Origin of the sequence: Caenispirillum salinarum AK4, assembly GCF_000315795.1 — a bacterium.
Classification (GTDB): domain Bacteria; phylum Pseudomonadota; class Alphaproteobacteria; order Rhodospirillales; family Rhodospirillaceae; genus Caenispirillum; species Caenispirillum salinarum.
On sequence record NZ_ANHY01000010.1, the window covers coordinates 111169 to 151883 of the forward strand.

General features: G+C 69.9%; 34 protein-coding genes (1 of these 34 running past the window's edge). 20 read left to right on the forward strand and 14 right to left on the reverse strand.

The genetic code is table 11. From position 1 onward, the window contains the following. Positions 1–2734, reverse strand: the 5' portion of a protein-coding gene (locus tag C882_RS11625; protein WP_009540803.1) for a pyruvate carboxylase. Its footprint begins 740 nt before the window's first position; only the first 2734 of its 3474 coding nucleotides appear in the window; the start codon lies at positions 2732–2734; its stop codon lies off the left edge, out of view. A 295-nt stretch (positions 2735–3029) separates the two neighbouring features. Between C882_RS11625 and C882_RS11630 the strand changes: the two genes are divergently transcribed. Both C882_RS11630 and C882_RS11635 read left to right on the forward strand, forming a co-directional pair. Then, positions 3030–4904 (forward strand): sensor histidine kinase, encoded by a 1875-nt coding sequence (locus C882_RS11630; protein WP_043645112.1) that lies wholly within the window; start codon positions 3030–3032, stop codon positions 4902–4904. Beyond that, entirely contained in the window at positions 4901–5323 is a 423-nt protein-coding gene (locus C882_RS11635) for a response regulator (RefSeq protein WP_009540805.1), read from the forward strand. Before C882_RS11630 ends, C882_RS11635 begins: the two co-directional genes overlap by 4 nt. 13 nt (positions 5324–5336) lie before the next feature. On the opposite strand, the gene C882_RS11640 is transcribed toward C882_RS11635, so the two are convergent. The 5 genes from C882_RS11640 to C882_RS11660 all read right to left on the reverse strand — a co-directional run bounded on the left by C882_RS11640 (position 5337) and on the right by C882_RS11660 (position 11418). Further along, entirely contained in the window at positions 5337–7670 is a 2334-nt protein-coding gene (locus C882_RS11640) for a nitric oxide reductase activation protein NorD (RefSeq protein ID WP_009540806.1), read from the reverse strand. A gap of 16 nt (positions 7671–7686) precedes the next feature. After that, positions 7687–8511, reverse strand: a complete 825-nt coding sequence (locus C882_RS11645; RefSeq protein ID WP_009540807.1) for a CbbQ/NirQ/NorQ/GpvN family protein — start codon at positions 8509–8511, stop codon at positions 7687–7689. Positions 8512–8576: 65 nt separating this feature from the next. After that, entirely contained in the window at positions 8577–8939 is a 363-nt protein-coding gene (locus C882_RS11650; protein ID WP_009540808.1) for a ribulose bisphosphate carboxylase small subunit, read from the reverse strand. A gap of 39 nt (positions 8940–8978) precedes the next feature. Beyond that, complete coding sequence (locus C882_RS11655) at positions 8979–10397, reverse strand: form I ribulose bisphosphate carboxylase large subunit (RefSeq protein ID WP_009540809.1); 1419 nt, start codon at positions 10395–10397, stop codon at positions 8979–8981. A 121-nt stretch (positions 10398–10518) separates the two neighbouring features. Then, the gene (locus C882_RS11660; RefSeq protein ID WP_009540810.1) at positions 10519–11418 is read right to left on the reverse strand and encodes a LysR family transcriptional regulator; all 900 of its coding nucleotides are present in this window, start codon (positions 11416–11418) and stop codon (positions 10519–10521) included. A gap of 121 nt (positions 11419–11539) precedes the next feature. Between C882_RS11660 and C882_RS11665 the strand changes: the two genes are divergently transcribed. Together C882_RS11665 and wrbA are read left to right on the forward strand one after the other, a co-directional pair. Continuing rightward, positions 11540–12421: an EamA family transporter gene (locus tag C882_RS11665; protein ID WP_009540811.1), complete on the forward strand. Its 882-nt coding sequence runs from the start codon at positions 11540–11542 to the stop codon at positions 12419–12421. Between the two features lie 41 nt (positions 12422–12462). Next, on the forward strand, positions 12463–13095 hold the full coding sequence (gene wrbA / locus C882_RS11670) for an NAD(P)H:quinone oxidoreductase (protein WP_009540812.1): 633 nt from the start codon (positions 12463–12465) through the stop codon (positions 13093–13095). 4 nt (positions 13096–13099) lie between these two features. Here the strand turns inward: wrbA and C882_RS11675 are convergent, their stop codons facing one another. Further along, complete coding sequence (locus C882_RS11675) at positions 13100–14701, reverse strand: S41 family peptidase (RefSeq protein WP_009540813.1); 1602 nt, start codon at positions 14699–14701, stop codon at positions 13100–13102. A gap of 255 nt (positions 14702–14956) precedes the next feature. Here C882_RS11675 and C882_RS11680 point away from each other — a divergent pair, with 255 nt between their 5' ends. From C882_RS11680 to egtD, 3 genes are all read left to right on the forward strand, one after another. Beyond that, positions 14957–16198 (forward strand): cysteine desulfurase-like protein, encoded by a 1242-nt coding sequence (locus C882_RS11680; RefSeq protein ID WP_009540815.1) that lies wholly within the window; start codon positions 14957–14959, stop codon positions 16196–16198. Positions 16199–16285: 87 nt separating this feature from the next. Beyond that, complete coding sequence (gene egtB, locus C882_RS11685) at positions 16286–17614, forward strand: ergothioneine biosynthesis protein EgtB (protein ID WP_009540816.1); 1329 nt, start codon at positions 16286–16288, stop codon at positions 17612–17614. Then, on the forward strand, positions 17614–18621 hold the full coding sequence (egtD, locus tag C882_RS11690; RefSeq protein ID WP_009540817.1) for an L-histidine N(alpha)-methyltransferase: 1008 nt from the start codon (positions 17614–17616) through the stop codon (positions 18619–18621). Before egtB ends, egtD begins: the two co-directional genes overlap by 1 nt. Here egtD and C882_RS11695 read toward each other — a convergent pair. Beyond that, positions 18618–19043, reverse strand: coding sequence for a PaaI family thioesterase (locus C882_RS11695; RefSeq protein WP_009540818.1), 426 nt, complete (start codon positions 19041–19043; stop codon positions 18618–18620). The two genes, egtD and C882_RS11695, sit on opposite strands and share 4 nt — an antisense overlap. 91 nt (positions 19044–19134) lie before the next feature. Further along, positions 19135–19557 carry a PRC-barrel domain-containing protein gene (locus C882_RS11700; protein ID WP_009540819.1) on the reverse strand — a complete coding sequence of 141 codons (423 nt, stop codon included), beginning with the start codon at positions 19555–19557 and terminating at the stop codon, positions 19135–19137. Positions 19558–19683: 126 nt separating this feature from the next. Here C882_RS11700 and C882_RS11705 point away from each other — a divergent pair, with 126 nt between their 5' ends. Further along, on the forward strand, positions 19684–21786 hold the full coding sequence (locus C882_RS11705) for a S9 family peptidase (protein WP_009540820.1): 2103 nt from the start codon (positions 19684–19686) through the stop codon (positions 21784–21786). A 58-nt stretch (positions 21787–21844) separates the two neighbouring features. Here C882_RS11705 and betA read toward each other — a convergent pair whose 3' ends face one another. The 3 genes from betA to betI are packed head-to-tail and all read right to left on the reverse strand — an operon-like array spanning position 21845 to position 25629. Then, on the reverse strand, positions 21845–23500 hold the full coding sequence (gene betA, locus C882_RS11710) for a choline dehydrogenase (protein WP_009540821.1): 1656 nt from the start codon (positions 23498–23500) through the stop codon (positions 21845–21847). Positions 23501–23521: 21 nt separating this feature from the next. Then, positions 23522–24982 carry a betaine-aldehyde dehydrogenase gene (gene betB / locus C882_RS11715; RefSeq protein WP_009540822.1) on the reverse strand — a complete coding sequence of 487 codons (1461 nt, stop codon included), beginning with the start codon at positions 24980–24982 and terminating at the stop codon, positions 23522–23524. A 50-nt stretch (positions 24983–25032) separates the two neighbouring features. Continuing rightward, complete coding sequence (gene betI, locus C882_RS11720; RefSeq protein ID WP_009540823.1) at positions 25033–25629, reverse strand: choline-binding transcriptional repressor BetI; 597 nt, start codon at positions 25627–25629, stop codon at positions 25033–25035. A gap of 385 nt (positions 25630–26014) precedes the next feature. Here betI and C882_RS11725 point away from each other — a divergent pair, with 385 nt between their 5' ends. From C882_RS11725 to C882_RS11755, 7 genes are all read left to right on the forward strand, one after another. Next, positions 26015–26986, forward strand: coding sequence for a choline ABC transporter substrate-binding protein (locus tag C882_RS11725; RefSeq protein ID WP_043645116.1), 972 nt, complete (start codon positions 26015–26017; stop codon positions 26984–26986). A gap of 91 nt (positions 26987–27077) precedes the next feature. Further along, the gene (gene choW, locus C882_RS11730) at positions 27078–27923 is read left to right on the forward strand and encodes a choline ABC transporter permease subunit (RefSeq protein ID WP_009540825.1); all 846 of its coding nucleotides are present in this window, start codon (positions 27078–27080) and stop codon (positions 27921–27923) included. Next, positions 27920–29164, forward strand: a complete 1245-nt coding sequence (choV, locus tag C882_RS11735; RefSeq protein ID WP_009540826.1) for a choline ABC transporter ATP-binding protein — start codon at positions 27920–27922, stop codon at positions 29162–29164. Before choW ends, choV begins: the two co-directional genes overlap by 4 nt. A gap of 134 nt (positions 29165–29298) precedes the next feature. After that, on the forward strand, positions 29299–30081 hold the full coding sequence (locus C882_RS11740; RefSeq protein WP_009540827.1) for a DeoR/GlpR family DNA-binding transcription regulator: 783 nt from the start codon (positions 29299–29301) through the stop codon (positions 30079–30081). A gap of 122 nt (positions 30082–30203) precedes the next feature. Further along, positions 30204–32048, forward strand: a complete 1845-nt coding sequence (locus C882_RS11745) for a hypothetical protein (protein ID WP_009540828.1) — start codon at positions 30204–30206, stop codon at positions 32046–32048. A 135-nt stretch (positions 32049–32183) separates the two neighbouring features. Beyond that, positions 32184–32462, forward strand: coding sequence for a cupin domain-containing protein (locus C882_RS11750; protein WP_009540829.1), 279 nt, complete (start codon positions 32184–32186; stop codon positions 32460–32462). A 56-nt stretch (positions 32463–32518) separates the two neighbouring features. Continuing rightward, on the forward strand, positions 32519–33646 hold the full coding sequence (locus C882_RS11755; RefSeq protein WP_009540830.1) for a THUMP domain-containing class I SAM-dependent RNA methyltransferase: 1128 nt from the start codon (positions 32519–32521) through the stop codon (positions 33644–33646). Positions 33647–33667: 21 nt separating this feature from the next. On the opposite strand, the gene C882_RS11760 is transcribed toward C882_RS11755, so the two are convergent. Beyond that, positions 33668–34666, reverse strand: a complete 999-nt coding sequence (locus C882_RS11760) for a helix-turn-helix domain-containing protein (RefSeq protein WP_043645119.1) — start codon at positions 34664–34666, stop codon at positions 33668–33670. Between the two features lie 166 nt (positions 34667–34832). On the opposite strand from C882_RS11760, the gene C882_RS11765 reads away from it, so the two are divergent. The 5 genes from C882_RS11765 to C882_RS11785 all read left to right on the forward strand — a co-directional run bounded on the left by C882_RS11765 (position 34833) and on the right by C882_RS11785 (position 40180). Further along, positions 34833–36821, forward strand: a complete 1989-nt coding sequence (locus C882_RS11765) for a TonB-dependent receptor domain-containing protein (RefSeq protein WP_009540832.1) — start codon at positions 34833–34835, stop codon at positions 36819–36821. A 71-nt stretch (positions 36822–36892) separates the two neighbouring features. Next, the gene (locus C882_RS11770) at positions 36893–38023 is read left to right on the forward strand and encodes an ABC transporter substrate-binding protein (RefSeq protein ID WP_009540833.1); all 1131 of its coding nucleotides are present in this window, start codon (positions 36893–36895) and stop codon (positions 38021–38023) included. After that, positions 38020–39078: a FecCD family ABC transporter permease gene (locus tag C882_RS11775; protein WP_009540834.1), complete on the forward strand. Its 1059-nt coding sequence runs from the start codon at positions 38020–38022 to the stop codon at positions 39076–39078. Before C882_RS11770 ends, C882_RS11775 begins: the two co-directional genes overlap by 4 nt. Then, entirely contained in the window at positions 39075–39881 is an 807-nt protein-coding gene (locus tag C882_RS11780; protein WP_009540835.1) for an ABC transporter ATP-binding protein, read from the forward strand. Before C882_RS11775 ends, C882_RS11780 begins: the two co-directional genes overlap by 4 nt. Then, entirely contained in the window at positions 39878–40180 is a 303-nt protein-coding gene (locus tag C882_RS11785; protein ID WP_009540836.1) for a DUF2218 domain-containing protein, read from the forward strand. The genes C882_RS11780 and C882_RS11785 overlap by 4 nt, the downstream gene beginning before the upstream one ends. A 65-nt stretch (positions 40181–40245) precedes the next feature. On the opposite strand, the gene C882_RS11790 is transcribed toward C882_RS11785, so the two are convergent. Continuing rightward, a partial coding sequence (locus C882_RS11790) for an energy transducer TonB (RefSeq protein ID WP_152415307.1) occupies positions 40246–40715 on the reverse strand: 470 nt, incomplete at its 5' end.

The window sequence follows — 40715 nt, forward strand, 5'->3', positions numbered from 1 at the left end:
CGTCCTCGCGCGTCAGACCGCCGGTGACCATGGTCAGCGCCATGTCGCCGACGACCTTGGAGGTGGGCGTGACCTTCACGATGTCGCCGAACATCTCGTTGACCTCGGCATAGGCGCGGGAGACCTCGGGCCAGCGGTCGTCGCCGATGCCAAGCGACCGCGCCTGTTCGCGCAGGTTGGTGTACTGGCCGCCCGGCATCTCGTGCCGGTAGACGTCGGACGTGCCCGACCGGATGTCGCTCTCGAACGGCCAGTAGAGGCGGCGCGCCTGCTCCCAGTAGGTGCTCATCTGGCGCAGCACGGGCGCCGGCAGGCCGGTGTCGCGCGTCTGCCCCCGGAAGCAGGCGGCCAGCGAGCCCAGGTTTGGCTGGCTGGTCAGGCCCGACATGCTGTCGATGGCGGCATCCAGCGCATCCACCCCGGCCTCCGCCGCCGCCAGCAGCGACGCCGCGCCAAAGCCCGAGGTATCGTGCATGTGGAAGTGGATGGGGATGCCGACCTCTTCCTTCAGCGTCGACACCAGCTTGCGCGCGGCGAAGGGCTTGCAGACGCCGGCCATGTCCTTGATGCCCAGGACATGGGCGCCCATGCGCTCCAGTTCCTTGGCGATGTCGACGTAGTATTTCAGGTCGTACTTGTGGCGGGCGGGGTCGTCGATGTCGCCGGTGTAGCAGACGGCGGCCTCGCAGATCTTGCCCGTTTCGCGCACCGCATCCATGGCGACGCCCATGTTCTCCGTCCAGTTCAGGCTGTCGAAGACGCGGAAGACGTCGATGCCGTTGTCCGCCGCCTGATGGACGAAGTGCCGCACCACGTTGTCGGGATAGTTGGTGTAGCCGACGGCATTGGAGGCGCGCAGCAGCATCTGCAGCAGGATATTGGGCACCAGCCGGCGGATTTCCCGCAGGCGCTCCCACGGGTCTTCCTGAAGGAAGCGCATGGAGACGTCAAACGTCGCCCCGCCCCAGCATTCCAGGCTGAACAGTTGCGGCAGGCCGCGCGCGTAAAGGGGGGCGGCGTCCATCATCTCGAAGCTGCGCATGCGCGTCGCCAGAAGGGACTGGTGGGCGTCGCGCAAGGTGGTGTCGGTGACCAGCAGGCGGGTTTCCGCCTTCATCCACTCCGCGAATTTCTCCGGCCCCAGCTCATCAAGCAGCTGCTTGGTGCCGGCGGGCGGCTCCTGCGGCAGGTCTGGGCCGGGCACCGGCGCGTGGGGTTGCGGCGGGATGGTGTCGGGCAGCTTGCGGCCCTTCATCTCGGTGTTGCCGTTGACGATCACCTCGCCGATGAACTTGAGCAGCTTGGTCGCGCGGTCGCGGCGGGCGGGATGCTCCAGAAGCTCGGGCGTCTCGTCGATGAAGCGCGTCGTCACCTCGCCGGCCAGGAAGGTCGGGTGCATGACCACCGCTTCCAGGAACGGCAGGTTGGTCGCCACGCCCCGGATGCGGAACTCCCGCAGCGCGCGGTCCATGCGCTTGGCGGCCTCCACCGGCGTCGGTCCCCAGGCGGTGACCTTCTCCAGCAGGCTGTCGTAATACCGGGTGATGACGGCACCGGAGTAGGCCGTGCCGCCGTCCAGCCGGATGCCGAAGCCCGTCGCCCCGCGATAGGCGGTGATGCGGCCGTAGTCGGGGATGAAGTTCTGGTCCGGGTCCTCGGTCGTCACGCGACACTGGAGCGCATGGCCGTTCAGGCGGATGCCGTCCTGCGCCGGCACGCCGCTGTCCTCGACTTCACCAATGCGGGCGCCTTGCGCGATGAGGATCTGGGCCTTGACGATGTCGATGCCGGTGACCTGCTCGGTCACTGTGTGCTCCACCTGGACGCGCGGGTTGACCTCGATGAAGTAGAAGGCGCCGGTGTCGGCGTCCATCAGGAACTCCACCGTGCCGGCGCCGGAGTAGCCGCAATGCTGCACCAGCCGCAGGCCGGCGGCGCACAGGTCCTGCCGCTGGTCGGGCGACAGGTAGGGCGCGGGCGCGCGCTCCACCACCTTCTGATTGCGGCGCTGGACGGAGCAATCGCGCTCGAACAGGTGGACGATGGTGCCGTGGGTGTCGCCCAGCACCTGCACCTCCACATGGCGCGCGCGGCGGACGAGCTTTTCCAGGTACACCTCGTCGTTGCCGAAGGCCGCCTTGGCCTCGCGCTTGGCCTCGGTGACGCGGCGGGGAAGCTCATCCGCGCTTTCCACCACGCGCATGCCGCGGCCGCCGCCGCCCCAACTGGCCTTGAGCATGAGCGGGTAGCCGACGGCCTCGGCCAGCTTGGCGCATTCGTCCATGTCGTCGGGCAGCGCGGGCGTGGCGGGGACGACGGGGACGCCGGCCTCTTCCGCCAGGGTGCGGGCGGAAACCTTGTTGCCCAGTCGGCGCATGACGTCCGGGTCGGGCCCGATGAAGGTGATGCCCGCGGCCGCACAAGCCTCGGCGAAGTCGGGATTCTCCGACAGGAAGCCGTAGCCGGGATGGATTGCGTCCACCTTGGCTTCCTTGGCGATGCGCAGGATGTCGTCGATGTCCAGATAGGCCAGCACGGGCCCCTTGCCCTCGCCCACCAGATAGCTTTCGTCGGCCTTGAAGCGGTGCAGGCCCAGGCGGTCCTCATGGGCATAGATGGCGACGGTGCCGATGCCAAGTTCGGTGGCGGCGCGGAAGACGCGGATGGCGATCTCGCCGCGGTTGGCGACCAGCAGGCGCTTGAAGGGCCGGCGTGCGGCGGAAGCGTCGGTCATGAAGCGTCGGTCCTTGCGTCTGGGGTGGGGACGGACGGCACGGCGGGACACCGCGCCACCGTCGTTCGATTGTCGGGCTTTGTAGCACATCTGGCCCCGTCCCGGCTGCGTCAAGTGGCGCCTGCGACCAAGGGCGGACCGCCTCTGGCTCCAAAGGCGCACGACCATGACAAAATTCCGGGTTCCTCTCGCGCTCATGAAGAGTCACACTGCGTCGCGGGAAAGGTGTGGGGGAAGCGAACAGGTGAACAGGCGCGGCACCCGTTTTCATCTCGGGGCCGAACGACGCTGGCTCATGCTGCTGGTCGCGGCGGTGCTGGCGCCACTGGCGGCCTTCCAGGCGCTGCACATGAGCGAGCAGCGGGCGATTCTGGAATCGCACGAACACGTCTCGCTCGACGGCATCGCCCGCCACATCGGCGACCGGCTGGAGCTGGAGCTGACCACCGCCGCGCGCCTGCTGGAAAGCCTGTCCACCCTGCCGCAGCTGTCCACCCCCTATGCCGAGGGCTGCACCAGCGCCCTGGTCGGCATCCATGCGGGCCAGCCGCATTACACCAACTTCTCCGTCGTCGACGCCACGCGCCACGTCGTGTGCAGTTCCGGCCCCCTGCCCGAGCCGGTGGACGTCAGCGGATCGGCGAACATTCAGGCCGCCTTCGCCACCGGCGGGCTGGGGCTGAGCGACTTCAAGATGGGCCTGCTGACCGGGAAGCCGGTCATCGTCCTGTCCCACCCCCTGTTCGGCCCGCGCAAGGATGCGGCCGGCCTGGACCCGGCGGTGGAGGCCGTGCTGACGCCAGGGCCGGTGATCGGCACGCTGAACACCGGCCTCAGCCTGGACTGGCTGCAGCACGTTCTGGAACGTCGCCCCCTGCCCGAGGGCGCGCGGGTGACGGTCATGGCGCGCGACGGACTCGTGCTGGCGTCATCGGACCCCGAGCGACCGCCGGGCTTTCGCGTCTCGCTGGCGGACCTGCGGCTTGCCAACACCGCCCTCGCCCTCAAGACCCACCCCAGCCCGGACCATGAAGCCGCAGGGCACCGTGGCGAGGATTTCCTGTCGGTGCACCGGGTCGGCGGCCTGCCCAGCGGCGCCATGGTGACGGTGGAACGCTCCGCCGCCGCCGCGCTCGGCTCGGTCGACCGGCTGGCACAGTGGTGGCTGCTGGCCTTCGCCGTGCTGGCGGCGGCATCGCTCGGGACCGTCTACCTGATCGTCAACCACCTGGTGCTCAAGCGCCTGGACCACCTGTCGGACATCGCGCGCGGCTACGCGCGCGGCAACTACGACGGTCAGGCGGATGTCTGGGGCGACAACAGCGGCCTGTCGGCGCTCGGCCGCGACCTGGACGGCATGGCCGCCGACCTGGGCACGCGCGAGCGGTCCCTGCGCAACGCGCTGGAAGACATGACCCGGGCGCGGGCCGAGACGGCGCGCTTCGCCTACATCGCCGCCCATGACCTGCAGGAGCCCCTGCGCGCCATCGGCGGCTTCACGCGCCTTCTGGAAAAGCGCCTCGGCCCCATCGTGGCGGAGGACGAGACGGCGCAGGGCTACATGGGCCGGATTGTCGCCGCCGCCGAGCGCATGCGGATCATGTTCAAGGAACTGATGGACTACGCGGTGATGGACAGCGGTGAACGCCGCCGCGAGTCCGTGGACATGGAAACCATCGCCCGCCGCGCCGCCAGGCACCATCCCGACGCCGACATCCGCATCGGGCGGCTTCCCGTGGTGGCGGGCGATCGGCGCCAGTTGCAGCGGCTGATGGACCAGTTGATGGAGAACGCCGCCACCCACGGCCGCGAGGCCGATGACGGAAAGCCGCCGATGATCGCTGTTTCCGCCCTGCGCCGCGGCGCGGCGTGGGAAATCTCGGTGCGGGACGATGGGCCGGGCATTCCGCCACGCGACAGGGAAAGCGTTTTCCACCTGTTCAAGACGTTGAAAGGACGCGATAATTCCCCCGCCGGCAGCGGCGTCGGCCTGCCCATGGCCCGCCGCATCGCCGAGTTGCACGGCGGCCGCATGTGGATCTCCGCCGACACCGAACGGGGCTGCGACGTCCGTTTCACCCTGTGCGCCCGCCCACCCGCAGACGGCTCCGCCCCCGGCAGCGGCGCCGAGGCGGGTTCGACCTCTCAAGACGGAGTTGCCGCCGCATGAACGCCCAGCCCCTGTTCCTTCTGGTCGAGGACAACCGGGACGATGCCGAATTGACCCGCGAGGCCCTGAAGGAAGCCGATCCGAGGGTGACCCTGGAATGGGCGCGCGACGGCGAGGAGTGTCTGGAATACCTGCGCGGCGACAAGCCCGAGCCCGACCTGATCCTGCTGGACCTGAACATGCCGCGCATGGACGGGCGAGAAGCCCTGCGCGAGATCAAGGGTAACGAGGCGTGGCGCCACATCCCGGTGGTCATTCTGACCACGTCGGAGGCCGAGGCGGACGTGATGGAAAGCTACCGGCACTTCGCCAATGCCTACATGGTCAAGCCCATCACCATCGACGACCTGATCGACATCATGACGCAGCTGTCCACCTTCTGGCTCAACAGCTTCCTCCGCCGCCCGGCCGCCATCTGACGCAAGCCCCGCCTCAGCGCGTCAGCGCCGCGAACAGCGTCGGCAGTTTTTCGGGCAGGCGCTGGACGTGGTCCACCACCGTATAGGCGTTGCCGCCGAAGATGCGGGCGACGTACTGGTCGGCTGCGGGGTCCAGGCTGAGGCAGTAGGGCGCGACCCCCAGCGCCCGCAGGTCCTCCGACGCCTTGCGGGCGTCGTGGCGCAGGTATTGCGGGTCGCGCTCGTCGATGTCGGCGGGCTCGCCGTCCGTCAGCACCAGCAGCAGCTTGTGCTTTTCCGGGCGGCGGCGCAGGTGCTCGCCGGCATGGCGCATGGCGGCACCCATGCGGGTGGAGAGCCCCCCGCGCATCCCTGCGAGCCGGCTCTTGGCCTCGACCTCGAAGGACTGGTCGAAATCCTTGAAGCGGGTGTAGCGCACATCGTGCCGGCCGTCGGAGGCGAAGCCGTGGATGGCGAAGGGGTCGCCGATGCCCTCCACCGCCGTCGCCACAAGAGCGCAGGCCTCGCGCGTCAGGTCCAGCACCGTGCGGCCGTCTTCGCCCTCGCCCTGCCCTTCTCCGCGCACCCGGTCGTTGGTGGATTCCGACAGGTCCAGCAGCACCAGCGCGCACAGGTCGCGGCGGTTGATGACCCAGCGCTGGGTGATGCGCGGATCGGGATCGCGGCCGAGCCGCAGCATCACCATGGCATCCACGGCGGCGTTGATGTCGAGATCATCCCCGTCCTCCAGCCGGCGCTGGCGCACGATTCCCTGGGGCCGCAGGCGGTCGACGATCTGGCGGATGCGGTGGGTCACCCCCTTGTGCGCCGTCAACACGGCGTCGATGGTCGCCGGGTCGCCACGCGGCTGGCGGCGTTCGTACACCGTCGTCCAGTTGGGCCGGTAGAGCTGCACCTGGTAGTCCCATTCCGGGTAGTGCACCGGGTCGGAGACGGGCTCGCGGCCCTCCCGCTCGTTCCACGAGACGCCGTCGTCCTCGTAGGGGTACAGCTCGCCGTCGAGCGTCCAGATTTCCTGGGCGTCGTCGCCGGCGGTTTCGGTGTCCACCTCGTTGATGAACTCCATCAGCCCGACGCGCCGCCGCACCTGCTCCGGCCGCTCGGGCATCCAGGCGGTTGCGTCCCGCCAATCCACGGCGTCGGTGGCCCAGAGGAACCGGTTGTCGTCGCGATACGGAATGCGCAGGGTCTCCAGGATGCGCAGCGACGGCAGGGCCTTGCGCGCGGTCAGCAGGTCGAACAGCGCCACCGCCAACTCTTGCGACAGATCCGGCGTCTGAACCCCGGCGGCGTGGAAGCGGGCGGCGATGGCGTCCACCTCCGCATCGTCCGTGCGCGCCTCCGGGTCGAGCAGCGCCGCCGCCAGGCGCTCCAGCAGCGGCATGGTCTCGTGATCCGGGAGCGGGATGCCGGCGTCGGGCATGAGCGACAGCCACAGGCGCCGCAGGCCCGGAAACTCGCGTGCCGCCGCCGCCTCCACCCGCGCGTCCTCGAAAAAACCGACCAGGAACCGCGCCGCCGGAGCCAACTCGCGGCCGGGCGGCGGGGCCGGCGTGTGGACGATCTGCGCGGCCATGTGCGCGGCCATGGCGCGGTAGACGTCGATGCCGGACACGCCGTTCAGGGCATCCACCGCGTCGGGCAGGTGCAGGGCGCGGTCCGCGATGAAGGGGCGGAAGCCGGGCGTATCCGCCGCCGCCGGGCGCAGGAAGAAGGCGCGTGCCCAGAAGGCCATGAGATAGAAATTCAGCCTGCGCTGGCTGTCGACGAACAGCGTCCCGCGCCGCTCCGCCTGCAAGACCGCCTTGCTGTCCTCGCTTTGCAGCCCGAAGTAGGCCGCCTGCCGCGTCAGGTCACGGCCGTAGGCCTCCGCGCCGAAGTCCGCCCAGCGGCGCAGGCCGGAAAGGGTCAGCTTCCCCAGCAGCTCGTTCAGGTTCCCCAGCATGGGCCGCAGCCCGCGCGGCGCCTTGGCGGACAGGCGGTGGAGCAGCGCCAGATAGCCGCGCAGAAGGTCGGCATCCGCCATGCGCGCCGCCGCCGAGGGCAGCGTGGCGAAGACCAGCGTCAGAACCTCTCCCGACGTCATGGAGGACAGCTTCATGACCGCCGTCACGCAGTCGGGCACCACGTCCTCGCCGCATTCGCGCGCCACCTGGGGCGTGGCCTCCAGGTAGGTGGCGACGAGGTCCGGCCCGCGCCCCAGGCCGGCCAAGGCCCGCGCCCCGTCCAGCCAGGCGGCCAGCCCGGCGGGGGAGAAGATGCGCGATGCCTCGTGCACCGTGGCATCCAGGGTGTCCGCCAGGCCAGGGGCGGCGGCGCGCAGGTCTTCCAGGTCGGCGGCGGTCATGACGGGCCTCGCGTTCTCAGCCGAAGACGGTGTCGATGGCGGAATCGAGCGTGTCCAGCATGTCCGGGTCGTCCGTCAGCGGACGCACCAGCGTCATGCGGCAGGCATCCGATGCCGGAATGCCGCGCGTGATGAGCTGCCCGGCGTGGACCAGCAGGCGGGTCGACATGCCCTCGTCCAGCCCGTGGCCCTTGAGGTTGCGGCTGCGCTGCGCCACCTGGACCAGCTTGCGCGCCACCTCGGCCTCCACCCCCGACTCATGGGCGACAATCTCCGCCTCCACGTCGGCCGGCGGGTAGTCGAAAACCATGGCCCCGAAGCGCTGCTTGGTGGACTGCTTCAGGTCCTTCATCAGGCTCTGGTAGCCGGGATTGTAGCTTATGACCATCTGGAAGTCGGGATGCGCCGTCACCTGCTCGCCCCGCTTTTCCAGCGGCAGGACGCGGCGGTGGTCGGTGAGCGCGTGGATGACGACCATGGTGTCCTGGCGGGCCTCCACCACCTCGTCCAGGTAGCAGATGGCGCCGATGCGGGCGGCGATGGTCAGCGGCCCGTCCTGCCAACGGGTGCCGTCGGCATCCAGCAGGAAGCGGCCGACCAGGTCGGATGCCGTCATGTCCTCGTTGCAGGCGACCGTGATAAGCGGCTTGCCCAGCTTCCAGGCCATGTACTCCACGAACCGCGTCTTGCCGCAGCCGGTGGGACCTTTCAGCATCACCGGCATCCGTGCGGCATAGGCGGCTTCGTAGACATCCGTTTCCGCATCGACGGCGCGGTAATAGGGTTCCTCCGCCAGCATGTATTGCTGGGTGGTGGCGAGGTCTGTCACGGGGGCGTTCATCGCGGACCCTCCTGGTGAACCGTCTGGGAAGACCGCGCGAAGCCGGAGCCCCGCGCGGCCGCCGCTCACGCCTTGATGGGGGCGCGGTGGACCAGCATGTTGGCGCCCTGGCTCTGGCGGATGTTGTCGTAGCCGATGAGGCGGACGTGGTTGCCGGGATTGGCCGCCTTGCAAGCCTCGATCTCGGCCAGGATGGCGTTGACGTCGGTCTCGCCGAACATGGGCAGCTTCCACATGTACCAGTAGTTGCTGGAGGCGAACTTGGGCTCCGTGTGCTCGATGGCCGGGTTCCAGCCCTTGGCGACGATGTACTCGATCTGCTTGCGGATCTGCTCTGCCGTCATCGGCGGCAGGTAGGAGAAGGTGCCGAGCTTGCGGCTGGCGGGATCGGACAGGCGGGAGGGGTAATCCTGAACGGCGCTGGTCATGGGTGAAGTCTCCGAAACTCTTAGGGGGCTGGAATTGGATCAGCGGTGCGCCACGTCGAGCTTGTCGACGGTGTCGAACTCGAACTTGATCTCCTTCCAGGTCTCCATGGCGGTCTTCAGCTCGGGGCTGGCTTGCGCGGCGGCGGTCAGGATTTCCTTGCCCTCGCGCTCCAGATTGCGGCCCTCGTTGCGGGCCTGGACGCAGGCCTCCAGCGCCACGCGGTTGGCGGCGGCGCCGGCGGCATTGCCCCAGGGGTGACCGAGCGTGCCGCCGCCGAACTGCAGCACCGCGTCGTCGCCGAAGATCGACACCAGCGCCGGCATGTGCCAGACGTGGATGCCGCCCGAGGCCACCGGCAGCACGCCGGGCATCTGGCCCCAGTCCTGGTCGAAGAAAATGCCGCGCGAGCGGTCCTCGAACACGTAGCGGTCGCGCATCTGGTCGATCCAGCCCAGCGTCGCCTCGCGGTCGCCCTCCAGCTTGCCGACGACCGTGCCCGAGTGCAGGTGGTCGCCGCCCAGCAGGCGGAGCATCTTGGCCAGGATGCGGAAGTTGATGCCGTGGCGCGGGTTGCGGTCGATGACGCCGTGCATGGCGCGGTGGACGTGCAGCAGCAGGCCGTTGTCGCGGCACCAGCGCGCCAGGCTGGAATGCGCCGCCCAGCCGACCGTCAGGTAGTCGCTCATGATGATCGGCGTGCCGATCTCCTTGGCGTACTCGGCGCGCTTGAACATTTCCTCGATGTTGGGCGCCGTGACGTTCAGGTAGTGGCCCTTGCGCTCGCCGGTCTCCTTCTCGGCCTTCTCGATGGCCTCCTGGCAGAAGTCGAAACGGTCGCGCCAGCGCATGAAGGGCTGGGAGTTGACGTTCTCGTCATCCTTGGTGAAATCCAGGCCGCCGCGCAGGCATTCATAGACCGCCCGGCCGTAGTTCTTGGCGGACAGGCCCAGCTTCGGCTTGATGGTGCAGCCCAGCAGCGGACGGCCGTACTTGTCCATCTTGTCGCGCTCCACCTGGATGCCGTGCGGTGGACCGTCGCAGGTGGTGACGAACCACAGCGGAAAGCGCACGTCCTCCAGCCGCAGCGCCCGCACGGCCTTGAAGCCGAACACGTTGCCCACCAGCGAGGTGAACACGTTCACCACCGAACCTTCCTCGAACAGCCCCATGGGATAGGCGATGAAGGCATAGAAGGCCTCGTCGTCGCCGGGAACGTCCTCCAACGCATAGGCCCGGCCCTTGTAGTATTCCAGGTCGGTCAGCAGGTCGGTCCAGACCGTCGTCCAGGTGCCCGTGGAGCTTTCGGCGGCGACGGCGGCGGCAGCTTCCTCGCGCGGGACGCCCGGCTGCGGGGTGATCTTGAAGACCGCCAGGAAATCGCTTTCCTTGGGGATGTAATGCGGCTCCCAGTACGTCTCGCGGTACTGCTTGACGCCGGCGGTGAACATCTTGCCCATGGTTTCACTCCCTGTGATGGCGCCGCGGAGCCTCGGCGCCCCGTCGTTGATGGCTTCGACGGTACGGGAGCTGGTCTATAAAGAAAAATTAGATGTTTTGAGCTTTGCGATAAGCTTGGGCTTATAGGGCGCCCGCGCCGCCCAGCCGCTCCGCCAGGAAATCAACGAAGGCGCGGGTCTTGGGGGAAAGGTGGCGGCCCGGCGGGTAGACGGCGAACAGGGTGCGTGGCTCGCCCTGGTGGTCGGGCAGCACCCGCGCGAGCCGCCCGGCCGCGATGTCATCCTCCACCAGCATGGCCGGAATCAGCGTGATGCCCATGCACGCCAGCAGCGCGTCGCGCAGGACGAGGCTGGAATCCGCCTTCATCACGCCGGGCACCTGCACCGGCCTTGTTCCTTCGGGTCCGTTCAGAACCCAGACGTCCGGCCGCTCGACCTGGCTGTAGAGAAGACAGCGATGGCCCGGCAGGTCGCCCGGCGCCGTGGGGTGGCCGTGTGCGTCCAGATAAGCCGGTGCGGCACACAAGATGCGGCGCACGGTCGCCAGCCGCCGCGCGATCAGGGAAGAATCCGGCAGTTCGGCCCGGATGCGCAGGGCCACGTCGAAGCCTTCCTCCACCACGTCGACCACGCGATCGGTCATCACCACGTCTACCCGCACGTCGGGATAGCGCGCCATGAAGTCGGGCAGCATGGGAGAGACATGGCGCAGACCGAAGGACATGGGCGCGTTCACCCGCAGCACGCCGCGCGGTGCCCCCTGCAGCGCCGAGACGGCGGCCTCGGCCTCGTCGATGTCGTCAAGGATGCGGACGCAGCGCGCATGGTAGGCCCGTCCGGCCTCGGTGATGCTGAGCCGCCGCGTGGTGCGGCTGAGCAGAGAGGCGCCGAGCTGGCGCTCCAGTTCCGACACATGCTTGCTGACGGCGGCGCTCGACAGGCCCAGGTCGCGGGCGGCGCCGACGAAGCTGCCACGCTCCACGACGCGGCGGAAGGTGCGCATGAGGGCCAGCTTGTCCACGAGCAGCGCTCCATTCGTAACGGTTGGTGAATAGTATTATCACGAAGCTCCTGATTATCCACGGCGGGTTTAGGTGGCAGTGTTCCGGCATGGAAGAAACACCCCCCAAAGGAGCCTTCGGATGCCCCGCCCGCTCGACATCCTGCTGACGGCCGCCGCCCCGGCGGTCTGGGGCAGCACCTATCTGGTCACCACCGAATTTTTGCCCGACGGCTACCCGCTGACGGTCGCCACCTTGCGCGCCCTGCCGGCGGGACTGCTGTTGCTGCTGTTGGTGCGGCGCCTGCCGCGCGGCGTCTGGATCGGCCGCGTGCTGATGCTGGGGGCGCTGAATTTTTCGGTCTTCTGGTGGATGCTGTTCGTCGCCGCCTATCGCCTTCCCGGCGGCGTCGCGGCCACGGTCGGCGCGCTTCAGGCGCTGGTGGTCATCGTCCTCGCCCGCCTGCTGCTGGGCGCGCCGATCCGTGTGCCTTCGGTCCTGGCCGCCGTGGCGGGAGTGGGCGGCGTCGCCATGCTGATCCTGGGCCCGGCCGCCGCGCTGGACCCGCTGGGGATCGCCGCGGCCCTGGCCGGAGCCGTCTCCATGGCCGGGGGAACGGTCCTCAGCCGTCGCTGGCAGCCGCCGGTCTCTCCGCTGACCTTCACCGCCTGGCAGTTGACTGCCGGCGGCCTGCTCCTGCTGCCGGCAGCGCTGCTTCTGGAGCCGGCCCTACCGCCGCTGACGGCCGCCAACGGCCTGGGGCTGGCATACCTGGGCCTGATCGGCGGGGCGCTGACCTACCTGCTGTGGTTCCGCGGCATTCCGCGCATCGAACCCGCCGCCATCGCGCCCCTGGGCTTTCTCAGCCCCCTGACGGCGGTGGTGCTGGGCTGGCTGGTGCTGGAGCAGACGCTGACACCCGTCCAGGCGACCGGCATGGCGGTGGTTCTCGGCAGCGTCTGGCTTGCCCAGCGCGCCCAGCGCCCGCCACCCGCCGCCGCGCTGGCAACCGCCTCCCGCTGACACGTAACCGCTTGCAACACCCCCGCAATCTGGAGGTCCCCATGACCAAGGTTCTCGTTCTCTATTACTCGGCCTACGGCCACATCGCGACGATGGCCCGGGCCGCCGCCGACGGGGCCCGCACCGCGGGCGCCGACGTGACGGTGTTGCGCGTGCCCGAAACCCTGGACGAGGCAACACGGGCCGCCGCCGGCATCATTCCCGACCCGGAGCCCGTCGCGGTGCCGGCCGACCTGCCGGACTACGATGCCATCCTGTTCGGCACGCCGACACACTTCGGCACCATGGCGGGACAGATGAAGGCCTTCCTGGACAGCCTTGGCGGCCTGTGGGCCCGGAACGCCCTGGTGGGCAAGGCGGCCGGCGTCTTCACGTCGAGCCAGAGCCAGCACGGCGGGCAGGAGCACACGCTCTTGTCCACCCAGGCGGCCCTGCTGCACCTGGGCATGGTGATCGTCGGCCTGCCCTATACCTTCACCGGGCAGACGCGCATGGACGAGATCACCGGCGGATCACCCTATGGCGCGACGACCCTGGCCGGCGGCGCCGACGGCGGATCACGCACGCCGTCGGCGACCGAACTGGACGGCGCGCGCTTTCAAGGGCGCCATGTGGCGGAGATCGCCGCGGCCCTGGCAACGGGCCGTCCCGCCCGCAGCCCCGTTCCGGCCTGAGCGCTTACGGCTCCAGCGTGGCGTGCTGGGTCTGGACGCTGGCGTCGCGGATCAGGCCCAGTGCCACGTCGATGTCGGTGTCCATGCCCGTGCGGTTCTCGCGCGCGCAAGCCTCGCGGAGGGTTTCGCGTTCCGCCTCGGCGTCGAGGGGCACCGTCTCCCAGCGCGCTTCCACCGCCTCGGCCACCGGCGTGCCGATGCTGGCCGTCATGGCCGTGGCGGGGATGAAGCCGCCGGCGTCCGCGTCCTCCAGCGGCTCCGCCACGCCCGACAGGCAGAGCGACGGCATGACGCCCAGGCCCTGGATAGCGTAGCCGGCGGGGCTGTGGAAGCGCGACCAGGTCAGCTTCAACTCCCCCTGGTTGGGCAGGCGGACGATGGTCTGCACCGTGCCCTTGCCGTAGCTGTTGGTGCCCACCAGCATGGCCCGGCCGCTGTCCTTGAGCGCGGCGGCCAGGATTTCCGACGACGAGGCCGAGCGCCCGTCCACCAGCACCACCAGCGGGCGGCCCTTCAGCAGATCGCCGGGACCGGCGGTATAGGCCTGCAGGCTGCCGGGGTGCCGGCCGCGGGTGGAGACGATGGGACCGCCTTCGAGGAACAGATCCGCCACGCCATAGGCCTGGTCCAGCAGCCCGCCCGGATTGCCGCGCAAATCGAGCACCGCGCCGGCCAGCCGGGGATCGGCCGCCAGAGCATCCGCGACCGCGTCACGGACCGAGGCCGTGGTGGCGATGTTGAAGCGACGCACCCGCACCACCGCCACGCCATCGCGCACCTCGGCCTCCACCGAGGGCGGCACCACCTTGTCGCGCACGATCGTGACGTTCCGCGCCGGCCCGTCGGCACGGACGACGGTCAGGGCGACCTCCGTATGGCGCGGCCCGCGCAGGCGGCGGCTCATTTCGGCCAGTTCCAGGTCAGCCAGCGCAGCGCCGTCGGCGTGGGTGATCAGGTCGCCGGGGCGCAGAAGGCCATCCGACGGACCTTCGGCCATGACCTCCTTGATGCGGATCGGCCCGCCGTCGCGCACGTAGCGCACGCCGATACCGGAAAAGCCGTTGCGACGGGAGCGCTGCTTCTCCGCGTCGCCGGGAGAATCATAGCGGCTGTGGGCGTCCATGCCTTCCAGCGCGGCGTCCATGATGGCTTCATGGATCGCCTCCAGATCGGCCGCCGCCAAGGCTGTGCTGTGGTGGCGCATCTCGCGGGCGACCACGGCCACCATGCCGGCCCAGGTGCGGGCGATCTCGTCCTCCGGCAGCGGTGCGCCCAGAACCTCGAGCCCGTCGACGCTCAGCAGCGCCGCCCCGTCCTTGACCGCCACCGATACGGCGGGGTCGATTGTCGACAGCCCGTCGAGCCCGGCCACCGCGAGTTCGGGGATGGAGCGCGGCTCGATGGCGCGGTCGTGGATGGCCTGGAAGCCCCGGCGCAGCAGGGTCGCCGTCTGGCCGAAATCGGCGTCTTCGGTGGCGAAAGGCGCCACCGGAGCCGGCGTGGCCGCGGCCGGTGCGGCCGGTGCGGCGGCGGTGGCGGGCACACCGGTGGGCAGAACGGCAGCCAGCCCCAGGGCCAGCCCCGCGAACAGGGACGATCGGACCATTTTCGCTCTACTCTCCTCGGGAGGGGCGCCGTCGCGCGCCCTCGCGTTGGCCTAGCTCTTGTGGCTAGTTTCCTCCCTCGAAGGGTACAGAGGATGATCCCGAAAGTTCAACACGCCGCTGCAAAAAGTAACCGTTTGGCGAGCTTCCCCGAACGGGGACGCGCGTTGGTTTCCAGGGGCGGGATCAGCCCTTGCGCACCCTGTATGGCAGCCATGTTACATTGCAGCGCAGCATAAGCCAAAGGAGACCTTCGTATGACTCACGCCGCCACCGCCCGCCGTCTGGACCTCGACGCCCGGCGCCGGGAATTTCCTGCGCTGGCGGACGGCTTCGTGTTCCTGGACAACGCCGGCGGATCGGCGGTGCTGAAGCGGGTGGCGGACCGCGTTGCCGAGTACATGCTGACCACCAGCGTGCAGCTCGGTGCCTCGTACCGGCCCTCGGCGGATGCGGCGGAGAAGGTGTCGGCGGCGCAGGCGGCGGTGGGGCGGCTGCTCAACGCGCCGCACACCGACGAGGTGGTCATGGGCGGCTCGACGACGCTGCTGCTGCACCTGCTCGGCGAGGCGCTGGAGCCGTCGGTGCGGCCGGGCGACGAGATCATCGTCACCGACATCGACCACGAGGCCAACGTCGGCCCCTGGCGCCGGCTGGAAAGGGCGGGTGCGGTGATCCGCGAGTGGCGGGTGAACCGCGACAGCATGGACCTGGAGCTTGAGGACCTGGACGCCCTGCTCTCCGACCGCACCACCTGGGTGGCGGTGACACACTGCTCCAACATCCTGGGCACCGTCGTGCCGGTGGCGGAGGTGGCTCGGCGGGTCCATGCCGCCGGCGCGCGGCTTTGCGTGGACGGCGTCGGCTACGCGCCGCACCGGCTGGTGGACGTGCAGGCGAGCGGCGCGGACGTCTACGTGCTCAGCTTCTACAAGACCTTCGGGCCCCACTACGCGGCCATGTGGGCGGACCGCGACCTGCTGGAGGCCCTGCCCGGCCTCAACCACTATTTCATCACCGACACGCCCGGGAAGCTGCAGCCCGGCAGCGTGAACTACGAGCTGGTTCACGGCTGCGGCGGCATTGTCGACTACCTGACGGACACGGGCCGCGCACTCGGGGCTGAGGGAGACGATCGCGCGCTGATGGCGGCCGCCTTCGACGCCTTCACGGCCCACGAGGACGCGCTGTCGGAGCGGCTGCTGTCGTACCTGCGCGACCGGCCCGACGTGCGGATCATCGGGCGGTCCCGCGTCGGCAACGGCGATCGTGTGCCGACCATCAGCTTCACGGTCGGCGGGCGTCCCTCGGAGGACATCGTGCGCCAGGTGGAACGCCACGGCATCGGCATCCGTTTCGGCGACTTCTATGCCAAGCGCCTGATCCCGGCGCTGGACGCGGACCGCAACGGCGGTGTCGTGCGCGTCTCCATGGCCCACTACAACACCGGCGACGAGATCGACCGGCTTATCGGCGTGCTGGACGACGCAATGAAATGACCGGGGGCCGCAGGTTTCGCGCAACCGGGGGTCCCCGCTGACGTTGTGGAGGCATCGACATCTTCAGCAGAGAGGGGGCCTCCGCCGATGTTGGACGACGACCGGACCGGGACGCCGGCCGCGCACCCTGCCGAGCCGGCGCACGCCGACCGCGATTCCCTCCGTGCCCGCTATGCTGCGGTCCGCAAACGGACGGAGGACCTGGCCGCCCGCCTGTCCCCGGAGGACATGCAGGTGCAGCCCCGCACCGAGTGCAGCCCCACCAAATGGCACATCGCGCACGTGACCTGGTTCTTCGAGACCTTCATCCTGCGCGAGGTCTTTCCCAGGCGGAAGCCCTTCCACCCGGATTTCCCCTTTCTCTTCAACAGCTATTACTGGGGTGCCGGACCCCGCCAGCCGCGCCCGGAACGGGGCCTGCTGACCCGCCCGCCGCTGGATGACGTGTATGCGTACCGTCGCGCCATCGACGCGGACATGGACCGCCTCCTCGCCATTGCCGAGCCCGACACGCTGGCCGCCATGCTGCCGGTGCTGGAGATCGGTCTGGCGCACGAGGAGCAGCACCAGGAACTGATCCTGATGGACATCCTGGACCTGTTCTCGCGTAATCCCCTGCGGCCCGCCTACCGCCCGGCCGAGGCCGCGCCGGCTGCCTCCGGGGCGGCGGCGGCGCTGCGCTGGCACGAGCATCCCGGCGGCATCGTCGGCATCGGCCACGGAGCGCCGGGCTTCGCCTTCGACAACGAGGGACCGCGCCACGACGCCCTGCTGCGCCCGTTCCGCATTGCGTCGCGCTGCGTCACCAACGGCGAGTGGCTCGCCTTCATGCAGGACGGCGGCTACGAGCGTCCCGACCTGTGGCTCATGGACGGCTGGGGCACCGTGCAGGCGGAAGGCTGGCAGGCGCCGGAGTACTGGGTGCGCGACGGTGACGGCGGCGGCGGCTGGTTGCAGTACGGGCTGACGGGCACCGGCCCCATCGACCCGGCCGCGCCGGTGGTACATATCTCCTTCTACGAGGCCGACGCCTACGCCCGCTGGGCCGGCGCCCGCCTGCCGACGGAAGAGGAATGGGAAGCCGTCGCCGCCGGCCTGCCGGTCGAGGGGCATTTCCTCGTCCACCCCGCCCGCGATGCGCTGACGCCCCGCCCCGCCCCCGCGGCCGTCGGGCCGGTGCAGATGTTCGGCGACGTGTGGGAGTGGACGGGCAGCCCCTACCGCCCCTACCCCGGGTACCGCCCCCCCGCCGGAACGCTGGGCGAGTACAACGGCAAGTTCATGAGCAGCCAGATGGTCCTGCGCGGCGGATGCTGCGCCACCCCCGCCGGCCATCTGCGCCCGACCTACCGCAACTTCTTCTATCCGCACGAACGCTGGGCCTTCAGCGGCGTGCGCCTGGCGGAGGACTGTTGATGCCGCGCGAGACCCGCGACACCGTAAGCCCGACAGTGCCCGACATTCCCGAGGTACTGGCGGACTTCATCGACTACGGCCACGACGCCGACACCTTTCAGCACGACGTCATTACGGGCCTGGGCGCGGCGCGCAAGGCGATCCCGCCCAAGTACTTCTACGACGAGCGCGGCTCGCGCCTGTTCGACGCCATCTGCGCGTTGCCGGAATACTACCCGACGCGGACCGAGGTGGCGCTGCTGCGCGCCCACGCCGCCGAAATCGCCGCCCTGCTGGGCTCCGACGCCTGTCTGGTGGAGTTCGGCTGCGGATCGCTGACCAAGGTGCGCGTGCTGCTCGACGCCGCCCCGGACCTGGGCGGCTTCATCCCCATCGACATCTCGCGCGAGCACCTGCTGGCGAGCGCCGTGTCGCTGGCCGCGGACCATCCGGGCGTGGAGGTGGCCGCCGTCTGCGCCGACTTCACCCAGCCCATCACCCTGCCGCCGGCGGCGGCGCGGCGGCGGCGGGTGGGTTTCTTCCCCGGCTCCACCATCGGCAATTTCGAGCCTCGCGACGCGCTGGCGTTCCTGCGCACCGCCGCGCGCCAACTGGGAACCGGCGGTGGCATGGTGATCGGCGTCGACCTGGTGAAGGACGCCGAGGTGCTGCGCGCCGCCTACAACGACTCCCGGGGCGTGACGGCGGCCTTCAACCTGAACCTGCTCAGCCGCATCAACCGGGAACTGTCCGGCAGCTTCGAGCCGCGCCATTTCCGCCACGAGGCCGTGTGGAACGCCGACGACAGCCGGATCGAGATGCACCTGATCAGCCGCCGTGCCCAGCGGGTGCACGCCTGCGGCCGGTCCTTCGCCTTCGCCGAGGCGGAAACCATCCACACCGAGAACAGCTACAAGTACACGGTGGAGGGCTTCAAGGCCCTGGCCGAACAGGCCGGCTTCGCCCACCGCAGAGTCTGGATGGACGGCGACGGCCTGTTCAGCCTGCATTACCTGGACGTGGCTTAACCCTTCTGCGGGATGATGGCGTAGGTGCTGGAGACGTGGCCGGCCGGCGCGTCCTCGCCGTCGGCGCGGATGGTGACGTCGCCGAACGCCATGGTGCGGCCCAGCTTCAGGAGACGCGCCTCGGCGATGACGTCGCGCTCGGCGATGGCGCGCATGAAGCTGGTGGTCTGGGTGACGGTGGTCATGGGCCGGAACTCCCCGAAGGCGCCCGAGATCAGGAACACCATGGAGGTGTCGGCCAGCGCCATGATCGCCTGGCCGCACACCGTGCCGCCGACGCGGGTCAGCCGCTCGCTGAAGGGCATTCGGACCACCGCCCGGTCGGCGCCGGCGTGTTCGATGGTCAGGTTCAGGTCCTGGACCCAGGGCGCGAACAGGCTGGTCTTCATTTCTTCCGTCTGCTCGCGGGTAAGGCCGGTCATGGACGTCTCCCTGTCTTGATGTTGGTTCGCCCTCCGGTTTAACAGAGCGGCGCGCCATGTAAACAGGGTCGCGGCCCGGGACGAAGCCGCATCAGTCCCGCCAGCGCGGCAGGGCCTCCAGTTCCTGTTCCGTCAGCGTGGTGACGAAGGCGTCTCCGGTCGTGCTCATGGAGGCCTTGGACAGCGGCAGGACCACCGGATCGCCCAGGTCCAGCAGGCCGTCGGTCTCCACCGCCAGGGCCCGCGCCCGGCCGTCGCGACCGGCCAGAACGCCCTCCACCTCGCCGAGGGGACGGCCGAGGGACCCCACCACTGGCATCCCGCGCACCACTGCAATCAGGCTTTCGCCGCGGCCGTAGTCCGCCGGCAGCGCCCAGTCGTCGGGCCAGGTGATGCCGTTGTCGGCCTGCTCCACCAGCCGCAGGTCGGTGGCGTCCAGCCCCTCGGCCGTCTGGGCGAGAAGTGGCACAGGAAGCAGCAGCAGGGCGGCGGCAAGCAGGCGGCAACGGGTCATGACGGCCTCCTCGGGCGGTTCGGCGTGCCTGCAAGTAACTTCGACAACCCGGCGGGCGTTGCCCGAAGGCCCGTCCATGCACCATGTTGAGCCGGAAAGCCTTTTCATCTTCAGGAGACCCGATCCTTGACCGACCGTGCCGCCGCGACCCCGCCGACTCCACCGCGCGACGTGGAAACCCGCAGCTATCACGACGGCCGCTTCACCACCGAGGACCCCTACGCCTGGATGCGTCCGCCGGGCGCCATGGCCTACCTGAAGGACCCCTCGGTGATCTCGCCGGCCATGATGGAGCACCTGAAGGCCGAAAACGCCTTCACCGAGGCCTGGATGGCGACCAATGCGCCGCTGCGGGATACGCTGGTGGCGGAGATGCGCGGGCGCATCGCGGAAGACGACGACAGCGTGCCCCTCAAGGACGGCGCCTTCGAATACTGGCGCCGGTTCGAGGCGGGGCGCGATTATCCGGTCTTCGTCCGCCGCCCCGTCGACGGCGGCCCGGAGCAGGTAGTGCTCGACGCCAATGCCGAGGCCGCGGAGGCACCGTTCTTCTCGCTGGGCAGCCTGGACCGCAGTCCCGACCAGCGCCTGCTGGCGTGGTGCGCCGACCTGGCGGGGCACGAGTTCTACACCCTGCACATCCGCGACATCGAAACCGGCCGCGATCTGGAGCGCATCGAGAACGTACGCCCCGGCGTCGCCTGGGACGAGGCCGGCGAGACGGTCACCTATGTCCCGCTGGACGCCGACCACAAGACGCGCCGCGTGCTGCGCCACCGCCTCGGCACGTCGGTCTCCGACGACGTGGTGGTGTTCGAGGGCGACGGCGAGAGCTTTCTGTCCGCCGATGCCACGGCCTCGCGCGCGTTGATCCTCATCAGCGCGCACACCCACGGCAGCGACGAAATCCGCCTGCTCAAGGCCGATGGGCAGGACAGCGCGCCCGTGCTGGTGCGCCCCCGCGAGGACGGCGTGCGCTACGAGGTGGAGCACGACGCCCCGCGCGACCGCCTGGTCATCCGCACCGACCTGGACGCCGAGGACTACCGCATCTGCACCGCCGATCCGGCCAGCCCCGGCACGTGGCACGACCTTGTGCCGCACCGGCCGGGCCGCTACATCGGCGGGCTGTCGCTGTTCCGCCGCCACATGGTCCGGCGCGAGGTGGTGGAGTGCGTCCCCCGCCAGGTCATCACCGACCTGGAGACGGGCGACGAGCGCGTCGTCACCTGGGACGAGCCGCTGTACGACATGACCACCGCCGGCGCGCCGGAATACGACACCGCGACGGCGCGCTTCCACGCCTCCTCGCCGCGCCGTCCCGACCACGCCGTCGACCTGGACCTCGAGAGCGGCGCGCAGACGGTCCGCAAGGTGCAGGTCATTCCTTCGGGGCACGACCCGGACGCCTATGTGGTGGACCTGGAGTGGGCGACGGCGCCGGACGGAGAGCGGGTGCCCGTGACCCTGCTGCGCCACCGCGACACGGTGCCGGAAAACGCGCCGGTGCTGCTGTACGGCTACGGCGCCTACGGCATCACCGACACCGACGACTTCCGCGCGGGACCGCTGAGCCTGGTCGATCGGGGCGCCATCTGGGCCGTCGCCCACGTTCGCGGCGGTCGCAAGCGCGGCGGCGCCTGGTACCGTCACGGCAAGCTGGAGCACAAGACCAATACCTTTGCCGACTTCATCGCCGTGGCCGATCATCTGGTGGCGCGCGGCCTGACCCGGCCCGGCCGCATCGTCGCCATGGGCGGCTCGGCCGGCGGAATGCTGATGGGCGCGGTAGCGAACCGGCGGCCCGACCTGTTCGCCGGCATTCTGGCAATCGTGCCCTTCGTGGACGTGCTGAACACCATGCTGTCGCCCGACCTGCCGCTCACCCCGCCGGAGTGGAGCGAGTGGGGCAATCCGGTGGAGGACGCCGAGGCCTTCCAGCGGATGCGCGACTATTCGCCCTACGACAACGTCCGCCCGCAGGCCTATCCAGACATGCTGGTGACCGCCGGCCTGTTCGACCCGCGCGTCACCTTCTGGGAGCCCGCCAAGTGGGTCGCCCGCCTGCGCGAGACCGCCACCAACAGCCCGACCATCCTGCTGCACACCGAGATGGAAGCCGGCCACGGCGGCAAGAGCGGCCGCTTCAAGGCGTTGGAGGAACGCGCCATGCTCTGGGCCTTCGCCCTGGAACGCCTGGGGCTGGCGGACGCGCAGCCTGCGCGGTAGGACCAGCCGGAACGGACAAGGCGCCGGAGAAATCGTCTCCGGCGCCTTGTTTCCTGCGTCAACGCTGGGCGGTCTGCCAGGTGTCCGGCACGAAGACGTCGGCGTTGGACGGCGGCAGCGGATCGCGGCCCAGCACACGGTCGGCCAGCTTTTCCGCCAGCATGATCGTCGGGGCGTTCAGGTTGCCGTTGGTGACCGTCGGCATGATGGAGCTGTCGATCACGCGCAGTCCCTCCATGCCGTGCACGCGGCCGTCGGGGTCCACCACGGCGTCTGCGTCCGTGCCCATGCGGCAGGAGCCGGCGGGGTGGTAGGCCGTTTCCGCCGTCTCTGCCACCCAGTCGTCGATCTCGTCGTCGCGCACCACGTCGGGGCCCGGCGAGACCTCGGCGCCGCGGTAGGGCGCGAAGGCCGGTTGCTCGAAGATTTCCCGCGTGAAGCGCAGGCCGGCGCGGAAGCCCTGCTTGTCGGCCTCGTTGTTCAGGTAGTTGAACACCATGCGCGGCGGCGCGGCGGGATCGGCCGAACGCAGCGTCACTTCACCGCGGGCCTTGGGCTTGTTGTGCCCCAGGTGAACCTGGAAGCCGTGCCCCTTGACGGCGCTGGAGCCGTCGTAGGCGATGGCGCCAGGCAGGAAATGGTACTGGATGTCCGGCCACTTCAGCCCGGCGCGGCTGCGGATGTAGCCGTTGGCCTCGAAGTGGTTGGTCGCGCCCAGGCCGGTCTTCGTCAGCAGCCATCGCGCACCGATGCGCGCCCGCCCGATAGGGCCGAGCCAGCCGTTCAGGGTGATCGGCTGCGTGCAGCGCTGCTGCACCCAGACCTCCAGGTGGTCCTGAAGGTTCTTGCCCACACCGGCCAAGTCGTGGACGACCTCGATCCCGTGCTCGCGCAGGTGCGCCGCCGGGCCGACGCCCGACAGCATGAGCAGCTTGGGCGAGTTGAAGGCGCTGGCCGACAGGATCACCTCTTTCCGCGCGCGCACGGTGACGGTCTTTTCCCCCTGCCGGTATTCCACGCCGACGGCCTTGCGGCCCTCGAACAGGATGCGCGTGGTCAGGGCGTGCATGCGCAGGGACAGGTTCGGCCGCGACAGCACCGGCTTGAGGTAGGCGTTGGCCGTCGACGACCGCACGCCGTCGCGCACACTCATGTCCATGCGGCCGAAGCCTTCCTGGCGGCGGCCGTTGTAGTCGGCCGTCTCGCCGTAGCCGGCCTGCTTGCCGGCCTCGATGAAGGCGCGGTAGAGCGGGTTCTTCATGCCGTTGCCGTTGCCGACCCCCACCGGGCCGCCGGTGCCGCGATAGGCGTCGGCGCCGTAGACGCAGTCCTCGGCGCGCTGGAAATAGGGCAGCACGTCGGCATAGGACCAGCCTGTGGCGCCCAGCTCCGCCCATTCCTCGAAGTCCCCGGCGCAGCCGCGCACATAGGCCATGCCGTTGATCGACGACGACCCGCCGATCACCTTGCCGCGGGCCTGGTGGATGCGCCGGCCCTTGAGGCCGGGCTCGGGCTCGCTGTGGAACTCCCAGTCGAACTTCGGCATGTTCAGCGGGATCGAGAAGGCGGACGGCATCTGGATGAAGATGGAGTTGTCCTTGCCGCCGAACTCCAGCAGAAGCACCTGGTTGCCGCTCTCGGCGCTCAGGCGGTCGGCGAGCACGCAGCCCGCCGAACCCGCGCCGACGATCACGTAGTCGAAGGTCTCGGTCATCGGTACAACCACTCTCTGAAATCAGTACGGCGCGTCGACGTCGCCGAGCGACACGTAGACGCTCTTGGCCTGGCTGTAGTGCTCGATGGCGGCATGGCCGTTCTCGCGCCCCAGGCCCGACTGCTTGACGCCGCCGAACGGCATCTCGATGGGCGTGATGTTGTAGTCGTTGATCCAGCAGGTGCCGGCTTCAAGCTGCGCCACCACGCGGTGGCCGCGCGCCAGGTCGCGGGTGAAGACGCCGGCCGACAGGCCGTAGTCGGTGGCGTTGGCGCGGCCGATCACCTCGTCCTCGGTGTCGAAGGTCAACACGCTCATGACGGGGCCGAAGATTTCCTCGCACACGATGCCCATCTCGTCGCCGCAGTCGGCGAAGACGGTGGGGGCGATGAAGACGCCGGCCTCGCAGCCCGGCACCTCGACACGGTGGCCGCCGGTGACCAGCGTCGCGCCTTGGGCGCGACCGGCCTCCAGATAGCCCATGACCTTCTCCCCGTGCTCGGCCGAGATCATGGGGCCGACGTGGGTGGCCGGATCGCGCGGGTCGCCGATCACCATCTTTTCCGTCCGCGCCTTCAGTTTTTCCAGGAAGGCGTCGCGCACGTCGCGGTGCACGAAGACGCGGGTGCCGTTGGAGCAGATTTCGCCCTGGCTGTAGAAGTTGCCCATCATGGCGCCGCCGACCGCGTTGTCCAGGTTGGCGTCGTCGAAGACGATGAGCGGCGACTTGCCGCCCAGCTCCATGGTGACGTGCTTGAGGGTGCCGGCGGCGTCGGCCATCACCTTCTTGCCCGTGCCCACCTCGCCGGTCAGCGAGACCTTGGCGATGCCGGGGTGCCGGGTCAGCGCCCGCCCGGTCTCGGCGAAGCCCTGCACCACGTTGAACACGCCCGGCGGCAGGCCGGCCTCAGTGTAGATTTCCGCCAGCTTGAGCGCGGTCAGCGGCGTCATTTCCGCCGGCTTGAAGATCATGGCGTTGCCGCAGGCCAGAGCCGGAGCACTTTTCCAGCAGGCGATCTGGATGGGATAGTTCCAGGCGCCGATGCCTGCGCAGATGCCAAGGGGCTCACGCCGGGTATAGGCGAAGGCGCTCTGCCCCAGCGGAATGTGCTCGCCGGTCAGGGTCGCGGCCATGCCGGCATAGTACTCCACCGCGTCGGCGCCGGTGACGATGTCGACCACCGTGGTTTCCTGGATGGGACGGCCGGTGTCCAGCGTCTCCAGTTCGGCCAGTTCATCGTTGCGCTCGCGCAGGATGCGGGCGGCGCGGTTCAGGATGCGGCCGCGCTCGGCGCCCGTCATGGCCGACCAGACACGGAAGCCCTCGCGCGCGGCCTCCACCGCCCGGTCCACGTCGGCGGCGCCGGCGGCCTGGATGGTCGCCAACACCTCGCCGGTGGCGGGATTGCGGGTTTCGAAGGTCTCGCCGGAGGTGGCGTCCACGTACTGGCCGCCGATGTACAGCTTCTGCTGATCCGTCATGTCTCGTCCGTTTCGGTTTGCTGTGAGTCGGGAAAGCGGCGGGCGGGCTCTCAAGCCGCCACGCACCGCGTCTCCAGGTAGAAATGCAGCACCTGCAGCACCCGCCGGCGCGCGGCGGACACGTCCAGTCCGCCGGGCGACAGGGCGGCCCGCATCCAGATGCCGTCGATCAGGCTGCCGAGAACCTCGGTCACTTCCTCCAGGTCGGCCTCGGAGAAGCCGACCGGGCGCAGGGCGGCCCGCAGGTTGGATCGCAGCCGGCGGATATAGAGTTGCTGCAGCCGCTCCAGTTCCTCGTCGTGGGGCACCTGCGCCCAGAACGCGAGCCACGAGGCGACCACCTCTGGCACGCTCTGCGTTTCATCGAAGTTGGCCAGCACCACGGCCTCGACGCGCTCCACGGGCGTTTTCGCTTCGGCCAGCCGCGCGACCACCATGCGCCGCAGGTCGGTCAAAAGGCTGCGCATGGTCGCGGCCAGAAGTTCATGCTTGCCGCCGAAATAGTGCGCGATGATGCCGGAAGACATGCCGGCCTTCCTGGCGATCCGCGCCACGGTCGCATCCGCATAGCCATTTTCATGAATGGCGGAAATGGTTGCATCGATAAGCTGTTTACGCCTCAGGGGCTGCATCCCGACTTTCGGCATGGTCTCTCACTTCAGGGGCAGGCGCATTTTCTGTTGACAGAACGCACTCTGGCGTTTTTTTATTGAACAGTCAATCAAGAAAACCGGCCGCCGCGGCGCCGGCCTCCTCGACGCAGGAGGCACCGCCCCAAGCACCAAGCGGCGCCGCAAGAGGGTTCGCATCCGTCGCATCCCGTGACCCGGCCGCCGCCCGGCGGCCCGTGCGCGGACCCTCGGCCGACCGGTCCGGCTTCACGCCACGCATCGCCCCGCCCCTGTTCCGGCCGGGGCGCACGACCGGACAGAGGAGTTGAGTTTCCGGCCCGCCGCCGTCGCGCCTCCAGGGTGAGGCGGACGCGCGTCAAAGGCGGTGGGCCCTCGACAACCCAAGGAGACGAGTTTGACCATGACGACCAACACCGCCCGCCGCGCCACCACCCTAACCGGGACCCTGCTGGCTGCGGCCGCCACGGCCACCATCGCCGCCGCGCCGGCGCAGGCCGCCGATCCGGCCGAGTGCAAGCAGGTGACCTTCTCCGACGTCGGCTGGACCGACATCACCGCCACCACCGCGACGGCATCGGTCATCCTGGAGGCGCTGGGCTACGAGCCGGAGACCGAGCTTCTGTCGGTGCCGGTCACCTACGCCAGCATGGCCAACGAGGAGGTGGACGTGTTCCTGGGCAACTGGATGCCCACCATGGAAGGCGACATCCGCCCCTATCTGGAAGACGGCACGGTGGAAACGCTGGACGCCAACCTGGAAGGTGCGAAGTACACCCTGGCCGTGCCGGAGTACGTCTACGAAGGCGGCCTGCAGTCCTTCCAGGACATCGCCAAGTTCGAGGACAAGCTGGACGGCAAGATCTACGGCATCGAGCCGGGCAACGACGGCAACCGCCTGATCCAGGACATGATCGACAACGACACCTTTGGCCTGGGCGACTTCGAGCTGGTGGAAAGCTCCGAGCAGGGCATGCTGTCGCAGGTCAACCGCGCCACCAGGCGCGACGACTGGGTGGTGTTCCTGGGCTGGGAGCCGCACCCGATGAACGCCAACATCGACATGAAGTACCTGTCGGGCGGTGACGACATCTTCGGCCCCAACTACGGCGGCGCCACCGTCTACACCAACGTCCGCGAAGGCTTCATGGACGAGTGCCCGAACCTGGGCAAGCTGATCGACAACATGACCTTCTCGCTGTCCATGGAAAACGAGATCATGTCGTCCATCATCAACGAAAACATGAAGCCCGAAGCCGCCGCCACCGCATGGCTGAAGGACAACACCGAAGCCGCCCTGGCCTGGCTGGACGGCGTGACCACGGCTGACGGCGGCGACGCCGAGGCCGCCCTGAAGGAGTCGCTGGCCGAGTAAGCCGGGCGCCCTTCAGGAGCCGCCGCGCCGCTCCCCGACCCCCTCGCCGGCGCGGCGGCTCCCCTTTTTTTGAACAACGTGACATTCGGACATGGACTGGCTGACCGACTCCAAGATCCCGCTCGGCGCGTGGATGAGCGATTTCGTGGACTGGCTCAACGAGCACGCCGCGATCGTCTTCTACACGATTTCCGACGTCCTGGGCTTCCTCATCGAGGGGTTCATGGACATCCTGCTGTGGTTCAACCCGCTGGTGCTGATCGCGCTGGTCGCCGGCCTCGCCTGGGGCCTGCACCGCAAGTGGCAGTTGGTGGCGCTGATCGTGCTGTCGTTCCTGCTGATCGTGAACCTGGGCTACTGGGAAGCGACCATGGAGACGCTGGCGCTGGTCCTGTTCGCCACCGCGCTGTGCATGCTGATCGGCGTGCCGCTGGGCATCGCCGCGGCCCACCGCAACTGGCTGTACCAGGTGATCCGTCCCATCCTGGACCTGATGCAGACCATCCCCACGTTCGTCTACCTGATCCCGACGCTGATCCTGTTCGGGCTGGGCGTGGTGCCGGGGCTGATCTCCACCGTCATCTTCGCCATTGCGGCGCCGGTGCGCCTGACGTACCTGGGCGTGTCCTCGACGCCGACACAACTGATCGAGGCCGGCGAGAGCTTCGGCGCGACGCGCAGCCAGATGCTGTGGAAGATCGAGCTGCCGCACGCCATGCCGACCATCATGGCCGGCCTGACCCAGTGCATCATGCTGTCGCTGTCCATGGTGGTGATCGCCGCGCTGGTGGGCGCCGACGGCCTGGGCAAGCCCGTGGTCCGCGCGCTGAACACGGTGAACATCGCCCAGGGCTTCGAAGCGGGGCTGTCCATCGTGATCCTCGCCATCATCCTCGACCGTGTCTGCAAGCAGCCCGAGCGAAAGGCCGCCCGATGACCGACACCGCCGTTTCCTTCCGCCACATCGACGTCGTCTTCGGCAAGAAGCCGGCGCCCGCCATCAAGCTGATGGACGAAGGCCGCAGCCGCGCCGAAATCCAGGAAAAGACCGGCCACGTGGTCGGCGTGTCCGATGCCACGCTGGACGTCCGCCAGGGCGAGATCTGCGTGCTCATGGGCCTGTCGGGCTCGGGCAAGTCGACGCTCCTGCGCTGCGTCAACGGCCTGAACCGGCCCACGCGCGGCGAGCTGATCGTCAACGTCAACGGCGAGTCCGTCGACGTCGCCTCCTGCGACGTGAAGACGCTGCGGCGCCTGCGCACCAAGGGCATCGCCATGGTGTTCCAGCAGTTCGCCCTGCTGCCCTGGCGCACCGTGGCCGAGAACGTCGGCTTCGGGCTGGAAGTCCAGGGCATCTCGAAGAAGGAGCGCGACCGCATCGTCGACGAGCGCCTGGCGATGGTCGGCCTGTCCGAATGGCGCGATGCCTTCGCCCATGAACTGTCCGGCGGCATGCAGCAGCGCGTCGGCCTGGCCCGCGCCTTCGCCCAGGATGCGCCGATCCTGTTGATGGACGAGCCGTTCTCGGCGCTGGACCCGCTGATCCGCAACAAACTGCAGGACGAGCTTCTTGTGCTGCAGAAAGAGCTTCAGAAGACCATCATCTTCGTCAGCCACGACCTGGACGAGGCCATGAAGCTGGGCAGCCGCATCGCCATCATGGAAAGCGGCAAGGTGGTGCAGTACGGCACGCCCGAGGACATCGCCCTGCATCCGGCGGACGCCTACGTGGCGGACTTCGTCGCCCACATGAACCCGGTCAACGTGCTCAAGGCGTCCTCGGTGATGACGCCGCTGGCCGACGCGCCGCGCGCCGAGGGCGGGGCCGTGGTGGCCGAGCCGGAGACCGACACCCGCGTCACCATGGACGCGGCCGGCCACGCCGTCTCCGCCGAGAGCGCCGCGCACGAGGCCTCGCCGGTCGTGCCCTACGAGCAGGCCGCCGCCGACCCGCAGGCGCTGGCGGAAGGCACGGTCGTCACCGCGCCGGCCGACATCACCCTGCGCGAGGCCATGGAAATCCGCCGCGCCACCGCCGCGCCCCTGGTGGTGGAAGAAGACGGCCGTGCCGTCGGCGTGCTGGGCAACAAGGAACTGTACGCCGCCGTCCTGGGCGAGCCCGCTGCCGGCTCGCAGCCCGAGGCCGCCCCGGCCCCACGCGACTCCTCGGCCGCCTGACCGGCCTCTTCCTTCAGGGCGCCGTTCATTCGAACGGCGCCCTTTTTCATCCGGACATGATCGAACCGTCATGGTGGTGTAACAGGAACCGGCTAAACTCGTGACCGACGAGAAGACCGGAGGATCGCAGACCCGTGACCACGCCCCAGGAGCGCCGCGCCCGCATCGCCGAACAGGTGCGCCAGGCGGGTTTCGCCAGCATCGACAGCCTGGCGACCCATTTCGCCGTGACGGAACAGACCATCCGCCGCGACGTCAACGCGCTGTGCGACCAGGGCGTGCTGCGGCGCCGCCACGGCGGGGTGGAATTGCCGATCGAGCGGGAGAACCTGCCCTACGACAACCGCAAGGTCCTGAACCTGGCGGAAAAGCGCGCCATCGCGGCGATGGTGGCGGCGCGCATCCCCGACGGCGCGTCGCTGTTCTTCTCCATCGGCACGACGCCGGAACTGGTGGCCCAGGCCCTGTGCGACCACGCCCACCTGCGCGTTTTCACCAACAACCTGAACGTCGCCGCCGCCTGCTGCGGCAATCCGACCTTTGAGGTCACCATCGTCGGCGGGCGTCTGCGCAACCGCTACCGCGACGTGGTGGGGCATGACGTCAACCAGTTCTTCTCGCAGTACAAGGTGGACTTCGGCGTCTTCGGCGTCGGCGGCATAGATTCCGAGGGCGGCCTGCTGGACTTCGCCGAGGAGGAGGTGCGCGCCCGCGAGGCCATCCTGGCCAACAGCCGGCGGTCCATCCTGATCGCCGACCACACCAAGTTCGGCCGCAATGCCGTGGTGCGCGGCGGGTCCATCACGGACGTCGACCTGTTCTGCACGAACCGCCCCCTGCCGCCCGGGATGGCGGAACGGCTGCAGGCGGCGGGGGTGGAGGTGCTGCTGGCCGAGGTCCCCGCGGCCCTGTCGTGAGTCCCCGTTCGAGCCCCCGCCCCATCATTGACAACCGTTGCGAGGGCACCCTACCGTTCTCCCCATGGCGCCCCGGTGCGACGGGACCGCGCAGCGCGGCGCCACGCAGAGGGGGAGACCTGATGACTTTGCGATTTGCCGCCGCCCGGCGCGGCGCCGCTGCCGCACTGATTGCCGGCTGCCTTGCCGCCACCGCGCCCGACGTCCTGGCCGCCGACAGCGCCGAGGACCTGTTCAAGCAGGCCTTGACCATCAACCAGGACGCGATGGAGGTGGAGGGCCCCGAGGCCCGGGTCCTGATGCTGCGGGACGTCGATGCCCTGCTGGACTTGATCGTCACCCGTCATCCCGACAGCCGCCTCGCCCAGATGCTGGCGGAGGGCAAGGCCATCGGCCGCTTCAGCCGCGCCGACGTCCGCGCCCGCCTGGCCGACGCCGAGGCGGCGCTGTCGCCGGCGATGCGTGACGCCCTGGGCGCCGTCGCCGCGGGTCCGGCGCCTCAACCCGCCGCGACCCCGGCACCGGCGGCGGGAACCGGTGACTGGCCGCAGCCGCTCCAGGCCGCGCTGCTCCAGGCGCTGGGCGCCGACCATGCCATGGACCGGCCGATCACCGAGCTGCTCCGCATCTTCAGCGGGGACGCGCCGGTGCACGTCGGCGCACCCCCTCAGGTGGAGCGCGGCACCGGCGGCCGGCTGACCGTGGCGCTCGACGCGGTAACGCTCGGCGCCGGCACGGACAGTGCGGCAGAGGTGGAGTTCATCCGCATCACGCTGGCGCCCGAAGGCGACCGCCATCTTGCCGCCTCGGTCACCATGGCGCCGACCGTGCGCTTCGACGGCGGCATGATCGCCATGGACGCGCCCCGCGTCGAGGGGGTGTTCAACACCGACCTCAACGTCTACAGCCGCTACGTCGCGGAAGCGAAGAACCTGCGCGCCTTCGAAACGGTGACCGACGCCGGCGGCGCCGGCCATCCGGTGGAAGTGATGCGGCTTGACTCCCTCGCCGTCACGCAGGACCTGGACGACAGCCAGCCGACGGTGACCGGCACCGGCGGCTTCGTCGCCGAAGGGTTGGTGGCCGTGCCCGAGGGCCCGATCGACAGCGCGGCGGAGCGCTTCACGCTGGACCGGGCCGCCTTGACGATGGATCTGGCCGGCCTCGACTGGAACAGCTACATGGCCATCTCGGACATGGCCGCCATGGCGGGTGTGACCGGCGAGGACCCGTCCGACGAGGCCGTCGCGGCCCTGTTCGCCGCCATGGACTGGGCCAGCGCCGGCGTTGACCTGTCGCTGGAGGGCGCGACCGTCACCAGCAACGGCACCCTCATCGCCCGCAGCGACGCGCTCGCGCTGAGCCTCTCGGCCGACAACGCCGGCGGAACGGGCGACGTGCTGCTCAACCTGTCCGGCCGCGGCATCGGCCCGACGGACGCCGGCTGGGCCATGGCGCGCGCCGAAGAGGAGAGCCTCTCCGCCCTTCCGGTCGGCGCCGTGCCCACGGACGCGCACCTGAGCCTGCGGCTGCGCTCGGTGCCTTACAGCGGGCTGCTGCAGGCGGCGCAACAGGACACCGCCGCAGCCCGCAGGCGTGCCGCCGAACAGGCCGTCGCCGCGGCCGCGCCGGAGGTCGTGCTGGAGGATCTGCGCCTCGACGCGCCCGAGGCTCGTCTGACCGGCTCGGGCACGGTGACCGACATCAGCCTGACGGGGATGCCGCCGACGGCCTCCGGCACCTTCGAACTGGCCGGCCTGGACATGCTGATCGGGCACCTCAACGGCTTGGCGCCCACCCGGCCGGACCTGGAGAAGTTGCTGCCGGTGCTGGTGGTCCTGAAGGGCCTGGGACGTGCAGAGGCGCCGGGCGCCGACACCCTGGTCTATGACCTGACCTTCAGCCCCGCGACCGGCCGGACCATCAACGGAGTCCCGCTTGGGGCGCTGGGGGCCGGCAACCGCTGACCGCCCCGACGAACCGCGGCGCGCCTGAGAGAACCGGTGGCCGCGGCGGCGGGCGGTCCCGACGCGGCGGCTATACCCAAGCGGGGCGAATGGTCTATCATCGGCCAAAACGAAAACCGTCAGGGAGACGCCGCCATGTCCGTCCAGGCCTACCACCAGAGCCTCGAAACCAAGGGCTACGACGCGCCCGTGGAAAAGACCTGGACGCCGCACCGGCTGAACGACACCCACACCCACGACGTGGACCTCTACCTCTACATCCTCGACGGCGAGATGACCGTTTCCGGTCCCGGCTATTCCACCGTCTGCCGCCCCGGCGACACCATCGAGGTGCCGGGCAGCCAGGACCATGTGGAACAGGTGGGCGACCAGGGCGTGCGCTTCCTGGTCGCGACACGCCCCGCCGGCGCCTGAGACCCTTCGCGGCGAAAGCTGTCGACGGCCGGGCGGCTTCGCGCTATGCAGGCGCCATGACCTCCGACAGCGATCTCGACATCTTCCTGGTGACCCTGCCGGGCCTGGAAGACACCCTGCGCGCCGAAGCCGTGGAACAGGGGTTCCGCGCGCCCCGGGTCGTCCCCGGCGGCGTCACTGTGCGCGGCGGCTGGGCGGCCGTGTGGCGCGCCAACCTGGTCCTGCGCGGCGCCAGCCGCGTGCTGGCCCGCGTGGGGTCCTTCCGCGCCTTCCATCTGGCGCAACTGGACAAGCGCGCCCGCCGCTTTCCCTGGGCGGACGTGCTGCGACCCGACGTTCCGGTGCGGGTGGAGGCCGCCTGCAAAGGCTCGCGCATCTACCATGCCGGCGCCGCCGCACAGCGCATCACGCACGCGATGCAGGCGGAACTGGGCGTCCCCGTCTCGGCCGAGGCGGCGGTGGTCGTGAAGGCGCGCATCGAAAACGACGTCTGCACCATCAGCATCGACACCTCCGGCGAGCCCCTGCACCGCCGCGGCCACAAGGAAGCCGTCAGCAAGGCGCCCCTGCGCGAAACCATGGCCGCGATGTTCCTGCGTCAGTGCGGCTTTGGCAGCACCATGCCGGTGGTGGACCCCATGTGCGGCTCGGGCACCTTCATCCTGGAGGCCGCGGAGATCGCCGCCGGGCTGGTGCCGGGCCGGTCCCGCGCCTTCGCCTTCGAGCAGTTGGCGACGTTCGATCCCGCCGCCTGGGCCGACATGCGCGCCACGGCCGGGGCGCCGAAAGCGCCGCCCGCGGAACCCCGTTTCTTCGGCAGCGACCGCGACGCCGGGGCCGTGCGCATGAGCCGCGAGAATGCCGGGCGCGCGGGCGTGTCCGCCTGGACCGACTTCCGCGAACGGGCCGTCAGCGACGTCGCGCCGCCGGAGACAACCGGGCCGGGGCTGGTGATGGTCAATCCGCCCTATGGCGCCCGCATCGGCGACCGCAAGACGCTGACGCCCCTGTACCGGGCGCTGGGGCGCACGCTGCGGGAGCGCTTCGCCGGCTGGCGGGTCGGCCTTCTGACCAGCGACGAGACCCTGGCGCGCGCCACCGATCTCCCGCTCGAGCCGGCCGGGCCGCCGGTGCCGCACGGCGGCATCCGGGTGACCCTCTACCGCAGCCCGCCGCTGGCCTGACCCGCGGCGCCCTTTCCGCTCCTACCTGCGGCAGCGGCTGGGCGGCATGCCGTAGGCGCGCTTGAAGGCCGTCGCGAAGTTGGCCGGCGACGTGTAGCCGGCCCGGAAGGCGGCCTCCGTCACCGATCCCTCGCCCCGCTCCAGGAACCGGCGGGCCTGGTCGAGGCGCAGGCGCCGCAGGTAGTCCCACACGGGCAGTCCCAGCCGCTCGCGGAACAGGCGCTGCAACGTGCTGACGCTGACGCAGGCGGCGGCGGCGACCTCGGCCAGGGTCATCTCGTCCTCCAGATGCGCCGCCATGTACTGCTGTGCCGCCCGCAGCCGCGCCTCCGCGCGGGGCGGAGCCTTTGGCGTTGGCGCCTCTCCGCCCGTCGCCGCCAGGCCGAACACGCGGGCCAGCAGTTCGAAAGCGCGCGCCTCCTGCATCAGGCCGCAGCACGGAGCGCCTCCGGGCAGATCGGCCAGCATCACGCCGGCCAGCCGCGCCAGGTCGGGCGACACCGGCACGGCGAGCAAGGCGCCGTGGGTCCGCTCCAGGCGCTGGGCGAGCCCGGCGGCGCCGGCGTCGAGGCCCGCCTCGCCCAGCCAGCCGGGCGGGATCGTGATACCCACCTTGCGCAGATGCTCGCCGCGAATCCCGCGCCGTTCGAAGACGTCGGGCTCCGTCATGGAATAGATGACCGCCGTCGGCATGGGCTGCCCCGCCACGTCGGGGCGGGCTCCCACCTCATGCGCGCGGTCGCCAAGGGAAATCGCCGCCCGGCCGGTCAGGAACAGGGTCACCGTGATGCCGGGCCGCCCCACCGCGCGTGTGGTCAGGTCATGCAGGTCGACGGCGTCCGACATGTGCAGGCCCAGGCCGCTGCGCAGGCCGCGGCGGGTGAACAGGCCGCGCAGGGCCGGGTCCGACGGCCGCAGGTCCGGGGCCACCAGATGGACGTCGGGCTGCCGCGCGAGGGCGGCGATGTCCTGCCACGACACCGCGCCGTCCGCTGCATTTTGATCGGCGTGCAAACGCATTTGACCGCTCCGCAAAAGCCGCGATGCCCGCAAAGCCCTATACAGGATACCGGCTTCAAGGCACTCTGCGCTTCCGAATTGAGAGTGACTTGCATTATTAACACGAGAGCGGTACGCGGTCGAGCCGACACTGCGGGAGCGGTTCGCGCGGCGAGGGATGAGAAAGATGATGATCGACACGAGACGCACGGCCCGGCGGCGGCTTGCCGCCCTGCTCACCACCACCGCCCTGGCGTCCGGCGGCCTGTCTGCCGCGGCGTCGGCGCAGGAGACGGCGGCGGCGGACGTGACCCTGAACCCGGTCACCGTCGAGGACGCCGTGCCGGCGCCGGCGCAGCCGATCCGCCTGGGGCCTGAGGACATCGAGCGGGAGCAGCCGCAGACGCTGCGCGACCTGTTCTCGGATCAGCCGGCGGTCGCGGTATCGGGCGGCAGCATCGCAGCGCAAAAGCTTTACGTCCACGGCATCGGCCAGAGCAAGCTGAACGTCACCATTGACGGCGCGCGCCAGCACAACAACGTGTGGCACCACAACGGCAACCTGTTCCTCGACCCCAGCCTTCTCAAGGCGGTGGAGGTCAACCCGGGCGTCGCCCCGGCTGACGCCGGGTTCGGCGCGGTCGGCGGGTCGGTCGCTTTCGAGACGAAGGACGCCGCCGACCTGCTGATGCCCGGCGCCTCCGTCGGGGGCCGCGTCACGACCACCTACGACACCAACCCCGACGCAATCCGCGGCACGGTCGCGGGCTATGGCGCCGCCCAGGGCTTCGACGTGCTGGGCATCGTCACGCGCGAGCACGGCGACAACTACGAGAACGGAAACGGCACCGAGGAGACGGGCACCGGCACGAACCTGGTCAACGTGCTGGGCAAGGTCGGGTACGAGTCGCCGGACGGGCACGCCGTGAAGGTCACCGCCGAATACCTCAACGACGACACCATCCGCCGCCTGCGCCCGAACATGGGCTTCGTCACCGCCGACCTGAACCGCAACGACCTGACGCGCACAACGCTGACGGCCGAATACTCCACCACGGCCCCGACGGCGCTGTTCGACCCCGAGGTCAAGCTCTACTACAACGTCTATGAACTGAACCGCCCGAACGAAAGCGGCTACACGCGGCCGTCCGGCGACTTCAATTCCGAGGTCGAGACCATCGGTGGCACGGTGCAGAACACCTTCCAGGTGCCACTCGGCAGCCTGACGGTCGGCGCCGACTTCGCTCATGACGACATGACCGTGGAACGCTTCCACTTCCCCACCGACGTGTCGGAGGAGATCCTTCAGGCCGGCCTTTTCGCCCAGGCGCGGCTGGTGCCGGTGGACCGGCTGGCGGTCTCGGCGGGCCTGCGCGGCGACGTGCAGCGGTACGAAGCGGTGGACGGCCAGACCTTCGAGAACGCCGGCCTCAGCCCCAACCTCTCGGCCGAGTACCAGGCGACCGACTGGCTCGCGCTGTTCGGCGGCTACAGCTACGTCTGGGGCGGGCTCGAGCCGTCGGAGACGGCCCTGTTCCACGCCCGCGACTACACCTACGCGCAGGACCTGGAGCCGACCCGGGCCCACAACCTTCGGGCCGGCCTGCGGACGGAGCACCAGGGCTTCGCCTTCGAGGGCGCATACTTCCAGACCCTCATGCGCGACGTCATGGACTGGAACTATGGCACGACGACCCGCATCAACGGCGAGGACCTGGAAAGCCGGGGCTTCGACCTGATCGCCTCCTACACCGGCGCCGCCGGGGCGGTCAGCGCCAAGTACACCCACACCGACATCACCTACGGCGACCGTATCGCCCTGCCCAACGACTACAACATGGGCACGGCCATCGGCGACGTGCTGACGGTCAGCGGCCACTATGCCTTTGATCCGCTTGACCTGCAGGTGGGCGCCTCGGCCGAACACGCCTTCGCCTTCGAGCACGAGGACCTCCAGGCCAACGGCTTCGACGACCTGGACAGCTACACCGTCGTCGACCTGTTCGCCGAATGGAGCCCGGATGCCCTGTCGCCCCATGTGACCCTGCGGGCCGAGGCCAACAACGTCTTCGACGAAGCCTACGTCAGCCGGGCGTCGTTCGGCGAAACGGCGCGCGTGACGCCCGTCCTCGACCCCGGCCGGTCGTTCCTGCTGTCGTCGACCATCCGCTTCTGACATTCACCGATCGGCGGTCCGGCCGGCGTTCAGCCGCCCGGGCCGCCCCATTTCCATGCGAGGGCCAAGACATGACACGGACCCTGGGTCTCTTTCTGGCGGCGGCGGTCGTCCTGCTCGCGGCGCTCCCGGCCACGGCGTCGGCACAGAGCCGCACGGTCGTCGACGTGGCCGGGCGGACGGTCACCCTGCCGGAGCAGGTGGACCGCATCGTCCTTGGCGAGGGGCGCCTCGTCTCGGCCATTGCCATCCTCGACCGCGAGGCGCCGCTGCGCCGGGTGGTGGGAATGATGGGCGACTTCGCCGTGCTCGACCCGGACGGCTACGCGCTCTGGCGCGAGGCCTATCCCGAGATCGAGGGGATCGAGGCCGTCGGGCAGGTGTCGCCCGACAGCTTCAGCGTCGAGAAGACCATTGCCCTCGACCCCGACCTGGTGGTGTTCGGGCTCGCCGGCCACGGCCCCGGCACCGATCATACGACCGTGCTGGCGCAGCTGGAGGCGGCCGGCATTCCCGTCATCTTCACCGACTTCTTCCTCGACCCGCTGACGAACACGCCGCCCAGCATGGCGTTGCTGGGCGAGGCGCTCGGCCGGCACGACGAAGCCGCCGCCTTCCTGAAGGCGAACGAGGCCGCGCGGGAGCGCATCCTGACGGCGCTGGAGGGCGTGACGGAACGGCCGGACGTCTTTCTGGAGAACCGTGTGGGACTTGGGCTCGACTGCTGCGCCAGCGTCGGTCACGGCGTGCTGGCGACCATGATCGAGGCCGCCGGCGGCCGGAACATGGCCCAGCCGCTGATCCCAGGCCGCACGGGCATCGTCAGCATCGAGTACCTGCTGACCAACCAGCCCGACGTCTACATCGGCACCGCCATCGGCAGCCGCGCCGCCGACGGCCATGCCGCCGGACGCATCGTCCTCGGCCCCGGCGTTCCCGCCGACCTGGCACGCCAGAGCTTCGCCGACGCCCTGGACCGGACCGGCGTGCGCGACCTGGATGCCGTGCGGACCGGCCGCGCCCATGCCGTCTGGCACCACTTCTTCCACGGACCCTTCAACGTGGTCGCCCTGCACCTGCTCGCCAAGTGGATTCACCCCGAGGTCTTCGCCGACCTGGACCCGACGGAGACCCTGGAGGCCGTCATGCTGCGCTTCCAGCCGGTGGCCCTGCACGGAACCTACTGGACCGACGCGCCATGAGCGTGGCCGCGACCTCGGCGTTGGGACGCGCCTACGCCCGCCGCACCCGGGGACGGACGCTGACCCTGATCGGACTGGCGGCGGCCCTGGCGGGGTCGCTGCTGCTCGACCTTGCGACCGGCGCGTCGGACATGCCGCTCGGGACCGTGCTGGCCGGGCTGTGGGACCCGGCGGCGGCCGAGGTGGGCGTGCGCGTCATCCTGTGGGACGTGCGCCTGCCGCAGGCGCTGATGGCGGTTCTTGTCGGCGCCGCGCTCGGCCTGGCGGGCGCGGAAATGCAGACCGTGCTCGCCAATCCGCTGGCGAGCCCCTTCACGCTCGGCATCTCCAACGCCGCCACGCTGGGCGCGGCGATCGCCATCGTCGCCGGCTTCCATATTCCCGTCGTCGGCCCCGAGTGGACGGTGGCCGTGACCGCTTTCGCCTTCGCCATGGCGGCGACCGTGGTCGTGCAGGCACTTGCCCGCACGCAGGGCCTCGACGGCGGAGGCGAGAGCCTGATCCTGTTCGGCATTGCCATGGTCTTCGTGCTCAACGCCCTTTTGTGGCTGGTGCAGTTCCTGGCCTCGGCCGATGCCCTGCAGCAGATCGTGTTCTGGACCATGGGCAGCCTGGGCCGCTCCACCTGGAGTACGGTCGGCCTGCTGGCCGCCGTGGTGGCCCTGTGTTTTCCCTGGGCCATGCGGCACGTCTGGGCCATGACCGCCCTGCGCGCCGGCGAGGAGCATGCCCGGGCGCTGGGCATCGCCGTCGGGCGCATGCGGGTCCTTGTGCTTCTGCGGGTGAGCCTGCTGGCCGGGGTGGCGCTGTCGTTCGTCGGGACCATCAGCTTCATCGGTCTCGTCGGTCCGCACATCGCCCGGCTGGCGCTCGGCGAGGATCACCGATTCTATCTTCCCGGCGCGGCCCTGGGCGGTGCCCTGGTGCTGTCGCTGTCGTCGGTGGTGAGCAAGAGCCTGGTGCCGGGCCTGGTGCTGCCGGTGGGCATCGTCACGGCGCTGGTCGGCATCCCCGCCTTCGTGGCCCTGATCCTCCTCCAGAGGCGCCGGCCATGACGGAGGGGCTGCACATCGCGGACATCGTCGCCGGATACGGCCGCCGGCGCGTGATCGACGGCCTGACCCTGCCGCCGGTGCCGCCCGGCACCGTCGTCGGGCTCATCGGAGCCAACGGCTCGGGAAAGTCGACGCTGCTCAAGACACTGGCTGGACTGATCGGCGGGACCGGGCACACGCGGCTCGGCGACCACGACCTGCGCCGACTGTCGCCGGCCCTGCGAGCCCGCCTTGTCGGCTATCTGCCCCAGACGGTGATGCGCCCGAGTTCGCTGGCGGTCTACGAGGTCCTGCTGAGCGCCTTGCGGGCCACCTGGCCGGAACTGACCCGAGCCCGCGCCGACCAGCGCATCGAGGCCGTCCTTGCCGACATGGCCGTCACCGACCTGGCCATGCGGCCGCTCGGCGCCCTGTCGGGCGGGCAGCGGCAGATGATCGGCCTGGCGCAGGTGCTGGTGCGGGCGCCGCGGCTGATGCTGCTCGACGAACCCACCAGCGCGCTGGACCTGCGCTGGCAGCTCTCCGTCCTGGAGCGTGTGCGCGGCGAGGCGCGCGATCGTCGGGCCATCGCCCTGGTCGCGATCCACGACATCAACCTTGCGTTGCGGTTCTGCGACCGCGTGGTCGTGCTCGGCGAGGGGCTGATCGCCGCCGGCCCACCCGCCGAAGCGCTGACGCCGGCCGTGCTCCGCCGGGCCTTCGGCGTGACCGCCCGCATCGAGACCTGTTCCCACGGCCGGCCCATCGTCGTGACCGACGGCGTGGCCGCCGGCGCCATCAGAGATCAAGAGGACATTCCATGACGCAGGAGACCTTCACCGCCGCGGCGCGCGCCGAAACCCCGGCGGCCGCCCGCTACCTCGGGCAGTTGAGCAAGCACTTCGCCCACAAGATCAGGGTGGATTACGCGGCCGATGCCACGCCGCCGGAAGGGCTGGCGCACTTCCCCTGGGGCACCTGCCGGATGCGGGCCGAGGGCGGTGCCCTGGCCGTGGAGGCGACGGCCGACACGTCGGACGGGCTGGAGCGCATCAAGCACGTCGTCGACGACCACCTGCGCCGCTTCGCGTGGCGGGAAAAGCTGGTACTGCACTGGGACTGAGGCGGCGCTCCGGGCGACCGGGGCAAGGGTCCGCCCCGGCCGCTTTTCTCCCCTCGCCCCTCGCCCTACCGCAACGCGAAGACGACCGGAACGGCGATCTCAAGCGTCTCGCCGGCCACTCCCGGCGGCATGGCCGGCAGGGGAGACGCGCGGCGGATCATCTTCTCCACCTCGTCATCCAGGGCGCTGTGGCCGGAGCCCCGCTCGATGCGGTGGCTGAGCACGGCACCCTGGCGATCGATGACGAAGCGCAGCACCACCGTCCCCTCCTGGCGGCGCAGACGGGCACGGCGGGGATATTCCTTGTGGCGCTCCAGCCAGGTCTGGATGAGGGCGATGTAGTCCCGGCGCTCTCCCGGTGTCCCGCCGCCTGTCCGGGCCTCCGCCGTGCCCTGCGCGGCCGTCGACCCGGCACCCGACACGCCGCCCTCGCCCACCGGCTGGCTGGCCGGCGCGGGAACGGGCGCCGGAGCCTCGGCCGGGGCCGGCGGCGCGGCGGGCGCCGGAGCCGGCTCGGGACGGGCCGGCGGCTGCG

What these genes read in the sequence shown, in the direction of transcription:
- egtD (WP_009540817.1), top strand. Translation starts at nt 17,614, where the DNA reads ATGCCGCGCGAGACCCGCGACACCGTAAGCCCGACAGTGCCCGACATT.
- choW (WP_009540825.1), top strand. Translation starts at nt 27,078, where the DNA reads ATGGACTGGCTGACCGACTCCAAGATCCCGCTCGGCGCGTGGATGAGC.
- C882_RS11635 (WP_009540805.1), top strand. Translation starts at nt 4,901, where the DNA reads ATGAACGCCCAGCCCCTGTTCCTTCTGGTCGAGGACAACCGGGACGAT.
- C882_RS11650 (WP_009540808.1), bottom strand. Translation starts at nt 8,939, where the DNA reads ATGACCAGCGCCGTTCAGGATTACCCCTCCCGCCTGTCCGATCCCGCC.
- C882_RS11785 (WP_009540836.1), top strand. Translation starts at nt 39,878, where the DNA reads ATGACGCAGGAGACCTTCACCGCCGCGGCGCGCGCCGAAACCCCGGCG.
- C882_RS11760 (WP_043645119.1), bottom strand. Translation starts at nt 34,666, where the DNA reads ATGCGTTTGCACGCCGATCAAAATGCAGCGGACGGCGCGGTGTCGTGG.
- C882_RS11675 (WP_009540813.1), bottom strand. Translation starts at nt 14,701, where the DNA reads ATGGTCCGATCGTCCCTGTTCGCGGGGCTGGCCCTGGGGCTGGCTGCC.
- C882_RS11640 (WP_009540806.1), bottom strand. Translation starts at nt 7,670, where the DNA reads ATGACCGCCGCCGACCTGGAAGACCTGCGCGCCGCCGCCCCTGGCCTG.
- betB (WP_009540822.1), bottom strand. Translation starts at nt 24,982, where the DNA reads ATGACGGATCAGCAGAAGCTGTACATCGGCGGCCAGTACGTGGACGCC.
- betA (WP_009540821.1), bottom strand. Translation starts at nt 23,500, where the DNA reads ATGACCGAGACCTTCGACTACGTGATCGTCGGCGCGGGTTCGGCGGGC.
- C882_RS11755 (WP_009540830.1), top strand. Translation starts at nt 32,519, where the DNA reads ATGACCTCCGACAGCGATCTCGACATCTTCCTGGTGACCCTGCCGGGC.
- C882_RS11745 (WP_009540828.1), top strand. Translation starts at nt 30,204, where the DNA reads ATGACTTTGCGATTTGCCGCCGCCCGGCGCGGCGCCGCTGCCGCACTG.
- C882_RS11725 (WP_043645116.1), top strand. Translation starts at nt 26,015, where the DNA reads ATGACGACCAACACCGCCCGCCGCGCCACCACCCTAACCGGGACCCTG.
- betI (WP_009540823.1), bottom strand. Translation starts at nt 25,629, where the DNA reads ATGCCGAAAGTCGGGATGCAGCCCCTGAGGCGTAAACAGCTTATCGAT.
- C882_RS11765 (WP_009540832.1), top strand. Translation starts at nt 34,833, where the DNA reads ATGATGATCGACACGAGACGCACGGCCCGGCGGCGGCTTGCCGCCCTG.
- C882_RS11780 (WP_009540835.1), top strand. Translation starts at nt 39,075, where the DNA reads ATGACGGAGGGGCTGCACATCGCGGACATCGTCGCCGGATACGGCCGC.
- C882_RS11775 (WP_009540834.1), top strand. Translation starts at nt 38,020, where the DNA reads ATGAGCGTGGCCGCGACCTCGGCGTTGGGACGCGCCTACGCCCGCCGC.
- C882_RS11645 (WP_009540807.1), bottom strand. Translation starts at nt 8,511, where the DNA reads ATGAACGCCCCCGTGACAGACCTCGCCACCACCCAGCAATACATGCTG.
- choV (WP_009540826.1), top strand. Translation starts at nt 27,920, where the DNA reads ATGACCGACACCGCCGTTTCCTTCCGCCACATCGACGTCGTCTTCGGC.
- wrbA (WP_009540812.1), top strand. Translation starts at nt 12,463, where the DNA reads ATGACCAAGGTTCTCGTTCTCTATTACTCGGCCTACGGCCACATCGCG.
- C882_RS11680 (WP_009540815.1), top strand. Translation starts at nt 14,957, where the DNA reads ATGACTCACGCCGCCACCGCCCGCCGTCTGGACCTCGACGCCCGGCGC.
- C882_RS11665 (WP_009540811.1), top strand. Translation starts at nt 11,540, where the DNA reads ATGCCCCGCCCGCTCGACATCCTGCTGACGGCCGCCGCCCCGGCGGTC.
- C882_RS11695 (WP_009540818.1), bottom strand. Translation starts at nt 19,043, where the DNA reads ATGACCGGCCTTACCCGCGAGCAGACGGAAGAAATGAAGACCAGCCTG.
- C882_RS11750 (WP_009540829.1), top strand. Translation starts at nt 32,184, where the DNA reads ATGTCCGTCCAGGCCTACCACCAGAGCCTCGAAACCAAGGGCTACGAC.
- C882_RS11770 (WP_009540833.1), top strand. Translation starts at nt 36,893, where the DNA reads ATGACACGGACCCTGGGTCTCTTTCTGGCGGCGGCGGTCGTCCTGCTC.
- C882_RS11655 (WP_009540809.1), bottom strand. Translation starts at nt 10,397, where the DNA reads ATGGGCAAGATGTTCACCGCCGGCGTCAAGCAGTACCGCGAGACGTAC.
- egtB (WP_009540816.1), top strand. Translation starts at nt 16,286, where the DNA reads ATGTTGGACGACGACCGGACCGGGACGCCGGCCGCGCACCCTGCCGAG.
- C882_RS11700 (WP_009540819.1), bottom strand. Translation starts at nt 19,557, where the DNA reads ATGACCCGTTGCCGCCTGCTTGCCGCCGCCCTGCTGCTGCTTCCTGTG.
- C882_RS11630 (WP_043645112.1), top strand. Translation starts at nt 3,030, where the DNA reads ATGCTGCTGGTCGCGGCGGTGCTGGCGCCACTGGCGGCCTTCCAGGCG.